General features: G+C 62.8%; 49 protein-coding genes and 1 pseudogene. 31 read left to right on the forward strand and 19 right to left on the reverse strand.

Features of this window, described 5'->3' with window-relative positions:
- The 3 genes and pseudogenes from BLO97_RS31795 to BLO97_RS28080 all read left to right on the forward strand — a co-directional run.
- Nucleotides 1–322, forward strand: a pseudogene (locus BLO97_RS31795) (IS110 family transposase); the annotation flags it as partial.
- A 262-nt stretch (nt 323–584) separates the two neighbouring features.
- Complete coding sequence (locus tag BLO97_RS28075) at nt 585–1,469, forward strand: sugar nucleotide-binding protein (RefSeq protein ID WP_053188636.1); 885 nt, start codon at nt 585–587, stop codon at nt 1,467–1,469.
- Nucleotides 1,462–2,391 (forward strand): NAD-dependent epimerase/dehydratase family protein, encoded by a 930-nt coding sequence (locus tag BLO97_RS28080; RefSeq protein ID WP_063324158.1) that lies wholly within the window; start codon nt 1,462–1,464, stop codon nt 2,389–2,391. The genes BLO97_RS28075 and BLO97_RS28080 overlap by 8 nt, the downstream gene beginning before the upstream one ends.
- Nucleotides 2,392–2,573: 182 nt before the next feature.
- On the opposite strand, the gene BLO97_RS28085 is transcribed toward BLO97_RS28080, so the two are convergent.
- From BLO97_RS28085 to BLO97_RS28110, 5 genes are all read right to left on the reverse strand, one after another.
- Entirely contained in the window at nt 2,574–3,272 is a 699-nt protein-coding gene (locus tag BLO97_RS28085; RefSeq protein ID WP_063324159.1) for an OmpW/AlkL family protein, read from the reverse strand.
- A 260-nt stretch (nt 3,273–3,532) separates the two neighbouring features.
- Entirely contained in the window at nt 3,533–4,051 is a 519-nt protein-coding gene (locus BLO97_RS28090; RefSeq protein WP_013694320.1) for a DUF3299 domain-containing protein, read from the reverse strand.
- An 11-nt stretch (nt 4,052–4,062) separates the two neighbouring features.
- On the reverse strand, nt 4,063–5,328 hold the full coding sequence (locus BLO97_RS28095) for an ABC transporter permease (protein ID WP_092225539.1): 1,266 nt from the start codon (nt 5,326–5,328) through the stop codon (nt 4,063–4,065).
- A 1-nt stretch (nt 5,329) separates the two neighbouring features.
- A complete protein-coding gene (locus BLO97_RS28100; protein WP_063324161.1) occupies nt 5,330–6,040 on the reverse strand; it encodes an ABC transporter ATP-binding protein in 711 nt (236 codons plus the stop codon).
- A 136-nt stretch (nt 6,041–6,176) separates the two neighbouring features.
- Nucleotides 6,177–6,755, reverse strand: coding sequence for a DUF2796 domain-containing protein (locus tag BLO97_RS28110; protein WP_092225537.1), 579 nt, complete (start codon nt 6,753–6,755; stop codon nt 6,177–6,179).
- Nucleotides 6,756–6,875: 120 nt separating this feature from the next.
- On the opposite strand from BLO97_RS28110, the gene BLO97_RS28115 reads away from it, so the two are divergent.
- Complete coding sequence (locus tag BLO97_RS28115) at nt 6,876–7,268, forward strand: hypothetical protein (protein ID WP_092225535.1); 393 nt, start codon at nt 6,876–6,878, stop codon at nt 7,266–7,268.
- A gap of 35 nt (nt 7,269–7,303) precedes the next feature.
- Here the strand turns inward: BLO97_RS28115 and trxA are convergent, their stop codons facing one another.
- From trxA to BLO97_RS28130, 3 genes are all read right to left on the reverse strand, one after another.
- Entirely contained in the window at nt 7,304–8,176 is an 873-nt protein-coding gene (trxA, locus tag BLO97_RS28120) for a thioredoxin (protein WP_072346362.1), read from the reverse strand.
- 199 nt (nt 8,177–8,375) lie between these two features.
- The gene (locus tag BLO97_RS28125; RefSeq protein ID WP_092349298.1) at nt 8,376–9,032 is read right to left on the reverse strand and encodes a class I SAM-dependent methyltransferase; all 657 of its coding nucleotides are present in this window, start codon (nt 9,030–9,032) and stop codon (nt 8,376–8,378) included.
- Nucleotides 9,029–9,493 (reverse strand): YbaY family lipoprotein, encoded by a 465-nt coding sequence (locus tag BLO97_RS28130; protein WP_092225533.1) that lies wholly within the window; start codon nt 9,491–9,493, stop codon nt 9,029–9,031. Before BLO97_RS28130 ends, BLO97_RS28125 begins: the two co-directional genes overlap by 4 nt.
- A 127-nt stretch (nt 9,494–9,620) precedes the next feature.
- Between BLO97_RS28130 and nrdR the strand changes: the two genes are divergently transcribed.
- From nrdR to BLO97_RS28190, 12 genes are all read left to right on the forward strand, one after another.
- Complete coding sequence (nrdR, locus tag BLO97_RS28135) at nt 9,621–10,085, forward strand: transcriptional regulator NrdR (protein ID WP_013694316.1); 465 nt, start codon at nt 9,621–9,623, stop codon at nt 10,083–10,085.
- A complete protein-coding gene (gene ribD, locus BLO97_RS28140; RefSeq protein ID WP_092225531.1) occupies nt 10,082–11,215 on the forward strand; it encodes a bifunctional diaminohydroxyphosphoribosylaminopyrimidine deaminase/5-amino-6-(5-phosphoribosylamino)uracil reductase RibD in 1,134 nt (377 codons plus the stop codon). Before nrdR ends, ribD begins: the two co-directional genes overlap by 4 nt.
- A 46-nt stretch (nt 11,216–11,261) precedes the next feature.
- Nucleotides 11,262–11,927 (forward strand): riboflavin synthase, encoded by a 666-nt coding sequence (locus BLO97_RS28145; protein ID WP_041022468.1) that lies wholly within the window; start codon nt 11,262–11,264, stop codon nt 11,925–11,927.
- Between the two features lie 16 nt (nt 11,928–11,943).
- Nucleotides 11,944–13,035 (forward strand): bifunctional 3,4-dihydroxy-2-butanone-4-phosphate synthase/GTP cyclohydrolase II, encoded by a 1,092-nt coding sequence (ribBA, locus tag BLO97_RS28150; protein ID WP_063324168.1) that lies wholly within the window; start codon nt 11,944–11,946, stop codon nt 13,033–13,035.
- Nucleotides 13,036–13,334: 299 nt separating this feature from the next.
- Complete coding sequence (gene ribE, locus BLO97_RS28155) at nt 13,335–13,811, forward strand: 6,7-dimethyl-8-ribityllumazine synthase (RefSeq protein WP_003206025.1); 477 nt, start codon at nt 13,335–13,337, stop codon at nt 13,809–13,811.
- Nucleotides 13,808–14,308, forward strand: coding sequence for a transcription antitermination factor NusB (gene nusB, locus BLO97_RS28160; RefSeq protein ID WP_057713127.1), 501 nt, complete (start codon nt 13,808–13,810; stop codon nt 14,306–14,308). Before ribE ends, nusB begins: the two co-directional genes overlap by 4 nt.
- 18 nt (nt 14,309–14,326) lie before the next feature.
- Nucleotides 14,327–15,292 carry a thiamine-phosphate kinase gene (gene thiL / locus BLO97_RS28165; RefSeq protein WP_092149736.1) on the forward strand — a complete coding sequence of 322 codons (966 nt, stop codon included), beginning with the start codon at nt 14,327–14,329 and terminating at the stop codon, nt 15,290–15,292.
- Nucleotides 15,289–15,792 (forward strand): phosphatidylglycerophosphatase A family protein, encoded by a 504-nt coding sequence (locus BLO97_RS28170; RefSeq protein ID WP_003206020.1) that lies wholly within the window; start codon nt 15,289–15,291, stop codon nt 15,790–15,792. The genes thiL and BLO97_RS28170 overlap by 4 nt, the downstream gene beginning before the upstream one ends.
- A gap of 11 nt (nt 15,793–15,803) precedes the next feature.
- On the forward strand, nt 15,804–16,562 hold the full coding sequence (locus tag BLO97_RS28175) for a substrate-binding periplasmic protein (RefSeq protein WP_092225527.1): 759 nt from the start codon (nt 15,804–15,806) through the stop codon (nt 16,560–16,562).
- A gap of 110 nt (nt 16,563–16,672) precedes the next feature.
- Nucleotides 16,673–17,290, forward strand: coding sequence for a GTP cyclohydrolase II (gene ribA / locus BLO97_RS28180; RefSeq protein ID WP_030140454.1), 618 nt, complete (start codon nt 16,673–16,675; stop codon nt 17,288–17,290).
- Complete coding sequence (locus BLO97_RS28185) at nt 17,287–17,706, forward strand: hypothetical protein (protein WP_063324171.1); 420 nt, start codon at nt 17,287–17,289, stop codon at nt 17,704–17,706. The genes ribA and BLO97_RS28185 overlap by 4 nt, the downstream gene beginning before the upstream one ends.
- Entirely contained in the window at nt 17,706–18,491 is a 786-nt protein-coding gene (locus BLO97_RS28190; RefSeq protein ID WP_092349301.1) for a cobalamin-binding protein, read from the forward strand. The genes BLO97_RS28185 and BLO97_RS28190 overlap by 1 nt, the downstream gene beginning before the upstream one ends.
- A gap of 65 nt (nt 18,492–18,556) precedes the next feature.
- On the opposite strand, the gene BLO97_RS28195 is transcribed toward BLO97_RS28190, so the two are convergent.
- The 5 genes from BLO97_RS28195 to BLO97_RS28220 form a co-directional block, all read right to left on the reverse strand.
- Complete coding sequence (locus BLO97_RS28195; protein ID WP_092349304.1) at nt 18,557–20,437, reverse strand: TonB-dependent receptor domain-containing protein; 1,881 nt, start codon at nt 20,435–20,437, stop codon at nt 18,557–18,559.
- Nucleotides 20,438–20,583: 146 nt separating this feature from the next.
- Nucleotides 20,584–22,482, reverse strand: a complete 1,899-nt coding sequence (gene dxs / locus BLO97_RS28200; RefSeq protein WP_092349307.1) for a 1-deoxy-D-xylulose-5-phosphate synthase — start codon at nt 22,480–22,482, stop codon at nt 20,584–20,586.
- Between the two features lie 115 nt (nt 22,483–22,597).
- The gene (gene ispA / locus BLO97_RS28205; RefSeq protein ID WP_092225521.1) at nt 22,598–23,485 is read right to left on the reverse strand and encodes a (2E,6E)-farnesyl diphosphate synthase; all 888 of its coding nucleotides are present in this window, start codon (nt 23,483–23,485) and stop codon (nt 22,598–22,600) included.
- Nucleotides 23,482–23,724, reverse strand: coding sequence for an exodeoxyribonuclease VII small subunit (locus BLO97_RS28210; protein ID WP_003185917.1), 243 nt, complete (start codon nt 23,722–23,724; stop codon nt 23,482–23,484). The genes ispA and BLO97_RS28210 overlap by 4 nt, the downstream gene beginning before the upstream one ends.
- 229 nt (nt 23,725–23,953) lie before the next feature.
- A complete protein-coding gene (locus BLO97_RS28220; RefSeq protein WP_092349310.1) occupies nt 23,954–25,090 on the reverse strand; it encodes a Fic family protein in 1,137 nt (378 codons plus the stop codon).
- 269 nt (nt 25,091–25,359) lie between these two features.
- On the opposite strand from BLO97_RS28220, the gene BLO97_RS28225 reads away from it, so the two are divergent.
- The 13 genes from BLO97_RS28225 (at nt 25,360) to BLO97_RS28285 (ending at nt 41,548) form a co-directional block, all read left to right on the forward strand.
- Nucleotides 25,360–26,148: a YfaP family protein gene (locus tag BLO97_RS28225; protein WP_063324177.1), complete on the forward strand. Its 789-nt coding sequence runs from the start codon at nt 25,360–25,362 to the stop codon at nt 26,146–26,148.
- A 30-nt stretch (nt 26,149–26,178) separates the two neighbouring features.
- Nucleotides 26,179–27,888, forward strand: coding sequence for a DUF2138 domain-containing protein (locus BLO97_RS28230; RefSeq protein ID WP_063324178.1), 1,710 nt, complete (start codon nt 26,179–26,181; stop codon nt 27,886–27,888).
- Nucleotides 27,885–28,568, forward strand: coding sequence for a DUF1175 domain-containing protein (locus BLO97_RS28235; protein WP_170862089.1), 684 nt, complete (start codon nt 27,885–27,887; stop codon nt 28,566–28,568). Before BLO97_RS28230 ends, BLO97_RS28235 begins: the two co-directional genes overlap by 4 nt.
- A complete protein-coding gene (locus BLO97_RS28240) occupies nt 28,565–33,133 on the forward strand; it encodes an alpha-2-macroglobulin family protein (protein WP_092349317.1) in 4,569 nt (1,522 codons plus the stop codon). The genes BLO97_RS28235 and BLO97_RS28240 overlap by 4 nt, the downstream gene beginning before the upstream one ends.
- A gap of 1 nt (nt 33,134) precedes the next feature.
- Nucleotides 33,135–34,754, forward strand: a complete 1,620-nt coding sequence (locus BLO97_RS28245) for a DUF2300 domain-containing protein (RefSeq protein WP_092349320.1) — start codon at nt 33,135–33,137, stop codon at nt 34,752–34,754.
- 3 nt (nt 34,755–34,757) lie between these two features.
- Nucleotides 34,758–35,588 carry a YfaP family protein gene (locus BLO97_RS28250; RefSeq protein WP_063324182.1) on the forward strand — a complete coding sequence of 277 codons (831 nt, stop codon included), beginning with the start codon at nt 34,758–34,760 and terminating at the stop codon, nt 35,586–35,588.
- A 370-nt stretch (nt 35,589–35,958) separates the two neighbouring features.
- Nucleotides 35,959–36,540, forward strand: a complete 582-nt coding sequence (locus tag BLO97_RS28255; RefSeq protein ID WP_092349323.1) for a YjfI family protein — start codon at nt 35,959–35,961, stop codon at nt 36,538–36,540.
- Nucleotides 36,541–36,562: 22 nt separating this feature from the next.
- Nucleotides 36,563–37,261: a PspA/IM30 family protein gene (locus BLO97_RS28260; protein ID WP_003205987.1), complete on the forward strand. Its 699-nt coding sequence runs from the start codon at nt 36,563–36,565 to the stop codon at nt 37,259–37,261.
- 265 nt (nt 37,262–37,526) lie between these two features.
- Nucleotides 37,527–38,561 (forward strand): ion channel, encoded by a 1,035-nt coding sequence (locus BLO97_RS28265; protein WP_092349326.1) that lies wholly within the window; start codon nt 37,527–37,529, stop codon nt 38,559–38,561.
- Entirely contained in the window at nt 38,548–39,210 is a 663-nt protein-coding gene (locus BLO97_RS28270) for a DUF2491 family protein (protein WP_092349329.1), read from the forward strand. The genes BLO97_RS28265 and BLO97_RS28270 overlap by 14 nt, the downstream gene beginning before the upstream one ends.
- A 15-nt stretch (nt 39,211–39,225) precedes the next feature.
- Nucleotides 39,226–39,654, forward strand: coding sequence for a DUF350 domain-containing protein (locus BLO97_RS28275; protein WP_063324186.1), 429 nt, complete (start codon nt 39,226–39,228; stop codon nt 39,652–39,654).
- Between the two features lie 19 nt (nt 39,655–39,673).
- Nucleotides 39,674–40,378, forward strand: a complete 705-nt coding sequence (locus BLO97_RS28280) for a DUF1190 domain-containing protein (RefSeq protein ID WP_092225509.1) — start codon at nt 39,674–39,676, stop codon at nt 40,376–40,378.
- Between the two features lie 12 nt (nt 40,379–40,390).
- Nucleotides 40,391–41,548 carry a glutathionylspermidine synthase family protein gene (locus BLO97_RS28285; RefSeq protein ID WP_092149777.1) on the forward strand — a complete coding sequence of 386 codons (1,158 nt, stop codon included), beginning with the start codon at nt 40,391–40,393 and terminating at the stop codon, nt 41,546–41,548.
- A 242-nt stretch (nt 41,549–41,790) separates the two neighbouring features.
- Here BLO97_RS28285 and BLO97_RS28290 read toward each other — a convergent pair whose 3' ends face one another.
- The 6 genes from BLO97_RS28290 to BLO97_RS28315 form a co-directional block, all read right to left on the reverse strand.
- On the reverse strand, nt 41,791–42,723 hold the full coding sequence (locus BLO97_RS28290) for a phosphatidate cytidylyltransferase (protein WP_063324189.1): 933 nt from the start codon (nt 42,721–42,723) through the stop codon (nt 41,791–41,793).
- Between the two features lies 1 nt (nt 42,724).
- On the reverse strand, nt 42,725–43,345 hold the full coding sequence (locus BLO97_RS28295) for a lysophospholipid acyltransferase family protein (protein WP_063324190.1): 621 nt from the start codon (nt 43,343–43,345) through the stop codon (nt 42,725–42,727).
- A gap of 202 nt (nt 43,346–43,547) precedes the next feature.
- Complete coding sequence (locus tag BLO97_RS28300) at nt 43,548–44,003, reverse strand: hypothetical protein (protein ID WP_092349332.1); 456 nt, start codon at nt 44,001–44,003, stop codon at nt 43,548–43,550.
- Nucleotides 43,993–45,336, reverse strand: coding sequence for a phosphatase PAP2/dual specificity phosphatase family protein (locus BLO97_RS28305; protein WP_092349335.1), 1,344 nt, complete (start codon nt 45,334–45,336; stop codon nt 43,993–43,995). Before BLO97_RS28305 ends, BLO97_RS28300 begins: the two co-directional genes overlap by 11 nt.
- A complete protein-coding gene (locus BLO97_RS28310; RefSeq protein ID WP_092349338.1) occupies nt 45,336–47,093 on the reverse strand; it encodes a bifunctional alpha/beta hydrolase/class I SAM-dependent methyltransferase in 1,758 nt (585 codons plus the stop codon). Before BLO97_RS28310 ends, BLO97_RS28305 begins: the two co-directional genes overlap by 1 nt.
- An 11-nt stretch (nt 47,094–47,104) precedes the next feature.
- Nucleotides 47,105–47,728: a CDP-alcohol phosphatidyltransferase family protein gene (locus BLO97_RS28315; protein WP_079302758.1), complete on the reverse strand. Its 624-nt coding sequence runs from the start codon at nt 47,726–47,728 to the stop codon at nt 47,105–47,107.
- A 455-nt stretch (nt 47,729–48,183) separates the two neighbouring features.
- Between BLO97_RS28315 and BLO97_RS28320 the strand changes: the two genes are divergently transcribed.
- Nucleotides 48,184–48,642, forward strand: a complete 459-nt coding sequence (locus tag BLO97_RS28320) for a GNAT family N-acetyltransferase (protein ID WP_092349341.1) — start codon at nt 48,184–48,186, stop codon at nt 48,640–48,642.
- Nucleotides 48,643–48,776: 134 nt separating this feature from the next.
- Nucleotides 48,777–50,674, forward strand: a 1,898-nt coding sequence (locus BLO97_RS28325; protein WP_256572434.1) for a DUF6531 domain-containing protein, incomplete at its 3' end; no start/stop codon positions are given.

Consider the following 50,674-nt stretch of genomic DNA (forward strand, 5'->3'; position numbering starts at 1 on the left):
CGCTCCGGTTACCGAGCGCAGTGGCAAGAAGAAAATCGTTCGCTGGCGCTATCAATGTTCAACCTTTTTGCGCCAGACATTTGTCGAGTGGGCTGCCCACAGCATCAATCAATCGGTATGGGCAGGGGCGTACTATCGCCAGCAGAAGGCCAAAGGCTGCTCTCATCAAGCAGCCCTGAGGGCACTGGCTTTTAAATGGATCAGGATCGTTTATCGGTGCTGGAATGCTGGATCCCAGTATGACGAGAGCGTCTATTTACAAGCCTTGGCCCGCCACGACTCGCCTTTGATAAGAGCACCGGAGGCAACGAAAGCATGTTGACGGAAGAGCTCAGAGCGTGAAGCAGCCCCAAACAAGCAAATGGGATAGATCTGACCCACCCAGGTGGCAATTAAAGGGGCTGCTGCGCAGCCCAGCGGGGATGAATCCCCTCGCCACAAGTCAGCTACCAGCCTTGTAAGATGCGATCCACACTTTACGGATGACGGTTGCGCACTAAACCCGCAAAATGCAACGATTCCGACAACGCCTGCGGGCGTGGTCGACCAAATTCTTGTGCCAATAGACTGGGCCTGCTGACTTTATGCGAATGCGCCTTATGTTACTGGGCGGCGGAAATGCCCTTGGGCAGGCGCTGATTCGCCTCGGTGCAGAAGAAGACATCGGTTTTCTTGCCCCCCGCCCGCCCGAAGACGGTTGGGATGCCGCGAGCCTGACGCAACTGCTCGACGACACCCGTCCGGACGCCTTGATCAACCTGGCGTACTACTTCGACTGGTTCCAGGCCGAGGCTGTCAGCGAGCAGCGCCTGGCCAGCCAGGAGCGCGCTGTCGAGCGCCTGGCCGAGCTGTGCCAGCATCACAACATCGTCTTGCTGCAACCGTCGAGCTATCGCGTGTTCGATGGCTCCCGCGCCACGGCCTACAGCGAGAAAGACGAGCCCGTGCCCCTGGGCGTGCGCGGCCAGGCGCTGTGGCGGATCGAGCAAAGCGTGCGCGCCACTTGCCCGCAACACGTGCTGCTGCGGTTCGGCTGGCTGCTGGACGACAGTGCCGATGGCATCCTCGGACGTTTCCTGGCCCGGGCCGAACAGCCCGAGGAGTTGCTGCTGGCCGACGACCGCCGCGGTAATCCGACGCCGGTGGACGATGCGGCACGGGTGATCATCTCGGTGCTCAAGCAACTCGATTGCGCGGCGCCGCTGTGGGGCACTTATCATTACGCCGGGCACGAGGCGACTACACCGCTGGCGCTGGGCCAGGCGATCCTCACCGAAGCCCGTGCCCTGCATCCGCTGGCCATCGAGTCGCCCACCCCCCAGGCCCACGCCGCACGGCCGGACGCCGCGGAAGAACCGCAGCACGCGGTGCTGGCCTGCAAGAAAATTCTGCACACTTTCGGGATCAAGCCCCGCGCCTGGCGCGCGGCACTCCCGGGCTTACTGGATAGGTTTTATCGCCATGGCTGAAGGCCCTGTTTTAATCACCGGCGGCGCGGGTTTCATTGGCTCGCACCTGACCGACGCCTTGCTTGCCAAGGGACATTCGGTACGCATCCTCGATGATCTGTCCACTGGCAAGCGCAGCAACCTGCCGCTGGACAACCCCGCTGTCGAACTGATCGAAGGCGACGTCGCCGATGCCGCGCTGGTGGCGCGGGTCATGGCCGGTTGCAGCGCCGTCGCGCACCTGGCGGCGGTGGCTTCGGTGCAAGCTTCGGTGGACGATCCGGTGCGCACGCACCAGAGCAACTTCATCGGCACCCTGAATGTCTGCGAGGCCATGCGTCAGTCCGGTGTGAAGCGAGTGCTGTTCGCCTCCAGCGCAGCGGTCTACGGCAACAACGGCGAAGGCGAGTCCATCGACGAAGAGACCCCCAAGGCGCCGCTCACGCCGTATGCCTCGGACAAACTGGCCAGCGAGTTCTACTTCGACTTCTATCGCCGCCAGCATGATCTGGAGCCGGTGGTGTTCCGCTTCTTCAACATCTACGGCCCGCGCCAGGATCCGTCCTCGCCGTATTCCGGGGTCATCAGCATCTTCAGCGAACGGGCACAGAAAGGCCTGCCGATCACCGTGTTCGGTGATGGCGAGCAGACCCGGGATTTTGTCTACGTCGAAGACTTGGTGGACTTGCTGGTGCAGGCCATCGAGAAGCCAGAAGTGGAAGTGGGGGCAGTGAACGTCGGCTGGAACCAGGCCACGACCCTCAAGCAGATGCTCCAGGCCCTGGCCGCCGTGGTGGGTGATCTGCCGCCGATCAGCTACGGCCCGGCGCGCTCCGGCGACATCCGCCATTCCCGGGCCGACAATCGCCGGCTGGGGCAGCGCTTCAGCTTTCCCCAGCAAACTCCGCTGAGTGTGGGGCTGGCGCGGCTGTTGGGCCGCTGAACGAAAAAGGCGCCTTTCGAGGCGCCTTTTTCATGAACTTGCTGGAGTGAACACTGTGGCGAGGGAGCTTGCTCCCGCTGGGCTGCGAAGCAGACCCAAAGTATTTGCGACCGCTTCGCGCTCGAGCGGGAGCAAGCTCCCTCGCCACAGGATGTGTTGTCAGCTGTTCATTGCGTTGCCATTTAGAACTTGTAACCCAACCCCACCATGTAGATCCATGGGTCCACGTCGACATTCACCTTGGCCCGGGTACCGCCGGCCACGGCGTTGTTGTCCACATAGGCGGTGGTGTCGATGTCGATGTAGCGAATCTGGCCGTTGATCATGACGTTGTCGGTCAACATGTAGTCAGCGCCCACTTGCCACGCCATGCCCCAACTGTTGCTCGCGCGGAAATTGCTGAAGCCGTTGGCACTGGCTTCGCTGCCGACGTGTTCGTCGTAGATCCAGGTGTAGTTGATACCGGCGCCGACATAAGGCTGGAACGTCGACTTGGCGTCGAGTGGGTAGTAGACCAGGCTCAGGGTTGGCGGCAGGTGCTTGAGGGTGCCGAGCTTGTTGTTGGCCGCGCCCAGGGCGGTGCCTTTGATTTTCACGTCGTGCTCGAACGGCGAGGCCGCCAGCAGTTCGATCCCCAGGTTGTTGGTGATCATGTAGGCGAAGTTCAAGCCCAACTGCGTGTCGCTGCTCATGGTCGCCTTGCCGCCCAGGTCGGCGCCGGCCAGCGGGCCACGGTCGACCTTGACGCTGGAGCTGTCGGCTTCCGGATTGACGGTGATGGCACCGGCGCGAACGATAATATCGCCGGCTGTGTGGGCCTGGGCGAGTGGGGCGGCGAGCGCGAGGGCGGCGAGGGAAGCGCAGAGCAAGGACTTGTTCATGAGGGCTCCAGAGGGCATCGAAATTTGATGTCTCATGGTACGAAGCCGTCTGGTCCGGTCTTTTGACCCAGCTCAATGAGTCAGGGGGTGTTTAATTGACTCAGCTCAATAAAAGCGCTGATGAGAAAATTCGAGGGAACCATCGCGAGCAAGCTCGCTCCCACATCATTCGACCGCATGCTTTCTGAAGAAACACGATCAACTGTGGGAGCAAGCTTGCTCGCGATAGCTATCTGACTGACCGCACATCACGACCGGATTCACTCCGGCAGCTCATATACATAAATTTTCTCGGCCTCCATCTGATACCCGGCATCGGCCAGTTCACTGGTGGACGGCTTGACCTGCATCGGCCCTTCGACCCAGTACGGTTGATACAACTCGTCGAGCTTGACCCCGACTTCACTTTTCACATGCACGATCTGGTTGGACGGCGGTGGTGGTACGTGGATACAGGCGCCGAAATACGGCACCAGCAAAAAGTCGGTGGTGCGACCTTCCTCGCTGACTTCCAGCGGCACGATATAGCCCGGCAAACGAATCTGCTGGCCATCGAGGGCCTTGACCACCGGGGCGTTGGGCAAGTCCTGCTTGGCCGCAGGGGCGGACTCGGCGGCCAGGGCGTCGCTCATCTTCGACAAGTCGTGCAGCGGGGTCATGTTCGGCACTTCTGGCGGGGCGTCCGGCGGGATCATTTCCGACCAGGCCAGGTCCCTCGGCTCGGCCGCCCACAGCGGCAGGGCGACCATCATCAACAGCGCAAGCAGGGCGCGGGGCATTTTCAAGGTCCTCATAGACGGATCGACAGGCCGTCGGCCAACGATTGGCGATAGGCGCGCCAGGCCGGCACGCTGCCCATCAGCAGGGCGGCGACCAGGATGCCAGCCAGCAGCGTCCATTCATATTCGCTCGGCCAGCCCAGCGGCAAGTACAAGCCGTAGGCCGATTGCACGTAACCCTGGGCGGCGGCGATGCCGATGTACAGCAAGGCCAGCCCGGCGATGACCCCGGCCAACGCCAGGGCGAAGGCTTCGAGCACCAGCAGCGTTGCGATGTGCCACGGCCGCGCACCCACCGAGCGCAGGATCGCCATTTCCCGGCGGCGCTCGTTGAGGCTGGTGAGGATCGCCGTAAGCATGCCGATCAACCCGGTCAGGACCACGAACAACGAAATCACGAACAAGGCTTTTTCCGCCGTGCCCATCAAGCTCCACAACTCCTGCAGCGCCACGCCGGGCAGGATCGCCAGCAAGGGTTCGCCGCGGAACTCGTTGATCTCGCGCTGCAAGGCAAAGGTGGAAATCTTGCTGTTGAGGCCGAGCATGAACGCGGTGATCGCTTGGGGCGTGAGGTCCATGTTGCGGGCCTGGTCGGCGCTGATGCGGCCATTGCCCTGGGCCGGCACGCCGTTCTTCCAGTCGATGTGGATCGCCTCCATGCCACCGAGGCTGATGTGCAGCGTGCGGTCCACCGGGGTGCCGGTGCGCTTGAGAATCCCGACCACGGTGAAGGGCTTGTCGTCGTGCTTGACCAGGCTGATCGCCGCCACGCCGTGGGCCAACACCAGTTTGTCGCCGAGCTTGTAGTGCAGCGCCTCGGCCACTTCGGCACCGAGCACCACTTCGAACGGATCGGTTGCGAAAGCCCGGCCGTCGGCCAGTTCCAAGTGCTGCTGGCGGCCGTACTGGTAATGCTCGAAGTAGGCCTCGGTGGTGCCCATCACCCGATAACCACGGTGGGAATCGCCCAGGGACATGGGGATCGCCCACTTCACTTTCGGGTTACTGGCGAAGTGTTCAAAGCTGTCCCAGCGGATGTTGTTGGTGGCGTTGCCGATGCGAAACACCGAATACAGCAGCAGGTTCACGGAGCCGGAGCGGGCGCCGACGATCAGGTCGGTGCCACTGATGGTGCTGGCGAAACTGGCTCGTGCTTCGGTGCGCACTCGCTCCACCGCCAGTAACAGACAGACCGAGAGGGCGATGGCAAACGCGGTGAGGATCGCGGTGAAGCGGCGGTTCGCCAGGCTGGCCATGGCTAGACGGAACAAATACATCTCAAACCTCGAGTGGCGTGGCGGCGCGATTGAGATCGGCCAGCGACAGGTTGCGGTCGAACAGCGGCGCCAGGCTCTGGTCGTGGCTGACGAACAACAGGCTCGAGCCGGCCTCGCGGCATTCGGCGAACAGCAGTCGCAGGAAGTTTTCCCGGGCGTCGTAGTCCAGGGCCGAAGTCGGCTCGTCGGCGATCACCAGCTCCGGCTGGCCGATCAGGGCCCGGGCGGCGGCGACCCGTTGCTGTTGGCCGATGGACAGCGAGTCGGCGCGCCGCCCCAACAGGTTCGGATCGGTCAAGCCCAGGTGGGCCAGCAGCGTGGCGGCGGCTTGATCGACGCTGCCGTGGCGCTGGATCGCCCGTTGCGCACGCAGCTTGGAAAAGTGACAGGGCAGCTCGACGTTTTCGCGCACCGAGAGAAACGGCAGCAGGTTGAACTGCTGGAAGATATAGCCGGTGTGGTCGACGCGAAAGCGGTCGCGACGGCCGGCGCCCAGTTCGCTGAGTTCCTGGCCAAGCAGGCGGATGCTGCCGCGGTCCGGTGTCTGCACCCCGCCCAGCAGCCCCAGCAAGGTGGTCTTGCCGCTGCCGCTCGGGCCCTTGAGAAACAGCGTCTCACCAGCCTCCAGGCGGAACGCCGGGATATCCAGCAACGGCGGATGCCCGGGCCAACTGAAGCCCAGGTCGGAGAGTTCGATGAGTGCTTGGGTCATATGAAACCGGTCAAATTAAAGATCAACTCCTGTGGGAGCGAGCTTGCTCGCGATAGCGGTTTGTCAGGCAGCATCTGTGTTGGATGTGCCGGCCTCATCGCGAGCAAGCTCGCTCCCACATGGGCTTTCGGTGTACTTAGAATTTCAGGCTGGCCGCCTTGGCCGTCACTTCCACGCCTTGCTGGCCGCTCGGGCTGATCAGTTGTACCTGAATTTTCTGGGTGGCCGGGAAGGTTTTGAACAGGGTCGCCAGGTCCAGGTTCTTCAGTGCACCCGGGGCGGCGCAGGTGAATTGGTAGTGGGCATGAATCTCACTGTGCTCGCCGTGGTGCTCGTCGCCGCCTTCATCATGGTCTTCGTGGTCCGGTTCATCGCCGAACAATGGGCTTTCCAGTTCCTGTTGGGCCACGGTGCATTTGGCGGCGGCCGGCAAGTTGAACAACGCCAATGGCTTGTCCAACTGCGCGCGTACGGCGGCGACCTTGGCCTTGTCGGCATCGCTGGTGGCGGCATGTTCGAAGCCCACCAGGTTCATCGCCGGGCTTTCCAGTTCCAGCTCCAGGGTCTGGCCGTCCAGGGCGGCGTTCAACCGGCCCACACCATGTTCATGGGCACCCAGGCTGCCGTGCTCGTGGTCATGATCATGCTCGACCGCCCCATGAGCGACGGCCAATGGCAGCAGGGCGAACGGCAAAGCGAGAAACAGACGACGCATGACGAGTCTCCGAAAAGGTTATGTAATCTTATAACGAAAGTGCGGAGAGTTTGACCGTCTGCTTGGCGTCGCGCAAGGGCCATGGGAGCATGCGAACATGAAATATTCAGGAGCACGGTGATGTTGCGGATACGCGGAACCGTCGGCGATTGGCCGGTGGACTTGTCGATCGAAATGGATGAGAGCGACTGGGCGCAGCTCGGCGCGCAATTGCAAGTGGCCAAGTGCGAGGGTGTCGCGGCCCCGGCGACCAAACCGGTGGCCAATCCGGTGAGTCAGGACGATGCCCAGTGGCAGATCGCCAAGGAACTGCTGCGCAAGGCCGGGCAATTGAGCGGCCCGGACCTGCTGGAGCAACTCGAAGGCCTGACCGGCAGCGCCTCGGCGGGCAAGCGCCTGTTGGTGCGCTTGCGCCACTGTGCCGAGGTCAAGGTACTGAGCGGCGCCGATACGCCGCTCTACAGTTGGGTGGGAGAAGAAGCGGCAAGCTACAAGCCGCAAGCTTCAAGCTGAAGCAATCTTGCAGCTTGCAGCTTGCCGCTGCCCCCCTAATACAACGCCGCGAACAGCTTGCGACGATAGCTCGTCACCAGCGGATGATCGTTGCCCAGCAGTTCGAACACTTGCAGCAAGGTCTTGTGGGGCAAGCCTTCGCTGTAGCTGCGGTTACGCATGAACAGCTTGAGCAGTGCATCGAGGGCCGCTTCGTACTGCTGGCGCGCCAGTTGCTGGATCGCCAGTTGGTACACCGCTTCATCGTCCTGCGGGTCTTTTGCCAGTCGGGCCTTGAGGTCGGCGGCGTCCGGCAGGTGCTTGGCCAGGCCGAGGAACTGGATTTGCGCCTTGGCGCCGGCGAGCGCGGCTTTGTGCTCGTCGCTTTTTACCGCATCGAGCACGGTCTGCGCTTCGTCCAGCTCGCCGCGTTCAGTCAGGCAACGGGCGTACAGGATCAGCGCCTTGGCGTTGGTGTTGTCTTCACCCAGCAACACCGTGAGCAGGGCTTCAGCGTCGGCGAAACGACCGTCGTCGAACAGCGCCTGGGCTTGTTCGAACGGGTCGGCGGCGGCTGGCGGTGGCATCTGCACGTGGGGTTCGAGCATCGCCCGCACCGCCGATTCCGGCTGGGCCCCGGCAAAGCCATCGACCGGCTGACCGTCCTTGAACAGCACCACGGTGGGCAGGCTGCGGATGCCGAAGCGGGCGACGATATCCTGCTCGATGTCGCAGTTGACCTTGGCCAGCAGCAGTTCGCCCTGATAGCTCTCGGCAATGGTTTGCAGCATCGGCATCAGGGCCTTGCACGGCGCACACCACTCGGCCCAGAAATCCACCAGCACCGGTTTGTGGAAAGAGTTCGCGATCACCGACTGGTCGAAATCGGCGGTGGTGGCGTCGAAGATGTAGGGCGTTTCCTGAGTCATGGGCAATCTCGTAGAGCGCTTGAATGGGGCAACTATACGGCTTGGTGGGGGGTGGCTGAAAGCGGGGTGGTCTTTCGTCCCGTGGTGTCTGACAGGACGCCATCGCGGGCAAGCCCGCTCCCACAGTTGATCTTCAGTGGGTACAACATTCGCGTTCACTCTAGATCCCGTGTGGGAGCGGGCTTGCTCGCGAAGCTTTTCAGGCGCGCCGCGCGTGATACAGGCTCACATGCCGAAACTCTTCAGGCTCGGCCAGGTCCGGCAAGGTCATGGCCTGGAGCATGTCGATGCGTCGGTACAGCGGATGCTGGAAGTCCCGCACCCGGGAATCGGCCACCAACGCCTCGCGACCACGGCTGAGGAACTGGTCGAGCAGCGGCAGGTTGGCCCGGTCGTAGAGCACGTCGGCAACCAGGATCAGGTCGAAGCGATCGGCCTCGGCGAAGAAATCCGTTGAATACCCCAGCTTCACGTCATTGAGCGCGGCATTGGCCCGGCACGCGGCAATCGCCAGAGGGTCCAGGTCGCAGGCCACCACCTCCAGCGCTCCAGCCTTGACCGCCGCGATGCCCGCCACGCCAGAACCGGCGCCAAAATCCAATATGCGCTTGCCCTTGACCCACTGCGGCTGTTCGGCCAGGTAGCGCGCCATCGCCAGGCCGCTGGCCCAGCAGAAACTCCAATAGGGCGGCTCGTGGAGAATGCGGCGGGTTTCTTCCGGGCTGAAGGCACGGTCCATGTTGTCGCCGTCGATCAGCCACAACTTCAAGTCGGCGCCGGGTAGCGGGCAGGCCACCAGGCGCGCGTCACCCAGCAATTCACTCAACGCCCGTTGCAGGTCCTGCGGTGCACTCATGGCGCCTTGACGAATTGCAGGGCGCCCAGGGCCTGGGTGGTTGGTTGGCTGATGCGTTGCTCCGGCAGGTGCAGGATCAACTGGCCCGACTGGCTGGCGCGGCCACGCAGTTCCACCCGGGCGCCGACCGGGAAGGCGTCGGGGTTGAAGCGCAGGCGGAAGGGCAGGGCCTGGTTGGTACCGATCAGGCTGGAACTGGCGAGCAATTGCTGCGGACGGTCCTTGTCATCGATCACCAGCAGCGCCAGTTCAACCTCGGCCCCGGCCGGTACGCCTTGCAAGGTGCCGCTCAATTCGCGCTGATACGCCGGCAGTGGCCCCAGTTCGGCGGCCTGGCGGGCTTTTTCCTGGGCCTGTTTCGGCGCCGGGGCCGGGGCGGGGGCCGCGGGCTTGGGGGCGTCGCTGCTGCACGCCATCAGCAGGCTGAAAAGACTGAGCAAAACGAGCGATCGTAGCGGCATGTGTGGCTCCAGCAAGGTGAATTCCATGGATCTGACGGTAAGCCCGTCTGTATACCGTAAACCCTATGGCTTGTCTTGCCAGTGGGATGCGCTACCATGGCCCTCCCTTTTTTTGTTGCCTGCCACCATGCACTGTCCCTTCTGCGGTGCCAACGACACCAAGGTCATCGACTCGCGACTGGTCGCCGAGGGCGAACAAGTCCGCCGCCGCCGCGAATGCCTGGCTTGCGGCGAACGTTTCACGACGTTCGAGACCGCTGAACTGGTGTTGCCGCGCCTGATCAAAACCGACGGCAGCCGCCAGCCGTTCGATGAAGAAAAACTGCGCGCCGGCATGCAGCGCGCCCTGGAAAAACGCCCGGTGAGCGTCGAGCGCCTGGAAGCGGCGCTGGTGCACATCAAGCACAAGCTGCGGGCGACCGGCGAGCGCGAGGTCAAATCCCTGGTAGTCGGTGAGTTGGTGATGGCCGAGTTGCAGAAGCTCGATGAAGTCGCCTACATCCGTTTCGCCTCGGTGTACCGGCGCTTCCAGGACCTGAACGAGTTCCGCGAAGAAATCGACCGCCTGGCTCGCGAACCGGTGAAAGAATGACCGTCTCGGCGCAGCAGGCCGTCCTCGACGCCCACTACATGGCCCGTGCCCTGGAGTTGGCGCGACGCGGTCACTACACCACCCATCCCAATCCCCGGGTCGGTTGCGTGATCGTGCGTGACGGGCAGATTGTCGGCGAAGGCTGGCATATCCGTGCCGGCGAGCCCCATGCCGAAGTCCATGCCCTGCGCGCCGCTGGCGAACAGGCCCGCGGCGCCACGGCTTACGTGACCCTTGAGCCGTGCAGCCATCACGGGCGTACGCCGCCGTGTGCCGATGCGCTGGTCAACGCCGGCGTGGCGCGGGTGGTGGCGGCGATGCAGGACCCCAACCCGGAAGTCGCCGGGCGTGGCCTGCAAAGGCTGGCCCAGGCCGGCATCGCCACCGAAAGCGGCGTGCTGGAGGGTGAAGCACGCAAGCTCAATGAGGGTTTTCTCAAACGCATGGAGCAGGGGCTGCCGTTCGTGCGGGTCAAGCTCGCCATGAGCCTCGATGGCCGCACCGCCATGGAAAGCGGCGAAAGCCAGTGGATCACCGGCCCGGCCGCACGTTCGGCGGTGCAACGCCTGCGCGCCCAGGCCAGTGTGGTGCTGACCGGCGCCGATACGGTGCTGGCGGACAACGCCCGGCTGACCGTGCGCGCCGATGAACTCGGGCTCGATGCGGAGCAGACGGCGTTGGTCATGAGCCGCCCGCCGCTGCGGGTGTTGGTGGACGGTCGTCTGCGGGTGCCGCTGGATGCCGCGTTTTTCAAGGCCGGTCCGGCGCTGGTCGCTACCTGCATGGCGGTGGAAGAACAATACGCCAACGGTCCCGAATGCATGATCGTGGCAGGCGATGACGGCCAGGTCGATCTGCGTCGGCTGCTGGTGGCGCTGGCTGCCCGGGATGTCAATGAAGTGCTGGTGGAGGCTGGTCCGCGCCTGGCGGGCGCTTTTGCCCGGCAAGGGCTGGTGGACGAGTTCCAGATTTTCATCGCCGGCAAGTTCCTCGGTTCTTCGGCGCGGCCGCTGTTGGACTGGCCGCTGGCGCAGATGAAAGATGCCCCGCAGCTGAAAATCACCGAAATCCGCGCCGTGGGCGATGACTGGCGAGTCATCGCCGTTCCCGTTCCACCGGCCAGCGTATAATTCCCGGCTTTCGCGCAAGCGGCGGCCTGTTCTCGAGGAGGACTCCATGTTTACCGGCATCATCGAATCCATCGGCAGCATCCGTGCACTCACCCCCAAGGGCGGCGATGTGCGGGTCTACGTCGAAACCGGCAAGCTCGACCTGAGCGACGTCAAGCTGGGCGACAGCATCGCGGTGAACGGCGTGTGCCTGACCGCCGTTGAACTGCCAGGCAACGGCTTCCTGGCGGACGTGAGCCGTGAAACCCTCGACTGCACGGCCATGAACGACCTCAAGAGCGGCAGCCCGGTCAACCTGGAAAAAGCCCTGACCCCCACCACTCGCTTGGGCGGGCACCTGGTCAGCGGCCATGTGGACGGCGTCGGCGAAGTGGTCTCGCGCACGGATAACGCCCGGGCCGTGGAGTTTCGCATCCGCGCGCCCAAGGAATTGGCCAAGTACATTGCCCACAAAGGCTCGATCACCGTCGACGGCACCAGCCTGACGGTCAACGCGGTGGATGGTGCCGAATTCCTGCTGACGATCATTCCCCACACCCTGAGCGAAACCATCATGGCCTCGTACCGGCCAGGTCGCCGGGTCAACCTGGAAGTCGACTTGCTGGCCCGTTACCTGGAGCGCCTGCTGCTCGGTGACAAGGCCGCGGAGCCTGCATCCGGCAGCAACATCACCGAAAGCTTCCTGGCCGCCAACGGCTACCTCAAATCCTGACCCAAGGGGGTGCCGCGTGGCGCTCAATAGCATCGAAGAACTGGTTGAAGACATCCGCCAAGGCAAGATGGTCATCCTCATGGATGACGAAGACCGCGAGAACGAAGGCGACCTGATCATGGCCGCCGAATGCTGCAAGGCCGAGCACATCAACTTCATGGCCAAGCATGCTCGTGGGCTGATCTGCATGCCGATGACCCGCGAGCGCTGCGAGCTGCTGAAGCTGCCGCTGATGGCACCGCGCAACGGCTCGGGCTTCGGCACCAAGTTCACCGTGTCCATCGAGGCTGCCGAGGGCGTGACCACCGGTATTTCCGCGGCTGACCGCGCGCGCACCGTCCAGGCGGCTGCCGCGAAAGACGCCAAGGCCGAAGACATCGTCAGCCCCGGCCACATCTTCCCGCTGATGGCCCAGGCTGGCGGCACCCTGGCCCGCGCCGGCCACACCGAAGCGGCCTGCGACCTGGCGCGCATGGCCGGCTTCGAGCCCAGCGGCGTGATCTGCGAAGTGATGAACGACGACGGCACCATGTCCCGTCGTGCGGAGCTGGAAACCTTTGCCGCCGAACACAACATCAAGATCGGCACCATCGCCGACCTGATCCACTACCGGATGATCCACGAACGTACCGTTCAGCGGATTGCCGAGCAGCCGCTGGACAGCGAACTGGGCCAGTTCAACCTGGTGACCTACCGCGACTCGGTGGAAGGCGACGTGCACATGGCGCTGACCCTGGGCACCGTGTGCGCCGAAGAGCCGACCCTGGTGCGGGTGCACAACATGGACCCATTGCGCGACCTGTTGATGGTCAAGCAACCCGGCCGCTGGAGCCTGCGGGCCGCCATGGCCGCGGTGGCCGAGGCCGGTAGCGGCGTGGTGCTGCTGCTCGGTCACCCGCTCGATGGCGACGTGCTGCTGGCGCACATCCGCGAAACCGCGGATCAAGCCGCCGTGAAAAAACCGACCACCTACAGCATCGTCGGTGCCGGTTCGCAGATCCTTCGGGACCTGGGCGTGCGTAAAATGCGCCTGATGAGCGCACCGATGAAATTTAATGCGATATCCGGTTTCGATCTGGAAGTTGTAGAATACGTGCCCTCCGAATAATGGCCTGCGGATTCCGGCATTATTGTTCACTTAAGGCTTGTTAGATTCATTGTGGCGAGGGAGCTTGCTCCCGCTTGGGTGCGCAGCACCCACAATAGGGCCGCTGCGCAGCACCCACAATAGGGCCGCTTCGCAGCACCCACAATAGGGCCGCTTCGCAGCCCAGCGGGAGCAAGCTCCCTCGCCACAAAAGCTTGAAATGGACAGCGTGACGGGATCTGCGGGTGCTGTAGATTCGAGACTAATATCACTGAGGAGCGCGTATAGAACGCGCTCCGGCTCTTTAAGAGATCTGACGAATGACCCTGAAGACCATCGAAGGTACCTTCATCGCCCCCAAAGGCCGCTACGCTCTGGTAGTGGGCCGTTTCAACAGTTTCGTGGTCGAGAGCCTGGTTGGCGGTGCGGTCGATGCCCTGGTTCGCCATGGCGTGAGCGAAAGCGACATCACCATCATCCGTGCCCCTGGCGCCTTCGAAATTCCGCTGGTTGCGCAGAAAGTCGCTCAAAAGGGCGAATATGCGGCGATCATCGCCTTGGGCGCGGTCATTCGTGGCGGTACTCCGCACTTCGAATACGTGGCCGGCGAATGCACCAAGGGCTTGGCCCAGGTCTCCATGGAATTCGGCGTGCCAGTCGCTTTCGGCGTACTGACCGTTGACTCCATCGAGCAAGCCATCGAGCGTTCCGGCACCAAGGCCGGTAACAAAGGTGCCGAAGCGGCCCTGTCCGCCCTGGAAATGGTCAGCCTGCTGGCGCAGTTGGAGGCCAAGTGATTAGCGACGAAAGCGATCGTTTCAACCCGCGCGATCCAAAGCCTGCGGATGCCGGCAAGCCGTCGAAAAGTGCCAAGCGCCGCGAAGCCCGTCAGCTCGCGACCCAGGCGCTGTATCAATGGCACATGGCCAAGCAATCGCTGAACGAGATCGAAGCGCAGTTTCGGGTCGACAACGATTTCAGTGATGTTGATGGCGCTTACTTCCGCGAGATCCTGCACGGGGTCCCGCAGTTCAAGACTGAAATCGACACCGCGCTCACGCCTTGCCTGGACCTGACCATTGAAGAGCTGGATCCGGTTGAACTGGCGGTGCTGCGCCTGTCCACCTGGGAGCTGCTCAAGCGCGTCGACGTACCGTACCGCGTGGTGATCAACGAAGGGATCGAGCTGGCGAAAGTCTTCGGCTCCACCGATGGCCACAAGTTCGTCAACGGTGTGCTCGACAAACTTGCCCCGCGCTTGCGTGAAGCCGAAGTGAAGGCGTTCAAGCGCTGATTGGCGTTTGCAGCGGCTATGGGCGAATTTGAGCTGATCCGTCACTACTTCGCCGCCGCGCCTTGTGCGCAGGGCGGCGAGGGCGTTGCGCTGGGGATCGGCGACGACTGCGCCCTGCTGGCCGTTCCTTCCGGGGAACAGCTGGCGGTGTCCACCGACACGCTCGTGGCCGGTGTGCATTTTCCAGACCCTTGCGAGCCGTTCCTGCTCGGCCAGCGCTCGCTGGCCGTGGCGGTCAGTGACCTGGCCGCCATGGGCGCCAACCCTTTCGCCTTTACCCTTGCCCTGACCTTGCCGACGGTGACCGCCGATTGGCTGCAAGCCTATGCCCGCGGTTTGAACCACATGGCCCAGGCCTGTGGCGTGGCGCTGGTGGGGGGGGACACCACACGTGGGCCCCTGAGCCTGACCATGACGGTGTTTGGCCACGTGCCGTCCGGCCAGGCCCTGACCCGTAGCGGCGCGCGGCCCGGCGACCTGCTGTGTGTGGGCGGCGAATTGGGCAATGCCGCCGGCGCATTGCCGCTGGTGCTCGGCCAGCGCAGCGCCGAACCTGCGATTGCCGAGCCGTTGCTGGCCCATTACTGGTCGCCACGTCCGCAGATCGACCTGGGCCTGGCGTTGCGGGGCAAGGCCAGCGCGGCGATGGATATTTCCGATGGCCTGCTGGCCGATTGCGGGCATATCGCCCAAGCGTGCGGGGTGGCCTTGCAGGTTGAACGGGATCGACTGCCGCTGTCCAACGCTCTGGTAGCGTTTCTTGGCCGGGCGGATGCCGAGCAGGTCGCCCTGAGCGGCGGTGACGATTACGTGCTGTTGTTCGCCGTGCCACCAAGCCGATTGTCGGCGTTGCAGGCCGCCGGCTGGCCGATCCACGTGATCGGCCGTGTACTGGCCGGGCAAGGCGTCACGCTGGTCGACAGCCTCGGGCACGACATCACCCCGCCAGTGCGGGGCTATCAACATTTTCGGGAGACACCGTGACAGATCACCCCAACCAGGTCCCGGCAGAGTTCGTTCCGCCTTCGGTCTGGCGCAATCCCTGGCATTTCCTGGCATTTGGCTTCGGTTCGGGTACTTTGCCCAAAGCCCCGGGCACCTGGGGCTCGCTGGTTGCGCTACCCTTCATACCGTTGTGGCAGATGTTGCCGGACTGGGGCTACTGGTTGATGCTGGGCATCACCATGCTGTTTGGCTTCTGGCTGTGTGGCAAAGTGGCGGATGACCTTCGGGTGCACGATCATGAAGGCATCGTCTGGGACGAAATGGTCGGCATGTGGATCACCTTGTGGCTGGTACCGGAAGGCTGGTATTGGTTGCTGGCGGGTTTCCTGGTGTTCCGTTTCTTCGATATCCTCAAGCCGTGGCCGATCCGCTGGATCGACAGGCATGTACACGGCGGTGTCGGTATCATGCTCGATGATGTGTTGGCCGGGGTTTTCGCCTGGCTGGCAATGCAGGGATTGGTGTGGTGTTTCACCTGAGGGAGTCAGGCATGGGCGTAAGCCGCGCACTACTGCTGTTGCTGTGTTTAGGAGCCTGTTTGGGTGCAAGGGCGGTCGAGTCGACGCCGCTGCCTGACAAGATCCGTGCGGCCAGCGAAGAGTGGGCCGATTACACCCAGGCCGATGGCCAGGGCATGGGCTGGGATATCTTGCGCGCGGTCTTCGAGCCTGAAGGCGTCAAGCTGGAGATCCGCAGCGTGCCCTACACCCGCTCGATCGGGTTGGTGCAGCGCGGCGAGGTCGACGTGCAGGTTGGCGCCTATCGGGATGAATCCGAAGGCGTGCTCTACCCGCATTGGCACTACGACGTCGATCATATCTATGCCTTGGGGCTGGCCTCCAAGCCTTCACCGACGCTGGCGACGATTGGCAACTATCGACTGGTGTGGATGCGCGGGTACGAATACAACAACTACCTGCCCAACATCCGGCGTTTCAATGAGATTCACCGCGCCGTAGGTATCTTGCCGATGCTGGCCCATGATCGTGCCGATTTTTATATCGATGCGTTGATGGAAATCCAGGATGTGCTTGCCAAGGCCGACGATCCTAAGCAATTCAAGCTTTCGCCCCTGATCAATTTGCCGCTGTACCTGGGTTTCGCCAACAACGAAAACGGCCGTACGTTGCGGGCGCTGTTCGACCGACGCATGGAAGTGCTGGTGAAGAGCGGCGAGTTGAAACCGATTTTCGAACGCTGGAAGCAACCCTATCCTTTCGACGAGAAAGGCAAGCCGCCGAAGCCATGATCAATCTTATCGATGTTCATTAGCGATAATTCAGCCTAAGCGTCTGTCGGATCGTGCTGTTACAATGCCCGCCTCTGCGAATCTCCAGTACTAGAATCAGGAGCACACCGGTGCCTGTCGTTTTTGTTGCCGCTTCCAAGCTGCCAACGCCCTTTGCGCAATTCACCATGCATGGTTTTCTCGATGAAGCCACCGGCCGCGAGCACGTTGTGCTGAGCCTGGGTGACTTCGCCGACGGTGCACCGGTGCTGGGCCGCCTGCATTCCGAATGCCTGACCGGCGACGCCCTGTTCAGCCAGCGCTGCGATTGCGGTTCGCAACTCGAGGCCGCGCTGCAAGCCATTGCCCGTGAAGGCCGTGGTGTGTTGTTGTACCTGCGCCAGGAAGGGCGTGGTATCGGCTTGTTGAACAAGATCCGCGCCTATGAACTGCAAGATGGCGGCGCCGATACCGTGGAAGCCAACGAACGCCTGGGCTTTGCCGCCGACCTGCGTGACTACAGCATTTGCTTGCCGATGCTCGAACACCTGGGTATCAAGTCCCTGCGGCTGATGACCAACAACCCACGCAAGGTCAAGGCCTTGACCGACATGGGCATCGTGGTGGCCGAGCGTGTACCGCTGCACACCGGTCACAACCCCCACAACAAACTCTACCTGGCAACCAAGGCCAGCAAGCTCGACCACATGATGGGTAACGAGCACCAAGGCGAGGTTGACCGGGCGTGACGCGCGGTCAGGTTCGGCGGCGGCTATCGGTCAGTTGGTGGAAATACCTGGCCCTGGCCTTGCTGCCGCTGTTCGTGATCAACGCGGTGTTCGGCCAGGGCGAAGCGATTCTGCCGGTGCTGGCGATGCCGCTGTTCATTGCCGGCGTGGCGTCGATGTTTGTCAGCCTGCGATTCTTCGGGCCGTACAAGCAAGCCCTGATCGCCACCCAGAAAGCGCTCGACACGCCCGAAGAACCCCAGGCCTGGATTGACCTGGCGGCCCGTCGCCGCTCAGCCTTCCTGGTGGCCGGGCTACCGGCCTGGGTCGGTGCCCTTGCGGTGTTCGTGGGCCTGGAAGCGGTGCCGTTGATGCTGCTGGCGTTGTCGACCGCCGTGTTGTTCTACCTGTACCGCATCCCGCGCCAACTCGGCTGATGAACCGCTGGCTGGCGGTCTTGCTGCTGGCCGCCAGCGCCTCGACGATGGCGGCTTCGCGGGTCGTCAGCCTCGCGCCGTCGTTGTCGGAAATCGTCGTTGAACTGGGCTCCGCCGACCTCTTGGTGGGCGTGCTGGATGGCGGTGACCGTCCGCCAATCCTTAAGGACCTGCCTTCCGTAGGGCGTTACGGCCAATTGGACATGGAACGCTTGCTCAGCCTCCAGCCCGACCTGCTCCTGCTCTGGCCCGGCAGTGTCGGCCCGGCGCAGCGCGAGCAACTCCAGGGCTTGGGTATTCCCGTTTATGTCGCCGAGTCCCGCAGCCTCGACCAACTCATCGCGCAAATTGAAGACATTGCCATGCAGCTCGGCCGCCCGGAGCGGGGCGCGCCGCGGGCGGCGCAGTTGCGTGTGCGTCTGGAAGCGTTACGCCATCGCTATCGACGGGACCCGCCGTTGCCGGTGTTCTACCAAGTCTGGGACCGGCCGCTGTACACCGTCGGGGGCGGGCAGATCATCAGTGATGCGCTGGCGGTGTGCGGGGCTCGCAACGTCTTCGCTGACCTGAGCGTGCCGGCCCCGCAGGTGAGTGTGGAAGCGGTGCTGCAACGCAATCCGCAGGTCATCCTGGCCACGGAGCAGGCGCAGCTCGATGCCTGGAAAACCTGGCCGGTGGCGCAGGGGCGGTTGTTGCTGGTCAATGACAAGGGGCTGGAGCGGCCCAGTGGGCAGATGATCGAGGCGACGGCGCGGCTATGTGAGTTGATTGCGCCAGACAGATAGATTGCGGCGGGCCCAATCGCGAGCAAGCTCGCGATGAGGCCCGCCCAAACACCACAAATTCCAGATCAGAGGGCGGGGGTCCAAGTCACCCCAAGCAACCAGGTCCGACCTTCCTCCCGATACCCATACTGGGCTCCATCATGGCTATACAGCGCCCGGCTGTAACCCTTGTCCAGCAGGTTATCCACCTTCATCTCCAGCTTGACCTCCCGGGTCAACGCCCAACTGCCGCGCAGCCCGAGCAAGGCATAGCCACCCAGGGCATTGCGGTTGTTTTCATCGTCATAGCTGCCACTCACCGCTTGCCAGGTGGCGCCCAGGCCCAGACGGTCGAATTGCCGGTCCAGGTCCAGGCTCAAGGTCCGCCGGGCGCGGCGTGCCAGAGTGTGGCCGCTGTCGCGGTCACGTGGGTCGATGATGGCCAGGCCCAGGTTGCCCTGCCAGCCGAACACATCCTGCAGGTAGGCCATCTCAAAACCGTTGATCCGCGCCGAGGCAACGTTCTGTGGGCGTGAGTTACTGCCAAAGATGATCGCGTCTTCCAGGTCCGTGCGGTAAAGCGAGGTCTCCAGGCGGGCGCTGTCGCTCAGTTGGCTGCGCCATTGCAGTTCGTAGCTTTTCGCCGTCTCGGGTTTCAGGTCAGGATTGCTGAAGTCCGGGTAGTACAGGTCGTTGAAGGTCGGCGCGCGGAAGCTTTCGCTGTAGGTCAGCAACAGGTCGTTGTCCGGATTGACCGGCAGGGTGAGGGTGCCGCTCCAACTGTTCTGGCCGCCAAACTGTTGGTTCTGGTCGCGACGCAGGCCCAGTTCGGTGGAGAACGTTTCGGCCTGGAAGCGGTGCTGGATGAACGCGGCACGGTTCCAGCGGCTGTCTTCGTCGAACGGCGTGCTGCTGTTGACCCGGTCCTGATACCAGTCGCCGCCGACGATCAGGCTGTTGCGCTCGTTCAGCGTCACGTCGTTCTGCCAGGTCACGGAATCGCGGTAGGTGTTGAACACTTCGCGGACATCGCTGAGCTTGTCGAAGGTCTTTTCACGGTTCTCGCTGTGGCCCAGTTCCAGGCGTGACTTCCAGGCCTCGTTGATTCGCCCGTCCACATAGGTGCTGAAGCTGCTCACCGCGAACTCGCTGTAGGGTTGCTGGGGCAGGGACTCGAACGTGGCCGGATCGAAGCGGCCGAACGGGTTGTCGTATTCGCTTTTGCCGCGGTTATCCAGCAGGTTCAGGCCAACTTCCAGGTCATCGCTGGCCGCATGGCTCAGGCTCAGGCTGAAGGACTGGTTGCGATTGGCATCGTCGTCGCGATCGCTGGCGTAGGACTCGTGGGTCCGATTGCTTCCGGCGCTGTCGTCGAGGCTGGCGCCGAGGTTGAAACGGGTCTGCTCGTCGCCACCGGACAGGCCCAGGCTGCGCTCCCAGGTCTGATGGCTGCCGACACCCACATGCAGGCGCGGTTGCAGGCCTTGCTCGTTGCCGCGACGGGTGAAAATCTGAATGACACCGCCCACCGCATCGGCACCGTAGATCACCGAACGCGAACCGCGCAGCACTTCCACGCGCTCGATCTGGTTGATGTTCAGGCGTTGCAGGTTGCTGTCACCGGAGGTGGCGTTACCGATGCGCTGGCCGTCCACCAGCACCAGGCTCTGGGCCGATTTGGTCCCGCGAATGTAAATCCCCGGCAGGCTGCCGCGCCCACCCAGCGGAGCCACCTGCACGCCTGGCACACGGCTGAGCAAGTCCGTGACACTGGCCGGCTGCAAGCGCTCGATGTCGTCGCGGGTGAACACGGTATTGGCGGCGCTGCTGTCGTTGCGGGCCTCGACCTGGCGGTTGGCGCTGATCACGATGTCGGGCAGCTTCAGGGCCTGGTCGCGTTCGAAGGTGTCGGCCAGCAGGTCGGGGGTGGGTAGCAGAGAGAGGGTGAGGGCGAGGCGGAGTTTCATGGGGGTTCCGATCATGTGTGCTTCACACAAGCCAATGTGGGAGCGGGCTTGCTCGCGAAAGTGGTGTGTCAGTCGAATTCGATATTGACTGATACACCACTTTCGCGAGCAAGCCCGCTCCCACAGGATTTTGTATCGTTTGAACGTTACAGGCCCAACAACTGCAACCGCTGGCGCACCGCCGTTTCGATCCCCACCTCGTCCAATCCACATTCGGCCAGCATCTGCGCCGGCTTGGCGTGTTCGACATAGAGGTCCGGCAAGCCCAGGTGCAGCACCGACTTGAGGATGTTGTCCCGGGCCAGGAATTCGCTGACCGCCGCGCCGGCACCGCCCATGATGGCGTTTTCCTCGATGGTCACCAGCAGGTCATGGCTGCCGGCCATCTCGCGCACCAGGGCTTCGTCCAGGGGTTTGACGAAGCGCATGTCCACCACGGTAGCGTCCAAGGTGTCGGCGACTTTCAAGGCCTCGGCCAGTTGCACGCCGAATACCAGCAGGGCGGTTTGCTTGCCCTGGCGGCGAATCACGCCCTTGCCGATCTCGATTGGCTCAAGGTCGGGCGAGATCGTCGCGTTCGGGCCGGTGCCACGCGGGTAACGCACTGCCGCCGGGCCATTGAACAGGTGGCCGGTGGTGAGCATCTTGCGCAGCTCGTTTTCATCGCTCGGGGTCATCACCAGCATGCCGGGGATGCAGCGCAGGAACGACAGGTCGAAGCTGCCGGCGTGGGTCGGGCCGTCTTCGCCCACCAAACCGGCGCGGTCGATCGCGAACAGCACGTCGAGGTTCTGTACGGCGACGTCATGAATCAGTTGGTCGTAGGCCCGTTGCAGGAACGTCGAATAAATCGCCACCACCGGTTTGGCGCCCTCACAGGCCATGCCGGCGGCGAGGGTCACGGCGTGCTGCTCGGCAATCGCCACGTCGAAATAGCGTTGCGGGTAGCGTTCGCTGAAGGCCACCAGGTCCGAGCCTTCCTTCATCGCCGGGGTGATGCCCACCAGGCGCGGGTCGGCGGCGGCCATGTCGCACAGCCATTGGCCGAAGACACCGGAGTACTTTGGTCCGCCGGCCTTTTTCGGTGCGGCCGCCGGAGCGTCCAGGGGTTCGAGCTTGGTGATGGCGTGGTAGCCGATCGGGTCGACTTCCGCCGGGGCGAAGCCTTTGCCTTTCTTGGTGACCACGTGCAGGAACTGCGGGCCCTTGAGGTCGCGCATGTTGCGCAGGGTGGCGATCAGCGTGGGCAGGTCATGGCCGTCGATGGGGCCGATGTAGTTCCAGCCCAGTTCTTCGAACAGCGTGCCGGGGACCAGCATGCCCTTGGCGTATTCTTCGGTGCGGCGGGCGATTTCCCAGGCGCCGGGCAGGCGCGACAGCACTTTCTTGCTGCCTTCGCGCATGCTGGCGTAGGTGCGGCTGGAGAGGATCTTTGCCAGGTAGTTGGACAAACCGCCAACGTTGCGCGAGATCGACATGTCGTTGTCGTTGAGGATCACCAGCATGTTGGCGTCGACTTCCGGCGCGTGGTTCAGCGCCTCGAAGGCCATGCCCGCGGTCAGTGCGCCGTCGCCGATCACGGCAATGGCCTTGCGCTCGCTGTTTTGCAGGCGGGCGGCGATCGCCATGCCCAGGGCGGCGCTGATGGAGGTGCTGGAGTGACCGACGCCAAAGGTGTCGTATTCGCTCTCGGAGCGACGCGGGAAGGCGGCGATACCGTCCTTCTGACGCAGCGTGCCCATGCGCTCGCGACGACCGGTGAGGATCTTGTGCGGGTAGGCCTGGTGCCCGACGTCCCACACCAGCCGGTCGTCCGGGGTGTCGAACACGTAATGCAGCGCGATCGTCAGCTCGATGACGCCCAGGCCCGCGCCGAAGTGCCCACCGGTCTGGCCGACCGTGTAGAGCAGTTCCAGGCGCAACTCATCGGCCAGGGTTTCCAGCTCGGCTTCACCCAGGCGACGCAGGCCGTCCGGCGTGTTGGCGCGGTCCAGCAGGGGCGTGGTCGGGCGCTTGCGGGGAATCTCTTGAAACGTCGTGGGCATCAGGCGAATCGTTATAGGTATAGAAAGAGGCGGCAGTTTACCTTATGGATCGCAAGCTGCCCACGCGTTGGCCGGAACTTGGCCGATACGCACTTATGAATGGGTTGACCCTGTATCAGCTGCGTCGTTCGACGATATAGCGCGCCAAGTCGCGCAACGGCTCGGCCGCCGCGTCAAAGGGTCGCAGCGCGGCCAGGGCTTGGTCGCGCAGCTCCAGGGCGTAGGCCTTGGCGGCGTCGAGGCCGAGCAGGGCCGGATAGGTCGGTTTATCGCGGGCGATGTCGGCACCCTGGCGCTTGCCCAGGGTCTGGGTATCGCTTTCGACGTCGAGGATGTCGTCCTGCACCTGGAACGCCAGGCCGATGGCTCGGGCGTAGGTCTGCAAGGCTTGCAACTGGGCGGGCGTGGCCCGGCCGCTGGCCAGGGCGCCGAGCCGGACGCTGGCCTCGATCAAGGCGCCGGTCTTGTGCCGGTGCATGTATTCCAGGGCGCTCTGGTCCAGCTTCAGGCCCACCGAGCCCAAATCGATGGCTTGGCCGCCGACCATTCCCGCAGGGCCTGCCGCCAGCGCCAGGGCACTGACCATGTCCAGGCGAACCGGCGCCGGGCAATCGCTCAGGGCCGGGTCCAGCAGGGCGCTGAACGCCAGGCTCTGCAAGCCGTCGCCGGCCAGGATCGCGCAGGCTTCGTCGAATTGCTTGTGGGTAGTGGGCTGGCCGCGACGCAGGTCGTCGTCGTCCATGGCCGGCAAATCGTCATGCACCAGCGAATACGCGTGGATCAACTCCACCGCACAGGCGGCGCCGTTGGCTTGCTCGGCCTGGCCGCCCAAGGCTTCGCACGCGGCGTAGGCCAACAGCGGCCGTACACGCTTGCCGCCGTTCATCACGCTGTAGCGCATGGCTTCGTACAGGCGCGCCAGCTCCGGGCTCGGGGCGCTGAACAAGCTATCCAATGCAGCATTGACCCGGGCCTGGCTGCTGGCCTGATAGGCGCCGATCATTCAGGCTGTTCCGCGTCGAAAGGCTCTTCGGTCAGCTCGCCGTCGCGCTCGAGCAGCAATTGCACCTTCTGCTCGGCCTGGGCCAGCGCCGCCTGGCAGTCGCGAGTCAAGCCGATACCCTGCTCGAAGGCGGTCAGCGAGTCTTCCAGCGACAATTCGCCGTTCTCCAGCCGTTCCACCAGCGTTTGCAGGTCGGCCAGAGATTGTTCGAAATCCAGTGCAGCTTTTTTGCGGGCCATGGCGGCTATTCCGGTTGACTGTTAAACCGGCGCGACACTAGCAGACATGGGGTTTTGGGGCAAATCAGGGCAGGGGGATCGAAGCGGGACAACGGGCTTGCACCGACCTGCTTTTGTGGCGAGGGAGCTTGCTCCCGCTCGGCTGCGCAGCAGTCGCAATCCGGTTCAGCCCCCGCAGGTTGGGGCCGCTTCGCAGCCCAGCGGGAGCAAGCTCCCTCGCCACGGAATTTCAGCGGGCCTGATAACTGACCCGATACCGGGTACTGCGCCCACCGCCGGGCATTCGCTCCAGGCAGCCTTTCTCCAGCAGTTCGGCGAGATGGCGGGTTGCCGTCGCCTTGGAAACCTTCGCCACTGCTTGGTATTGGGCTGCGCCGATTCCGCCCTCGAAGCCTTTTTCACCGCCATCGAGCATTCGGTTGAGTACCTTGATCTGCTCAGGCGTAAGCGCGCTGTTGCGATGAACTTGCCAGAATCTCGCTTTGCAAAACACGCTGTCGATCCGCTTCATCGCCTGCTGGAGGTTGCGCAACAACGTCTGCAGAAACCAGGTCAGCCAGGCGGTGATATCCAGTGTGGCCTTCTGGCTGTTCTCCAGAAGCCGGTAATAACCGGCGCGGTCGTCGAGGATGCTCACGGACATGGCGTAGAAACGGATTGCCTGCGCCTCGCCCTGGGCCAGTGCCAGGTCGGTCAGGGTGCGGGTCAGGCGGCCATTGCCATCGTCGAATGGATGCAGGGTGACGAACCAGAAATGAGCGATGCCAGCACGCAACAATGGATCGAGGTCGGCCTGATGACGACTGGTCTCGAACCAGTCGATGAACGTTTGCAATTGCTGTTCAAGACCCTGGCGGGGAGGAGCCTCGAAGTGAACGGTGGGGCGGTCCAACCTGCCAGGGACTACCTGCATCGGTTCGTCACCGCGCAGCGTGCCTACTCGGATCTGTCGGTGGGCAAAGTCGCTGGTTTGATCAGGAAACAACCACTCATGCCATTCCAGCAAGCGTTCGACAGTCAGGGGCTGGTTGAAATGCCGGGTAGCGTCCAGCAAGAGGTTCGCCAAGCCTTCGCTGCGTTGGCTGACCGGCGTGTCGTCGCCTTGTTCCAGGCCGAGGCGGCGGGCCAGGGACGAGCGCACCGAGCCGACATTCAGTTGCTCTCCTTCGATAGCCGAGGAGGTCACGATGTTTTGCAGCAAGGTATCCAGTTCGCTCTGGGCACTGAGCGAAGCCGTGACCGCGCCCGTCATGCCGAGCAACTGGCCTTGGGTCTGCACGCATTCGCGAAGCAGCGGTGCCAATGCTTCAGCTTGCCAGCGGAAGCCGGGCCAGTCGGGCTGTTGCCAGATCCAATGGGGTGCCATGCGCCTGTCCAAAGATGAGTGAGCCGAATAATAGCGCTATTCGGCTCATTTCGTGAGCCGAATACGCCTGCTATTCGGCTCACGCACCTCTCAGTACGTGATTTCCCACACAGAATCGCGCGTTCCCCGATTGTTAATAATTCGCCGAATCGCTAACCTTCGCGCCATCTACAGCCCCGTTGCGACGGGGCCTTCAGACGAAGCCCGAATAATGACAAGCAGCGCTGAGGATCAGCGCCGGGTTGCGTCGTGCATGGCAGGAGGCATACGTGCGTTTTCTTTCTTTATTGATCGTGTTGCTCGGCGCGCCGTTGGCGTGGGCGCAGCCTTCTGCCGAGATGTCGGAGCCGGTGGGCGGTTGGCGCTACAGCGGCTTGCTCGATCGCACTGAAAACCCGCAGGTCGCCTATCCCACGCCGCCCATCGACCGGGGCGTGCAGCGCAACCGCACGATGATCGAGGGCCGGCTCAAGGCCATGGGCACGGCTCGCCAGCCCCATAGCCTGGCGGTCAACGGCAATCCACTGAATCTCTACACCGACGACGAGGGGCGTTTCGCCCGGCCGTATGCGTTCGGCGCCGGCTCCAACAGCGTCGAGGTGCGCAGCTCCGAAGGCCAGTCCCTCAAGCGCGTGCAATTCTATGAAGCCAACAACCTGCGCACTCCCGCGCAGATCCGCGTGGTGCTGGGCTGGGACGACCCCAAGGCCGAACTCGATCTGCATATCGTCACACCCGACGGCCAGCATGCGTTCTTCGGCCGGCCGGCGCTGACCAATGGCGGCGGCCTCGACCCGGATGGCGTCGATGGCCCGGGCCCTGAAATGTTCACCATGACCGCGCCGATGCACGGCACCTACCTGGTCTACGTGAACTACTGGGGCAACTACGGCAGCGGTGGCTACAACTTTGACGAGACCAGCAACGACAACGAGGTGATCACCTCGCAGATCAACCTGGTGCTCAATGAAAACACCGTCGATGAAAAACGCGAGACCTTTGTCGTGCCCCTGCGTGCCATTGGCGATCTGCTGCTGGTCAAGACTTTCAACTACTAACGCTCCACGGATGAACAGGCCCTTGTGAATATGAGCGACAACACTGCTTCCCCGACCACGCCGACACCTGTCGCTAAACCTGTGCGCCGTTGGCCGGCGATACTGATCGGGCTGTGCCTGGTAGCAGGTGTGGCCGCCGGGTTGGGCTGGTTCATGACCAAGCCCAAGGCGCCGCCCATGGCGTTGGCGTTGGAAAAGCTCGGCCTGAGCCGCCCCGACGGCTTGCTCGAGGCGCATTCCCTGAGCCAGTTGCCCAAGGACCTGTTGGCTGTGCCGTTCCTCAAGGCCACGCTCACCGAAGACTTCGTCTTCTATTACGAGGCCCACGCCGACCGCCTCGGGCTGATGGGCAGCCTGCGCCGGATCATCTACGAGCATGACCTCAAGTTGCAGGACAGCCTGATCGAGGAGCTTTTCGACCAGCCAGCCGATGTGGCGCTGTGGCGCGGTGCCGACGGTCGCCTCAAGGATTTTCTGTTGGTAATGGATCGCGGCGGGTTGGCCAAGGTGCTGGAGCCATTGGCCAAGGTCGCCCTGGATGATACGCAACTGAGCAAGCTCAGCGACCTGAAAGTCGGCGGTGATGACGTCGCGCTGTACCAGCTCAGCTACAACGCCAGCAAATCCCTGCTCTTCGCTTCCCATGGCGACAAGCTGGTGGTGTTGTCCAACCCGGCGAAACTCTATGACCCGGCCAACGGCCCGTCGGATGAGCGCGGCAGCGTGTCGACGACCGCCCTGGCCGCCTTGCTCAATGGCGACAAACTGTTTCCCGAAGCCTTCGGCCTGCCGCCCAAGGCGCCGGAGGTCAAGCAACGTATTTCGGTCAATGCCAATGTGCTGGCCATGGGTTACCAGCGTTTCATCCCGAACTTCGCCGGGCTGCGCTTCGACATGGACGACAAGGGCTGGCACAGCTTCCTGGCCATGGACGAGCTGGAAAACCAACCGGACTTCGACTTCAAGCCGATCTGGCAAGCCATGCCCATGGGCGCCAGCGCCTGCGTTGCCTTGCCGTTGGCCGCAGAACCGCAGAAGCCGCTGTTGGTGAAACTTGGCGCCGACGAAAAAGCCGCCCAGGCCATGGTCGACCATGTGGCCGGCGCGGCAGGTCTGTGCTGGTACGCCGATTCGCGGTTGTATACACCGCTGCTGGTGGCGAGCCTGAACGAAGACGACGGCAAGCTCGACGCGGATTTGGGCAAACTGTTTGGCTCGATGGTGGGCGCCTATGAGAACAATGCCGCCGAGCACGTGTTCCCGGTCGTCGAGAAACAGGAAGGCGCTATGCACCAATGGCAGCGCCAGGTGAGCTCCAACTTCGGCCCTTACCTGGCCAAGGACTCGCTGCAACCGGACGCCATCACCGGCAAGGCATTCCTGCGCGTCAGCCTGGCGCGTCATGGTTCGACCCTGCTGTTCTCCCTCGACGACAAGCTGGTGGACAAGGCCCTCGGCACCCTCGACAAGCGCTTCCCACCCATGGCCGACGTGGTGCCCAAGGATGTGCTGATGCCGATTTATTTCGGCCCCGATGCCATGGCGCAACTGATGCAGCGTGAAACCCTCGACAGCTTGCCCCAGGACATGGAACCGGTGTTCTACAACGCCGCGCAAACCTACCTCATCCCGAAACTGCGCACCCTGGGCGGCTATGGCAAGTACGCCCTGACGTTGCCTGCCGGCAGCGAGCCTGACGGGCACTGGCAGTGGCTGCCACTGGAATGGAAAGCGCTGTGACAGGACTGATCCGCAACCCCGGATGGGCGCTGCTGCTGGCACTGCTGTGGGGTGGGCCGGCGCTGGCCGTCGAGACGCCGCTTTCCGTCGCGGCGCGGCCTTCCGTTGAGACGCCGCCGCTGGATGTGCGGCAATCCCAGGTGTTTCGTGCCTGGTTCGTGCGCATCGCCGAGGAGCAGTTGACCAAAGGCCCGAGCCCGCGCTGGTACCAGCAAGACTGCGCCGGCCTGGTGCGGTTCGCCGCCAACGAGGCGCTGAAGGTCCACAACGATAAGTGGCTGCGCAGCAATGGCCTGTCCAACCGCTACCTGCCGCCTGAGCTCGAACTCAGTGACGCCCAGCGGCGCCTGGCCCAGCAATGGCAGCAGGGCGGCGGCAAGGTCGGGCCCTACGTCAACGCCATCAAGCTGATCCAGTTCAACAGTCGCCTGGTGGGCCGCGATGTCACCCAGGCCCGTCCCGGCGACCTGATGTTCTTCGATCAGGGCGACGACCAGCACCTGATGATCTGGATGGGCCGCTACATCGCCTATCACACCGGCACCACAACCCCTACCGACAACGGCATGCGCTCCGCAAGCCTGCAACAACTCATGAACTGGAAGGACACCCGATGGATACCCGACGCAGCCAATCCCAACTTCATCGGCGTCTATCGACTCAACTTTCTCTCCCAATGACCGGTGCCCGCATGCTGCGCTTGTGTTCAAAATTGCCCCTGCTGTTCGCCCTGTTGCTGGCACCTGTCGTGAATGCCGAAGACACGGTGGAGCCCAGCGGCTACACGCCGGTAGCCGGTGAAAGCTTCTTCCTGCTGGCCGACAGCAGCTTTGCCAGCGACGAACAGGCCATGGTTCGCCTCGAAGCGCCGGGCCGCGACTACCGTCGGTTCCGCATGGAGCCCTACGGCGGCGCCGATATCCGCGTCTACCGCATCGACAAGCCGCTGGATTTCCTCAAGCGCCAGAAGAACCTGCACCGCGTGGTCAGCGACGGCCAGTTCAAGGGCGAAGGCCTGTCGAACACCCTCGCGTACCTGTGGGACAACTGGTACCGCAAGTCTCGTCGAGTGATGCAACGGGCGTTTTCCTACGAGTCCCGCCAGCAAGTCACCGAAGAAGTGCCGGAACTGAAGATCGGTGATGCCCTGGTTGCGCCGACACCGTATGAAGCACCGCCACAATTCGCCTTGATCCCGGGCTTGCCGGTGGTCAGCCAGTTCCGTTATCCGCTCTGGGAAGCCAAGCCGATCCAGCCGCCTGCGGGCGTCAACCTGGCCGGTTCGTCCAGTGAGTTCGTCAGCGTCGCGCCGGGCAACGTCTACGTGCCGCTGGGCCAGTTGAAGCCGGGTCTGTACCTGGTGGAAGCGCTGATCGGAAAATACCGCGCGACCACCATGGTCTTCGTCTCCAACACCGTGGCCGTGAGCAAGATTGCCGGCGATGAGTTGCTGGTCTGGGCCGCACGCAAGCATGAAGGGCGTTCGGTGCCCAAGGTCAATGTGCTGTGGACCGACGGCCTGGGCGTGATGAGCAGCGGTGCCACCGATGAAAACGGCTTGCTGCGCCTCAAGCACGTCAGCCCGGAGCGTTCGTTCGTCATCGGTGAAGACGAGGAGGGCGGGGTATTCGTCTCGGAAAACTTCTACTACGACAGCGAAATCTACGACACCAAGCTCTATGCCTTCACCGACCGGCCGCTGTACCGGCCAGGGGATTGGGTATCGCTGAAAATCGTTGGTCGTGAGTTCAAGAACGCCCGTGATTCGGTGCAACCGAGCGCCGCCGACGTCAATGTCAGCGTGCTGGACGCCACCGGCACCGAGCTGCAAACCCTGGCCCTGAAGCTCGATTCCAAGGCCGGCACCCAAGGCCGTTTCCAACTGCCGGAAAACGCTGTGGCCGGCGGCTATGAACTGCGCTTGCGCTACAAGGACCAGCTCTACAGCAGCGCCTTTCGTGTAGCCGAATACATCAAGCCGCACTTCGAGATCGCCCTGAACCTGGCCAAGCAGGACTATCGCACCGGCGAGCCGGTCAAGGGCAACCTCGTGCTGCTGTACCCGGACGGCAAACCTGTGGTGAATGCCACGGTGAGCCTGAGTCTGCGCGCCCAGCAACTGTCGATGGTCGATAACGAGCTGCAATACCTGGGGCAATTCCCGGTCGAGCTGACCAGCAGCGAAGTGACCACCGATGCCAAGGGCAACGCGACCCTCGACCTGCCGGCCGCCGACAAACCGAGCCGCTACACACTCACCGTGTTCGCCAGCGATGGCGCCGCGTATCGGGTCAAGACCACCAAGGAAATTCTCATTGACCGTGGCGCGGCGAATTTCCGCCTGAGTGCTCCCCAGCGGTTCAGCGCCGCCGGCCAGAAGGTGTCGTTCAGCTATGCCAACGAAGGCGGCAACGAACAAGCCAAAGCCGTGACACCCGGCAGCTACGCCTGGGTGCGCCTGGAAGACCAGAGCACTGGCGAAGGCAAGCTGGCGGCCAAGGACAAGGGCTTCAGCCTGACCTTCGACCGCCCTGGCACCTACAACCTGACGCTCAAGGACGACCATGGCCGGGTCATTGGCGCCGCCGCCCATGCAGTGACTGGTGAAGGCATCAAGGCCGTGCCGGGTACGGTCGAGATCGTCTTCGACAAGCCTGAATACAAGACCGGTGACGAAGCGCTGGCGCTGATTACCTTCCCGGAACCGATCAGCGATGCGCTGCTGTCGCTTGAGCGGGACAAAGTCGAGGCCACGGCGCTGCTGTCCAAGGGCGGCGATTGGCTGAAGATGGAAAAACTCAGCGACACCCAATACCGCGCGCGCATTGCCGTGAAGGATAACTTTGCGCCCAACCTGACCTTCTCGGTGCTGTACACCAAGGGCGGCCAGTACAGCTTCCAGAACGCCGGCATCAAGGTGATCACGCCGCAGATCGACGTTGCCGTCGTCACCGACAAAGCCACCTACCGCCCGGGTGACACGGTGACCGTGGACCTGAGTACCCAGTTCTCCGGCAAGGCGATCCCCGCGCACCTGACGGTCAGCGTGGTGGACGAAATGGTCTACGCCTTGCAACCGGAAGTGGCGCCGACCATCGATCAGTTCTTCTATCACCCGCGTCGCAACAACGTGCGCACCAGTGCCAGCCTGTCGTTCATCAGCTACGACGTCGCACTGCCAGGCAGTCCTGGCGCGCCGGGCAAGGCCAACCGCAGCGAACGCGGGGTCAAGGTGCTGGAGCGGCCGCGGCGTGAAGACGTCGACACCGCTGCATGGCAACCGGAACTGGTCACCGACGCCAACGGCAAGGCCCGCTTCACCTTCAAGATGCCGGACTCCCTGACCCGCTGGCGCATCACGGCCAAGGCAATTGCCGACGACGGCCAAGTGGGCCAGAAGAAGCAGTTCATCGCCTCGGAAAAACCGCTGTACCTGAAATGGAGCGGCCCGACCCGTTTCCGCACGGGCGATAAGCCACAACTGGGCCTGTTCGCGTTCAGCCAGTCTGAAAAACCACTGAAGGCCGAGCTGCTGATCCGCTACGCTGGCGCCGAACAGCGCATGGTGGTGGACCTGAAAAACGGCATCAACTACGTGGCGCTGCCGGCCCTGGAGCTGAGCAGTGGCGACTTGAACGTGCAGTTGCAATTGAACGGCGAAACCCAGGACGCCCTGGCCATGCGCTTGAACGCCAGCGGCAATGGCTGGCAAGTCACCCAGAGCCAGCGCCTCGATGTGGCGAGCGGCGACACCCCGCTGACCTTGCCGGCCGACGCCAACGATATTCGCCTGCGCCTGGATGACAGCCCGCAAGCATTGTTCCGTTCGGCCCTGGACGACCTGCTGAGCTACCCGTACGGAGGCGTCGAGCAGACCGCCAGCCGCCTGTTGCCGTTGAGCATCGCCTATCCGACCCTGGCGTCGAACCCGCAGATCCGCGACCGCTTGCGGTTGATCATGCAAAACAGCCGCTTGCGCCTGGTGCAGATGGCCGGCCCCTCGGCGAGCTTTACCTGGTGGGGCCAGGACGGTGAGCCGGATGCATTCCTCACCGCCTATGCCTATTACGCCGACTGGCACGCCAGCAAGGCCCTGGACCTGAGCCTGCCGCCGGAACACTGGCAACGGGTGCTGGAGGTCTACGCCAAGCAGGCCGGTGATACGCCGCTGCTGCAGCGTGCGCTGATCCTGTCGTTCGCCAAGCAGATGCAATTGCCGGTGAACACCTTGCTCAGCGGCCTGATGGACGACCTGGCCAAGGCCAGTGAAGACAGCAGCGAGAGCGTGCTGGACAGCGGTGAAGACAGCCTGGTCATGTACGCGCCGGATTCGGCCCTTGGCTTGGCCAGCGCCCGTGTCCTGACCGCGTCCCTGGCGAAACAGGCGAAGGTGCCGTTGCCGGCGGCCTTCAGCCGTCAAGCCGATGCGGCGCAACAGCAACTGGAGCTCAGTTCGCAGCCGTTCGTCGAGGCCCTGGTGTTGTCGTTGCAGGGCTTCGATCAGGCTCGCGCCACTGCATTGCTGGAGCGTGTGTTGCCGCAGCAGTCCACCTTGGAGCGGGCCCTGGCCTTGACCTGGTTGCAGCGCAGCATCGAACAGGCAGCGCCGGCCGTGGCCCTGGCACCGGGCGAAGGCTGGGCAGCCAAGCAGGGTGCGACCGGTGAAACCTACTGGCAGTGGCAGGGCGCGCAGCTTCCAACGATGCTGACCCTGACCGGCGCCCAGGAGCGTCCATTGCAAGCGGCACTGAGCTTCCAGAGCCAGCAACCGCCGGTAGCACCGATGGCCGTGTCCATCACCCGGCGCCTGTCGCGCCTGGTGCCGGGCGATGAGGCTTTCACCTTCAAGCTCGAAGCCGTGGGCAACAAACCGTTGTCCAGCGACAGCCTCTACCTGGATGAAGTGATCATCAACAGCAAGGCTCCGACGCCACTGCGCTACGGCATGCTCGAAGTGCCGCTGCCACCGGGCGCCGATGTGGAACGCACCACCTGGGGTATCCAGTTGATGGGCAAGGCTGACAGCGAACCGACGTCCCTGGAAAAAGCCCGCTTCGAGCCCGGCCAGATGGCGTATGCGGTGCCGGTGGATGCCCTCAGTGGCGAGCTGCGCCTGCGGCACTTGGTGCGCTTCTCCCAGAAGGGCCAGTTCACCTTGCCGCCGGTGCGCTTCACCCAGGTCTACGCGCCGCAACATCAGGCGCGGGAACAGAAACCGGCGCTCGGTCAGGTCACGGTCAACTGATATGCGTTGGCCGCTGGTTGGGTGGCTGATGTGCTTGATCCCTGCGCTGGTAACAGCGCAGGACGAGCCGTTGCGCCTGGCCTTCGACGGTCAATTGCTGCGCGTGAGCCAGACCCAGGTGCTGGATCGCCAGCCGCTGCCCGATACCTTGCAGGCGCCGCTGGGCAGTCTGTGGAAGATCTTTGTCTACGCCTGGCTGGTGGACACTGACGCCCGTGAACCGGTGTATGAATGCCGGGGGGAGTCGAAGGAAGAGGTCTATTGCTGCAGTGCCGGGCAGAGCATCGGTCGCGATCAAGCCTTGGTGAAATCTTGCGGCTTGTATTTCGAACCGCAGCGGCTCGGGCTTTCGGCCTCGGACTGGCGCGCCTATTGGCAGGCTCGTCAGGCACCGGCCTGGTTATTGGACCTGTCCATGTTGCAACCCCAGACTCAGGTGCCTGTCGCCGGACTGCTCAAGACCCTGGCCACGCTGCCGGCCCAGGATCAGGCGCGGCGGGTGCTGCTGGACGTGGTGCTCAACGCGGCGGACGGGCGACTGGTCGGTGAGTTGGGCAGCCGTCTGCGGGTCAAGACCTGGAGTTGGCTGGGTGATCAGGGGCCCTCGTCCCGTCAGGGCGGTTTCGCCGGTTGGCTGGCGGACGGCACTCCGGTGTGGGCCGGTGGTCGCGGCACCAGCCAGCAGGTCTTGAAGGTCTACGGCGAAGGCTTGGCGGCGGCGCTGCCATCGCGCTGGCCGGCGGAAACCGGGCGTTGCGTGGAAGTCGGCCTGTTTGCCCGTTATCCGTTGCAACGGGTAATGGCGGGCGACCGTCCTGCCTTGCCGGGCCAACTGCGCGGCGATTACCGCGTCGAATTCAGCAACGGCAATCAATTGGACATCCACAGCGATGGCGAGCTGTTCCTGATGCCCGGCAAGCTGGTCGCGCGTCTGGACCGGGAGGAATACGTCGCCCGGGTCTTGCAGCGCGAAGCCAAGGCCGAGCCTGCCGACGCCGCCAAGGCACTGGCGGTGGCGATACGCACCTATTTGCTGCAGAACGCCCAACGCAACGGTGATTGCCTGAGCATCGACGACAGCAGCCATCGCCAGCGTGTCGCGCCACGCCCGGCGGCGCCCGAAACCCGCGCCATTGCCGCCTGGACCAGCGACCTGGTCCTGGCCGGCACCGATGTCACCTACCACTCTGACCAGCCTGGCCCGGACAAACTGTCCTGGGCACAAGCGGTGGAGCAAGCCAACGCCGGCCAACGCTACGACGCCATCCTGCTGCACGCCTACCCGCGCGCCAGCCTCAGCCGCTGGGACAACCCGGTGGCATCCTGCGAAGCGCTGCCCGCCGCCCAGGACTGGCTGCTGAAGCAACGGCGGGGCTGGCGTGAGCGGCTGGAAAGTGAAGTGGGCTACAACGAGATCAGCGCTTTTTCCGTCTGCCGCGTCGCTTTCGGCCGGCCTTATGTCGACCGCGAGCGCCAGCGCATCTACGTGCGCGGCGTGCTGTCGCTGCAAGACCGCCTCGACCTGACCCATGAATATCTGCACCTGGCCTTTGAAGCTCATCCCAATGGCCAGGACGAAAACTATATCGAAGGGCTCGCCCGTCACCTCTTGCTGGAATAGACCATGACACTCCGTTATCCACAGGTCTTGTTGTTGCTTTGCGCCTTGACCGCGTTGCCTCCGGCCATCGGCGCCGAGAACATCAAGCTCGACACGCCGGTCGGGGGTTGGCGCAACGGTGCGCCGGGCGGCGAGGATGAAAACTTCAGCCAGACCGTCAACTACCCGGCCTCGTCGGTCAATACGCCCCAGGGCCAAGCCAATACCGCTCGCATCACTGGCCAGATCCAAGGCGCGCCCAAGGGCAATGCGCCGGGCCAACTCATCGTCAACGGCGTGAGCCTGCCGTTGAAGCTCGATGAGCAAGGCCGCTTCGACCGGCCATTTTCATTCCCCAACGGCAGCAACAGTGTGGAAGTACGCAGCCCCGACGGCCAACAGCGTCACCGCACGCAATTTCTCAACACCAGCGGCGGCGCCACGCCGGCCAAGCTGCGGGTGTTGCTGACCTGGGACAGTGACGGCACCGACCTGGACCTGCACCTGGTCACCCCCGATGGTGCGCACATCTGGTACGGCGACCGTGCCGTCGCCAACGGCGCCGCCCTCGACGTCGACGTCACCACCGGCTACGGCCCGGAAATCTTCGCCATGCCGGCGCCGATCAAAGGCCAGTACCTGGTGTATGTGAACTACTACGGCGGCGGTTATCGCTATCAGGACGACGGCGAGGAAGGTGAGGGCGGTGGAGAACAAGCGCAACAAGCCCTTACCACCGCACAAGTCACAGTGATCACCGAAGAAGGCACGCCGAACGAGAAGATGGAAACCTTCGTGGTGCCGATGCGGGCGGTGGGCGAGCTGACGTTGGTCAAGAGTTTCAGTTACCCATAAGGCCATCCCCGGTCCCCTGTGGCGAGGGAGCTTGCTCCCGCTGGGCTGCGCAGCAGCCCCATCTGAAGCTGACTGCACTTTTACCTGACATACCGCGGCGCCTGCTTGGGGGGGGCTTCGCGCCCCAGCGGGAGCAAGCTCCCTCGCCACAAGAGCGGTCGGTGCTTGTGATCAATAAAATCTCACGCGTGAGCTATTGTGGGCTTGCGAAAGTACCTGTAGTGTTTCTCACGCGTGAGTTTTTCACAGTGGGGTCAGTACCATGTCAACCAGCTCTCCATCGGATCCGCCAGACGGGTCTGTAACCGATTCAGCGAGCCGCACGGGAGAGCGCGCCAAACCCTCCGCGAAAAAGCCGTCGAGCTTCTACATGAAGCAGATGCGCGCGGGCCTGAGTGCCGCCGGGTATGTGAAACACGAGACTTGGGTGCTTCCTGAAAACCGAAGCCTGCTCAAGCAAATGGAGAAACAGCTACGCCAACCGATTCTGGCTGGCTCATTCATGTCGGAGAATTACATGAGCGCAGGTAATAACTGGAACATCGACCGCCTCTACAGCGCCCTTCAGGCCCTGGAAGAAGTGGTCGCGAACGACATCACTCTCTCCCTCGTCCAAGGCTCCGAGTCCAGCATCAAGCTGGAAATGAATGATTTTGGTGGCCTGCCGATCTACATCGCGGTGGTGGGTGACCAGATCATCGTCGATACCGTCCTGGTGGACGTCGAGTCGATCAACGATGTCGCGGCATTCAATGACGCCGTGCTGCGCAGCCGGGAAATGTTCCCGCTGTCGTCCATCGGCATCGAGACCATGCCCAACGGGCAAGTCGTCTACAACATCTTCGGTGCGTTGAGCGCCGACTCCAGCCTGACCAACGTCGTCACCGAGGTCAAAACCCTCGTCGACAACGTTCAGCGCGCCAGCGAAGCCTTCGAACGCTTCTTCATTTAATTCACCGAACAGGAACTATCCAATGACTCAGTCCATCTGGAGCAAATTGTTCACCGCACTGCGTGGCGGTGCCAGCGAAGTCGGTGAATCGATCGTCGACCAACAGGCCCTGCGCATCCTCGACCAGGAAATCCGCGATGCCGACAGCGCGCTGGCCAACGCCAAGCGTGAGCTGGTCACCATCATGGCCAAGCACAAGCTGGCGACTGATCGCGTCGGCGAATACAACGCCAAGATCAAGGACCTGGAAGCCAAGGCCCTGGCCGCGATCCAGGCCAACCGCGAAGACCTGGCGCTGGAAGTGGCCGAAGCCATTTCGACCCTGACCAACGAACTGGACGCCGAGCAGAAGCACGCGACCGAATTCGGTGGTTATGCGGACAACATGCGCAAGGACATCACCAAGGCCGAAAGCCGGATCAAGAGCCTGCGCCAGCAAGTGGACATGGCCAAGGCCCGCGAAAGCGTGCAGAAGGCCCAGGTCAGTGCTTCGATCGCCAGCGGCGGCGCCAATGGCAAGCTGGAAACTGCCGTCGGTACGCTCAACCGCTTGCAGGCCAAGCAACAGCAACGTGCCGCTGAGCTGCAAGCCCAGGACGAACTGGCCGAGGCTTCGACTGGCTCCGACCTGGAGCGCAAGCTGCGCGACGCCGGCATCACGCCGAACGAAGGCAGCGCCAATGCGATCCTGGAACGCCTGAAGAAAAAATCGGCTGAGTAATCGCTGAGCGCCCCGAACCCGTGGCGAGGGAGCTTGCTCCCGCTGAGGCGCGAAGCGGCTCCAAAAAAAGGGGCCTGCTGCGCAGTCCAGCGGGAGCAAGCTCCCTCGCCACAATAATGACCGGCGCTCCTGGATTTAATTGTGACGCAGGTACTTTTATCCAACCCCCGCAACAGGTTTAATGCTGTCCGGCCATTACGCTCGAGCCCTCAGACGCCAGAGCGATGATCCCGCCAGGAACGAAGCCCCACGGAGTCAGGGACGAATGTCGATTTTTCTTTTGTTGCGCACGTACGCGTCGTCCTTCTTCCATCGGTTCGGCTGGGCGGGCCTGGCCATTGCGTTGGGCGTGCACCTGTCCACGGCCTGGATCGGCCTGGTGCTGCTGGGCGAGCAACACCTCATCGCCGCCGCCACGTTTATCTACTTCTATCTCACCACCACGCTCACCGTCGGCTATGGCGATCTGTTGCCACAGACATCCGCCGGGCGAATTTTTGTGGCGACCTGGATCATGCTCGGGGGTATTGCCCTGTTGACGACGGTCATCGGCAAAACCACCAGCAGCGTCATTGATGTATGGAGAAAAGGCATGAAGGGCAAAGGCGATTTCACCGGCAAGGTCGGCCACACGGTTCTCATCGGTTGGGAGGGCGCCTCCAGTGAGCGGGTCATTGAATTGCTGCTGCAGGACGAAACCTCCAATGACAACCTGATCGTCATCTGCGATTGCGATCTCGAAGAAAACCCCATGCCCGGCAAGACATCGTTCATCAAAGGCGACAGCCTGTCCTCCGTCGCGCTGTTGCAGCGTGCCGGCGTGCCGGGTGCCGAACGCGTGCTGGTGCGCACCCACTCCGACGACTTGACCCTGGCCACCGTGCTGGCGGTCAATCAATTGAGCCCTGCCGGGCATGTGGTCGCGCACTTCAATGACAGCGAAATCGCCGCTCTTGCCAGCGCCTATGCGCCGAGCCTGGAATGCACCTCCAGCATGGCCATCGAAATGTTGGTGCGTGCCTCCCAGGACCCGGGCTCGTCCGTGGTCATCAATGAATTGCTCTGCGTCGGCCAAGGCGCCACTCAGTACCTGATGAAACTACCCGAGGCGTTTGAAGCGACGTTCGGCGAGCTTTATGCCCGATTGAAAGAGCAGCACAACGCTACGCTGATTGGTTACCGCGCCAAGGGCGCCCGACACCCATCGATCAACCCGCCCGGCGCCACCCGCGTCGTGGGCGGGGAACTCTTCTACATCGCCTCCACGCGTCTCAAGGAAATTTCCCATGGGGTGGTTTAAACAGTTGATGGGGCTTGAGGCCCCGAACGTGAACACGAAAGCCAGCAATAACTCGCCTGTCACCGGGCCGCTGGGCCTGGCCTCCGGCAAGCAGGTCATGTTCGACTCCACGCTCAAGTTGCTGCTCGACGGCAACAGCACGGTGGTCATTCCGAGCTCCCAACAGATCTGGAGCCTGGGCATCGTCGACCTCGGGCAGTCGAACTGGCTGTCGCGCTGCTACATGAACGACGAAGACTACTGGCTGCAAGTGCACACCAGTGGCGATATCGCCGGGCAGGTCGAGTCGGTGATCCTGTTCAACTACCTCAGCTACGTCACGATCAGCAGTGAAGCGGAGTTACGTCGCCTGGCCGGCCCTGAAAGCCTGATCGGCCTGCCGACCTACACCCATGACGGCGTCGAGTACACCCGCGAATGGGGCACCGAGGCTGGCCAGACAGAACTGGTGACGTTGAGCGAGCGCGTGAGCAATCCGGATGAGTCCTACAGCGTCGAACACCGTTCGATGCTGTACGCCCGCGACACCGGCCTGACGGATCGTCGCGAGTTCCTGCTGTTCTCCGTTGAAGAGGACGCCGAAGGCACCGTCAGCTTGAGCACTTCGCTGGGTATTTCGCTGTACACCACTGACCTGAACACTCTTTGAATAAGGAACAAGTCCATGCTTGAAGCGCTCTCCATTTCCCTGAACAAAGCCGCCGTGCTTGGCTTTGTCATGTACATCCTCGGCGCCGCCGTGCTGTTCGCGCTGTTCCAGTTCATCTACACCCGCGTCACGCCGCACAAAGAGTTCGAGCTGATCCGTTCGGGCAACGTGGCTGCGGCCATCGCCCTGGGCGGTGCTGTCATCGGTTTCGCGATTCCGGCCAGCAACGTGATTGCCTATTCGATCAGCATGCTGGATTTCGTTGTCTGGGCAGTGATCGCCGCTGTCGTCCAGTTGTTGGCGTTCCTGGTGACCAGCCTGGTGCTCAAGGGCGCTTCCGCGCGGATCAGGAACGGTGAGATTGCAGCGGGTATCTATATCGCTGCCGTGGCCATCAGCGTCGGCATGTTGAACGCCGCGTGCATGACGCCTTCCACAAACTGATTGCGCCACGGAGAACCCGATGAAACGAAGCAAGTACGTCCAGCTTTCGCTGGCCGCGTCGGTCGCCATGGCGATATCCGGCTGCGGGCCGACGGAAAAAACCTACGAGTTGAAAAAGAAGTACAACTTCCAGTCCGTGCAGCAATGTGTCGATGAAAAGCTGCCGGTAGACATTTGTGCTGACGCCTACATGACTGCCATGACGGAGCATCGCCGGATTGCGCCGGTGTACGACAACCAGGCCGATTGCGATGCCGACTTCGTTCCCGATTGGTGCCAGCAGGACTCCGCCGGCAAGTTCATCCCCAAGCTGGGTGGCTTCGAACTGAGTGCCGAGGGCGAGGTTACGCAATCGGAAGTGGACGCCGCCAAGGCCCAATTGCCGGCCTCGGAAGCGATGAATACCGGTGGAGGTTTCAGCAACCTGCTGACCGGGCTGCTGATCGGCAACATGCTGAGCAGCAACCGCAACAGCTACTTCTCCGAGCCGGTCTACCGCTACCGCGATGATCGTGGCAGCTTCGGCTCCTCCACGCTCAGCCAGCGGGTGTCGACAGGCTCGACATTCACCAAGTCCAACCAGGCGCGATACGGCAGCTACACCGACTCCATCAAGTCCACCAGCAAGCCGATGTCCGTTGCCTCATCCACCTCCCGTGGCGGCTTCGGCAGCAAGTCCAGTGCCCGCAGCGGTTGGGGCGGTTCGAGCAGCTCCGGCGGTTGAGGAACCAGCGCCATGAAGAAGATCCATTGCGCAGAACGTCATGACTGGAAACAGACCGCCGAGCAGCTCGGCTTTCTGTTCCACACCATCGACGACGAACCCTATTGGGACGAAAGCGCGTACTACCAGTTCACCCTCAAGCAGATCGAGGACGACCTGGAAGACCCGACCACCGAGATCCATGATATGTGCATGGACCTCGTGGCCCGCGTGGTCCAGAGCGAAGAATTGCTGGAACGCCTGAGCATTCCCGCGCCGTTCTTCGACCTGGTGCGCACTTCATGGCTCGAAGGCCACCCACACTTGTATGGGCGCATGGATTTCTCCTACAACGGCACCGGCCCCGCCAAGCTGTTGGAGCTCAACTACGACACGCCGACCAGCCTCTATGAGGCGGCGGCGTTTCAGTGGGGCTGGCTGGAGCAATGCATCGAGCGCGGCTTGCTGCCGGCCCATGCCGACCAGTTCAACAGCATCGACACCAAGCTGCACCAGGCTTTTGCCCAGTTGCAGATCAAAGAGCCGTTTTATTTCGCCTCGATGAAAGGCTCGGTGGAAGACAAGGGCACCACGGACTACTTGCGCCTGATCGCGGAAAAAGTCGGCATTGAATCGCGGCACATCGATATCGAAGACATCGGCCTCAACAGTGACGGGCGTTTCGTTGACCTGGAAGAGCGCTGGATTGCCCACCTGTTCAAGCTGCATGCCTGGGAGTTCATCTTCCACGAGCCGTTTGGTGAAGCGATCGCCCAGTGTGATACGCAGTTTTTCGAGCCGGCCTGGAAGTCGATCATCTCCAACAAAGGCATCCTGCCGCTGCTGTGGGAGTTCAACAAAGGCCACCCGAACCTGCTCGCGGCCCACCTGGATACCGACACGAGCAAAGCGGTGCCCAAGGGCTGGGTGCGCAAGCCGTTCTTTTCCCGGGAAGGCGCCAACATCGAGCTGCAAACCGCTGATGGCCTGATCGTAAAAGAAGACGGCCCCTACACGGACGCCCCGTTCATCCTCCAGGAGTTCGCGCCACTGCCACGCTTTGGCGACAGCTACACCCTGATCGGCTCCTGGGTCATCGGCGACCAGGCCGCCGGCATTGGCGTGCGGGAAGACAACAGCCTGATCACCAAGGATTCCAGCCGGTTCTTGCCGCACCTGATCCTTGACTGAGCGATGCCCCCGCTTTTGTGGCGAGGGGTCTATCTGTGGCGAGGGGATTTATCCCCGCTGGGCTGCGAAGCAGCCCCACGAGACCTCAACTCAATCTGTCTGCAATACCGAGGTATGGTTTTTTAGGGCTGCTTCGCAGCCCAGCGGGGATAAATCCCCTCGCCACAAGAGCGGTTGGCAGTGGGCCAGTGAAGAAGCAAGCGACGCCCCCCTCTGGGAGCGAGTGTTCGCCGCAGGCTTTTTCAGGTCCACCAGTACCGCACCAAATGAAAGAAGATCGGCGCGGCGAAGCACACCGAGTCCAACCGGTCGAGCATGCCGCCGTGGCCTTCGATCATGTGGCCCCAGTCCTTCACGCCGCGGTCGCGCTTGATCGCTGACATGACGATGCCGCCGGCAAAGCCCAACAGGTTGATCAGCAAGGCGATGAGGAACGACTGCCACGGATTGAACGGCGTGATCCACCACAGCGCGCCACCGATCAGCGAGGCTAGGAAAATGCCGCCGACAAACCCCTCCACGGTTTTCGAGGGCGACAGGTTCGGTGCGATCTTGTGTTTGCCGAACAGCTTGCCGCACACGTACTGCAACACGTCCGAGAGCTGCACCACGATCACCAGGTAGGCGATCAGCAACAGGTTGCGCCCTTCGAAACCGGCGATGTCCAGCGTCAGCAGGGCCGGGACGAAGGAGATGCAGAACACCGCGATCATCAAGCCCCACTGGACCTTGGAAGCGCGCTCCAAAAAGTGCGTGCTGTCGCCGCCCAGGGACGCCAGGATCGGCAGCAGCAGGAACACATACACCGGGATAAAGATCGAAAACAGCCCGTACCAGTCGTAGTAGATCAACAGGTACTGCAGCGGCAGCGCCAGGTAGAACGCGGCCACCAACGCTGGATAATCGCTGCGGCGGGTCGGTGTCAGGGTCAGGAATTCCCGCAGGGCGTAGAACGACACCGCGTAGAACAACAGGATCACTGCGGCGTTGCCGAGCCAGAACGCGATGCCGATCACCAGCACCATGATCCACCAGGCGTTGATCCGCGCGTTGAGGTTGTCGATGACGGAGTTCGGCGCGCCGCGGGTTTTCAGCTTGAGAATGAAACCGATCAACGAAGCCAGCACCAGAATGGCGCCGATCCCGCCAAACAACATCAGGGTATATCGATCCATGTCAGACGTGCTCCGGGGCCAGTGCCAGCAGCGCGGCGCGGCTGCGTTCAAGAAATTGCTCTTTGCTTTCATCTTCTTCGATGCACAGCGGCGCGCCGAAACTGGTGGTGCATAACAGCGGCAGCGGTAGTACCCGGCCCTTGGGCATGACGCGGTTGAGGTTGGCGATCCACACCGGGATCACCTCGACCTCGGGGTGTTTTTTCATCAAGTGATAGATCCCGCTCTTGAAGGGCAACAGGCCTTCCTCCGGATTGCGTGTGCCTTCCGGAAAGATGATCAGTGAGTCGCCGTTTTCCAGCGCATCAAGCATCGGCTGCAATGGGCTGTAGGAAGGATCCTTGCGTTCGCGGTCCACCAGCACACCGTTGAACACCCGGTTGATGATGTAGCGACGCACCGGGCTGGTTTGCCAATAATCGGCCCCCGCCACCGGGCGGGTGAGCTTGCGCAGCGCCGGCGGCAGCGAGGCCCAGAGCAACACGAAGTCACCGTGGCTGCTGTGGTTGGCGAAGTAGATCCGCTGCACCGGCGTCGGCGCGCAGCCGAGCCACAGGCTGCGAGCGCCCGTGACCATGCGGGCGGCGGAGGTGATGAGGTTGGCGACCACGGGTTCGAACATGAAGATTCCTTGTCCTGAGAAGCTCGGGTAGTGACGCAATCGTTAACAGCTGACCATTAACTGTGGCGAGGGAGCTTGCTCCCGCTGGGCTGCGCAGCAGCCCCCAAGAGGCTGAACACAATTCATCTGATACACCACAGTGCCTGGTTTTGGGGCTGCTTTGCAGCCCAGCGGGAGCAAGCTCCCTCGCCACCAAAACTATCTAGATACTTGAAGCTAACCAGGGGCTGGCCAGGATGAAGCCCAGCACCAGGACGACTTGTACGGCCAATAATCGTGACTGCCGACGCAGCAGCAACAACGCGCCGTGCCGGCGTTCAGTCCAGAGACGCCCTGCACGTGCGGCCGGTTGCAGGCCCAGGGAGGTGAGGGCTTGATCCAAGGTATAGGTGCGCTCGGCCAGGGACTGGGTGCTGTCAGCCATGCGCTGGAACAGATCGGCATCGAATGCCACGCGCAGCGCCCAGTATTTTTCCAGCATGCCGAGCACCAGTAGCGCCGCACTCAACAGCAGCAACCACGGATCGATGACGCCCACCAACCATTGCCCCAACCCCAGCAGCGCCCCAAGCAGCGTCAACCCGGTGGAAAACTGGTCCAGCGAATGCCCCCGGCGCAACAGGCTCGCCACGGTGTGGAGCTCCATATCAGTGATCATGGACATTCCCCTGTGCTGTGGATAACTGCTCCAGCGCGCGACGGTGTGCCGCGTGCAAGACGATACGCGGTCGAGCGCGCTGGATTTGCACGATCGCCGCATCAACGCTCGCTGCCCGCCCGCTGTGCAACAACCAGGCAACCACTGCCGTGGCGCTGCGCGAATAACCCAGGGCGCAGCAGACCAGCACCGGCCCGTGCTGGCGCAGGCTTTCGATGGCCTCTGCCGCTTTCAGGCATTGCTCGGCGGTCGGCGCTGTCAGGTCGAGCACTGGCAATGAGCGATAGGCGACGCCGCTGCTGTCCAAGGACAGTTCTGCGCAAAGGTCGAGCACCCCGCTAAACGCACTGTCTTTCAGCTCCATCGGCGTGGGGATTCGTCCCAGCCAGACGTTATCCGCTATCAGGTCCGGTTGCGGATGCTTGCGCGTCCAGCCGCGCGAATTGATCCACGCCGCCGCCAGGTAAGGCGCCAGCAACCAACGCGCTGCCGGGCTCAAACGACCATCGGCACGCTTCTGGAAACCGTCGGCACCGAACACCAGGTAATTCAGCGCTACGATGAGCACCGCGACCGCCGGCCAGATCAGCCAGAGCCACGCGCCGCCGAAGGCAAACGCCGGGATAAACAGCGCCGCCGCGCCCAGGCCATAACGCAAGGCCAAGCCTCGGCGGGCAGGATCCGTCGTCAGTCGCGCACTCAGCAGCGGACTCGGACGGTCCAGCGGCCACAGCCAGACACACAGCCAACCGGCCAACGCGCCCGTGGGCAGGTCAATGAAGTGATGTTGATAAGTGGTCAGCACCGACACGCCGATCAACGCGAACCAACCGTGCATCACCCAGCGCCAGAAGCCCTGCAGATGCCGCTGATAGCAGACCCACAGCACCACCAGCAACGCGATGTGCAGCGACGGCGCCTGATTGAACGGCTTGTCGAAACCCGCCAGCACTTCGAACAACCAACCAAACACCCCGTCCATTTCCGGGCGGGGGAAAGTGAAGCGCAACGGCCAGAGCAAAAAGCAACTGACCGCAATCACCTGCGCCGTCAGCAGGCGCAAGGCGTGGCGCTTGAGTTCTTCGCGGCTGGTGGGCAATAGCAAGGACAGGCCGTACAACAGATCGATCGACCAGTAAGGCACGATGGTCCAGGCCATGAACGGCATGTGGCTTTCCCAGGCGAACACCAACGTGCCGACATCGTCACGCTGGGAGGTGACCCAGGTGGCGAAGCCGTAAGTGGTGAAGAACAGCGGCGCCAACAACAGCAACCACAGCACTGCCGGTTTCAGCAGTGCGGGCTCGCGGGCCGGCGCGATGACGGCGCTCATTACTGCACTCGCTGGGCCAGCGAAACGCTGAAAATGCCCCATTCATCGACCCGCAGGGTGATCTTGCGAAAGCCCGCCGCCTCAACCAATTGATCCATTTCCGCCTGGGTACGTCGGCGCATCACCCAGGCTTGCCCGGCGCGGTGGCTGGTGAGGGCGCGGGCGATCAGTTCCAGTTGCGGGTGCCATGGCTGGCCGGTGTAGACCAGGAAACCGCCAGGCTCCACGGCTTCGGCCAGGCCCGCGAGGGAACCGCCGACCAGTTGGTTGTCGGCAAACAGCTCGTACAGGCCCGACACCACGGCGAGGGTTGGTTTCGGCTCCAGCGCCGCCAGATCCTGGCGGTCGAAGGCATCGCCCTTGACGAATCGGGCGATGTCACCCAAGCCTTTTTCCACGATCAGCGCGCTGCCGTCGCGCACGTTGATATCGCTGTAGTCGCGCAGCAGGATCGACTCGGGCAACGGGCTGACGCCTTGCAGCGCTTCGAGAATGTAACGGCCATGACCGGCGGCGATGTCGACGATGCGTACCTCGCGGTCTTGCGCACGTAACTCGCCCATCGCCAGGCGCAGCAGCTCCTCGACGTGCAGCTTGCGCTGGCGAATGCCGCGCCAGCCGATGGAGTTCAGGTAATTCTGGTCAATCATCTTGCCCAGCGCCGAGGTGCCGGTGGGGCGGTTGCGGTAGACGTAATCCAGAGTACTGCCAGAGTCGAACCCAGTGTCGAAACCCAGCTTCACCCCGGCGGACAACTTGCTGCCAAAGCGCATGCTGGCGCGGGTCATGCGCCAGTAGAGGTCGCGCAGCGAGTTGTGCGGCAGCGGTGTGGCCAGGGTTTCGGCTTCGGCGCAGGTCGCGCCCAGGCGATCGGCGTCGAGCAGGGAAGGGCGGTCCAGCGCTCGGGCAAAGTTTTGCAGGATGAAGCGGCGCGCACTGGCAATGGCCGGGGCACGGTTCTTCTCGCCGAGGGTGTCGTGGAAGAACCCCGGCAGGATGTGTTTCTCCTTGTGCAAACTGCCCAGGCGCTCGAAGAACTGCTCCTGGGGTTTGCGGTGTACCACGAAGTCCGAGCCGGAGATCAACAGCTGCGTCGGCACCTGGATCGCCTGGGCATCGGCGACCACGCGGTCGGCGGCTTCGTACAGGCCCAGCAGCACGTTCACCGAAATCGCCTTGGTGATCAATGGATCGCTGTCGTAGGACGCCACCCGCTCCGGGTCATGGCTGAGGAACTTCGCCTTGACGTAACTGTTGACGAAAAAGTTGCCGCGAAACTTGCGCATCAACGCCAGGCCCGGACGAGCGAAGGGCACGTAGAGCTTGACCTTGAATGCCGGCGAGGCCAGCACCAGCGAGCGAATGCGCGGCGCGTAGTCGTGGACCCAGGTGGACGCGATCACCGCGCCGACGCTTTGCGCCACTACCGCGATGTTCGCCTCGTCGATCTGGTGCGTGGCGCCGATGTGATCGCAGAAGGTCTGCACATCCCGCGCACTGGTGGCAAAACTCGGGCTGTCGCCCCGTTCGCCCGGCGACTGGCCATGGCCACGGGCGTCCCAGGCAAAGAAGTCGAACCTGGGCAGGTCCAGTTCATCCACCAGGTGCGCAATGCGCCCGGAGTGTTCATGACCACGATGAAACAACAACACAGCCTGGCGGGGTTCACCCGCCGCCGCGTCGACAGCCGGCCAGTGCCGGTAGAACAACTCCACGCCATCGTGGGTAGTGAACGTCAGTTCCTGGGCTTCGCGCATTGCAAGTTCCTTTATGCTGAGGGAGCGTTTTCCTTCACTTGGCCCAGGCCATGACGGACCCGGTTGACCAAGGTATACACCAGCAGGGCGGCAACCACCGCCATCACACCATCGACCCAGAGTGCCCCGAGCCAACCCAGGGCAATGCCGGTCGCCAACACGCCCAACACAAAGGCGCGATCACTCTTGCCCATCGGCCCGTCATATCGCCGCGAAGCTCCCACCATGGCCCCCAAGACGCCTGCGTATTCGCTGAACAACGCCAACAGCGTGACCAACAACACGAGCAACAGACTGGTATCGGCAAACAGGGCAAAAGGCAGGATCAGGGCAGCGTCGGCGATGATATCGCATAGCTCATTGAGGTAGGCGCCCAGATGCGATTGCTGGCCAAACTCCCGCGCCAACATGCCATCCACGGCATTCAACGCCATGCGCAGGAACATCCAGATCGGCACAAGCACGAAGATCCACGGATGGTTGGCAAACCAGGCGATGACCGCACCGACCAATACCGAAACGATGCCGGCGAGCACGGTGACCTGGTTGGCGGTGACACCGTTGTTGTAGAGACGTTGAACCATGGGGCGCAGCAGGTTTTGAAAGGCGGGCTTGAGTTGGTAGATGGAGGGCATCGGGGTGAGATCTCGGCCGGTTGCGGGGCTGGGCTTATACAGGTGCGAGATTACGATAGGTTGAGGGGTTGCTGGCGGGTATTTCTCGAGAATGCGCGCGGGTAGGCATCTAAAACGCAATTTACGGGTGCAAACCCCGGTGTGGGCGGGCTCAACCAATAAAGACCGGCCTACGCCAACCCCGTGGCGAGGGAGCTTGCTCCCACTGGGCTGCGCAGCAGCCCCCAAAGAAGACAACTCAATTTGCGTGGCTCACCGAGTCATGGGATCCAGGGCTGCTGCGCAGCCCAACGGGAGCAAGCTCCCTCGCCACAGGAGCGGTGGTGTGTCAGTTAAGGATCAAACGACGAAAATCCTGTGGGAGCTTGCTCGCGATAGCGGTGGGCCAGAACAGGTCAGCAGCCTGCTAGTCTCCTATCCTCCCTCCAGGACCGCATACATAAGGAGTGTTTCAAATGCCGCGAGTGGATTGGCTCGATAGCCACATGGGGAAATGCGACCAGATGGCCGAATGGCTTTATCGGGAATTCAATCATGAGTATGCCGAGCAATCCCTCGGCAGTTGGCAGCAGGAGTTCGCGGCGGGGCAGGGTGATGGGCGTTGGAAGTGCCTGGTCGCCATGGAACACGACCAGTTGCTCGGCGGCGCTTCACTGGCCAGCAACGACCTGCCTGACCGGCCAGAGTTGGGCCCGTGGCTGGCGTGTGTGTTCATCACCCCCGAGGCTCGACGCAGAGGGCTTGCAGCGCAGTTGATCGAAGGCATCTGCAGTCATGCGCGAGAGGCTGGAATCATCACCTTGTTCCTGCACACCCACAGCCAGCGTGATTACTACGCCAGGCTCGGCTGGGAGGTGTTGGAGCGTTTCGAGGCTTGGGGCAAAGAGCAATGGCTTATGTCACGACAGCTATAGCCGCCGCCGGGAGTTGCACGCCTAACGTTTAAATTTAGCGAATCGCCCTACGTCCACCGCTTCTTTCACTGACTTAATTCCTCAGCCATCGTCGGCAAAGTCTCGCGTTCGTCCCTGTCCCGCGAGACTCCCGCATGTTTGCCCCTGACAAACTCCTGGCTTTGAACAACACCATCGGCTCTTTGGTGGTGGCGGTCATGGACCCCGATCAGCCGGATGTCGAAGCGGTACTGGCGGACTTCCGAGCCTGCCTCAACGACTACGACGCCTGGGCTGAAAGCTTTTGGGCCGGCTGGGCGCTGGATCTTGAACAAGTGTTCAAGGTCGGCAACGAGGTGTCCCTGGCGGCGCCGAAGAATCTTGATCAACCCATCAGTGCCACGGTGGCCGCATGTCCGGCGAGTGGTCCGCTGACGTTGGTGCACATGTTCCAGGCGGCGCGCTTTGTGCCGATTGGCGACACCCCGGTGATGCTGGAACCCGTCACCGGAGGCGAGCCCGGGAAGGAAACGTTTGGCGAGCCGGTGCATCACGTCATCGGCCCCAGCGGCATCCTGGAAATCCCCGAGTGCTGGCGTGGCGGGCGTTACCGCATCACCTTTTTCCCCCACGTGATGGCCGATCACGTCAAGGCGCTGTATGCGTCCTATCAAGGGGTGATGGACGAACTTGAGGGGTGGCTGAAGGCCGAGTGGGACGAGTTTCAACCCCTGTGGGCGGCGTTTTCCGACGCCGGGTTTCGCGAACGTTATGACCTGGTGCAGCAGGCCGATTGGCGCGGTTTTGAAAACGCCCTGCACCAGCTATGGGACGATGTTAAACAGGTCTTCGAGCTGCTGGCCGATCTGCAAGCCAACAGCGAAAAACTTCTGGAGTACCTGACCCAGGTCGAGCTTGAACAGTTACTGAGCGTGTCTGCCGAGGCCATTGCCAAAGGGCTGATGGTGCTGAGCGACGAGCCGCTGCTCTTCGTCCACATGGCGGCGTTCGTCAGCTGGCTGCGGATGTTGCCGCCCCAATACATGGCTGAAGTCACGGGCGAGATGCGCGCCTCGGTGCTGATCAATTTCCTGTTGATACGGTTGACCGGCGCCCTGGGCATGGGCGTGCGGATGAGCGGCAAAGTGCTCCGTCAGCTCCGCTCGGAGCGGGCTCGCGAGTGGTTGAGCGCATCAGGGCTGAGGCTGGCCCAACGCCCTGCCGATCGGCTCAACCGGCATGCCGATGTGCTGAAACCGTTGGTGGTCAGCGCCCAGCGTGCGCCATTGAAGCCGACGCCTGTCGGACCTCTGCACATCACCCCCGAGCACTTCCCACCCTTGGCGGTCAGCAATCCGGCCGCTGTGGCGCGGGAAAAATCCCACGGTTCAACCCGGCTAAGCAAACACGAACCCCACGACGACGCCCCCGCCCAATCGAAAAACCCCAACGGCGACAGTGCCGATACCGCCGCCCAGACCCAGACCAGCGGCTGCCCGGTGTCGATGGTCACCGGCGAAGAACTGTTGACCCTCGACGATGGCACCCTCGATGGCCGCTTGCCGTTCGTCTTCACCCGTTTGTACCGCACCAGCGCCGCTGACCTGGACGTCGGCCTCGGGCGCGGTTGGAGCCATGCCCTGGCCCATCGCTTGGAGCTTGAGGGCGAGCAAGTCACCTGGGTCGACCAGGAAAACCGCCGCACGACGTTTCCCCTGCCCAACGCCCAGCGTCCGGCCATCCACAACAGCCTGGCCCGCGCGGCGATCTACCTGGGGGCCGAGCCGGACGAACTGATCGTCGCCCAGCCCGGGGAAAACGCCCCATTCCTGCACTTTCGCGACGGTCACCTGACCGCCCTCAGCGACCGCTACGACAACCGCCTGACGCTGCAGCGCAACATCCATGGCGACATCAGCCGCCTGGACAACGGCGCCGGGCGCGCCCTGCGCCTGCGTTACGAGCAGCGCCACCTGATCGCCGTCGACTACCAGAGCTTCCATCCCGCCATCACCCTCGACGAAGCCTGGCGGACCGAACAGACGCTGATGTC

The sequence above is a fragment of the Pseudomonas sp. NFACC05-1 genome (genome assembly GCF_900100135.1).
GTDB classification, from domain to species: domain Bacteria; phylum Pseudomonadota; class Gammaproteobacteria; order Pseudomonadales; family Pseudomonadaceae; genus Aquipseudomonas; species Aquipseudomonas fluorescens_Q.

Excerpts from the sequence above, each read along its gene's own strand:
- BLO97_RS28075 (WP_053188636.1), top strand. The coding sequence starts at position 585 with ATGCGAATGCGCCTTATGTTACTGGGCGGCGGAAATGCCCTTGGGCAG.
- BLO97_RS28080 (WP_063324158.1), top strand. The coding sequence starts at position 1,462 with ATGGCTGAAGGCCCTGTTTTAATCACCGGCGGCGCGGGTTTCATTGGC.
- BLO97_RS28085 (WP_063324159.1), bottom strand. The coding sequence starts at position 3,272 with ATGAACAAGTCCTTGCTCTGCGCTTCCCTCGCCGCCCTCGCGCTCGCC.
- BLO97_RS28090 (WP_013694320.1), bottom strand. The coding sequence starts at position 4,051 with ATGCCCCGCGCCCTGCTTGCGCTGTTGATGATGGTCGCCCTGCCGCTG.
- BLO97_RS28095 (WP_092225539.1), bottom strand. The coding sequence starts at position 5,328 with ATGTATTTGTTCCGTCTAGCCATGGCCAGCCTGGCGAACCGCCGCTTC.
- BLO97_RS28100 (WP_063324161.1), bottom strand. The coding sequence starts at position 6,040 with ATGACCCAAGCACTCATCGAACTCTCCGACCTGGGCTTCAGTTGGCCC.
- BLO97_RS28110 (WP_092225537.1), bottom strand. The coding sequence starts at position 6,755 with ATGCGTCGTCTGTTTCTCGCTTTGCCGTTCGCCCTGCTGCCATTGGCC.
- BLO97_RS28115 (WP_092225535.1), top strand. The coding sequence starts at position 6,876 with ATGTTGCGGATACGCGGAACCGTCGGCGATTGGCCGGTGGACTTGTCG.
- trxA (WP_072346362.1), bottom strand. The coding sequence starts at position 8,176 with ATGACTCAGGAAACGCCCTACATCTTCGACGCCACCACCGCCGATTTC.
- BLO97_RS28125 (WP_092349298.1), bottom strand. The coding sequence starts at position 9,032 with ATGAGTGCACCGCAGGACCTGCAACGGGCGTTGAGTGAATTGCTGGGT.
- BLO97_RS28130 (WP_092225533.1), bottom strand. The coding sequence starts at position 9,493 with ATGCCGCTACGATCGCTCGTTTTGCTCAGTCTTTTCAGCCTGCTGATG.
- nrdR (WP_013694316.1), top strand. The coding sequence starts at position 9,621 with ATGCACTGTCCCTTCTGCGGTGCCAACGACACCAAGGTCATCGACTCG.
- ribD (WP_092225531.1), top strand. The coding sequence starts at position 10,082 with ATGACCGTCTCGGCGCAGCAGGCCGTCCTCGACGCCCACTACATGGCC.
- BLO97_RS28145 (WP_041022468.1), top strand. The coding sequence starts at position 11,262 with ATGTTTACCGGCATCATCGAATCCATCGGCAGCATCCGTGCACTCACC.
- ribE (WP_003206025.1), top strand. The coding sequence starts at position 13,335 with ATGACCCTGAAGACCATCGAAGGTACCTTCATCGCCCCCAAAGGCCGC.
- thiL (WP_092149736.1), top strand. The coding sequence starts at position 14,327 with ATGGGCGAATTTGAGCTGATCCGTCACTACTTCGCCGCCGCGCCTTGT.
- BLO97_RS28175 (WP_092225527.1), top strand. The coding sequence starts at position 15,804 with ATGGGCGTAAGCCGCGCACTACTGCTGTTGCTGTGTTTAGGAGCCTGT.
- BLO97_RS28190 (WP_092349301.1), top strand. The coding sequence starts at position 17,706 with ATGAACCGCTGGCTGGCGGTCTTGCTGCTGGCCGCCAGCGCCTCGACG.
- BLO97_RS28195 (WP_092349304.1), bottom strand. The coding sequence starts at position 20,437 with ATGAAACTCCGCCTCGCCCTCACCCTCTCTCTGCTACCCACCCCCGAC.
- dxs (WP_092349307.1), bottom strand. The coding sequence starts at position 22,482 with ATGCCCACGACGTTTCAAGAGATTCCCCGCAAGCGCCCGACCACGCCC.
- ispA (WP_092225521.1), bottom strand. The coding sequence starts at position 23,485 with ATGATCGGCGCCTATCAGGCCAGCAGCCAGGCCCGGGTCAATGCTGCA.
- BLO97_RS28210 (WP_003185917.1), bottom strand. The coding sequence starts at position 23,724 with ATGGCCCGCAAAAAAGCTGCACTGGATTTCGAACAATCTCTGGCCGAC.
- BLO97_RS28220 (WP_092349310.1), bottom strand. The coding sequence starts at position 25,090 with ATGGCACCCCATTGGATCTGGCAACAGCCCGACTGGCCCGGCTTCCGC.
- BLO97_RS28230 (WP_063324178.1), top strand. The coding sequence starts at position 26,179 with ATGAGCGACAACACTGCTTCCCCGACCACGCCGACACCTGTCGCTAAA.
- BLO97_RS28240 (WP_092349317.1), top strand. The coding sequence starts at position 28,565 with ATGACCGGTGCCCGCATGCTGCGCTTGTGTTCAAAATTGCCCCTGCTG.
- BLO97_RS28245 (WP_092349320.1), top strand. The coding sequence starts at position 33,135 with ATGCGTTGGCCGCTGGTTGGGTGGCTGATGTGCTTGATCCCTGCGCTG.
- BLO97_RS28250 (WP_063324182.1), top strand. The coding sequence starts at position 34,758 with ATGACACTCCGTTATCCACAGGTCTTGTTGTTGCTTTGCGCCTTGACC.
- BLO97_RS28255 (WP_092349323.1), top strand. The coding sequence starts at position 35,959 with ATGAAGCAGATGCGCGCGGGCCTGAGTGCCGCCGGGTATGTGAAACAC.
- BLO97_RS28260 (WP_003205987.1), top strand. The coding sequence starts at position 36,563 with ATGACTCAGTCCATCTGGAGCAAATTGTTCACCGCACTGCGTGGCGGT.
- BLO97_RS28265 (WP_092349326.1), top strand. The coding sequence starts at position 37,527 with ATGTCGATTTTTCTTTTGTTGCGCACGTACGCGTCGTCCTTCTTCCAT.
- BLO97_RS28270 (WP_092349329.1), top strand. The coding sequence starts at position 38,548 with ATGGGGTGGTTTAAACAGTTGATGGGGCTTGAGGCCCCGAACGTGAAC.
- BLO97_RS28275 (WP_063324186.1), top strand. The coding sequence starts at position 39,226 with ATGCTTGAAGCGCTCTCCATTTCCCTGAACAAAGCCGCCGTGCTTGGC.
- BLO97_RS28280 (WP_092225509.1), top strand. The coding sequence starts at position 39,674 with ATGAAACGAAGCAAGTACGTCCAGCTTTCGCTGGCCGCGTCGGTCGCC.
- BLO97_RS28285 (WP_092149777.1), top strand. The coding sequence starts at position 40,391 with ATGAAGAAGATCCATTGCGCAGAACGTCATGACTGGAAACAGACCGCC.
- BLO97_RS28290 (WP_063324189.1), bottom strand. The coding sequence starts at position 42,723 with ATGGATCGATATACCCTGATGTTGTTTGGCGGGATCGGCGCCATTCTG.
- BLO97_RS28295 (WP_063324190.1), bottom strand. The coding sequence starts at position 43,345 with ATGTTCGAACCCGTGGTCGCCAACCTCATCACCTCCGCCGCCCGCATG.
- BLO97_RS28300 (WP_092349332.1), bottom strand. The coding sequence starts at position 44,003 with ATGATCACTGATATGGAGCTCCACACCGTGGCGAGCCTGTTGCGCCGG.
- BLO97_RS28305 (WP_092349335.1), bottom strand. The coding sequence starts at position 45,336 with ATGAGCGCCGTCATCGCGCCGGCCCGCGAGCCCGCACTGCTGAAACCG.
- BLO97_RS28310 (WP_092349338.1), bottom strand. The coding sequence starts at position 47,093 with ATGCGCGAAGCCCAGGAACTGACGTTCACTACCCACGATGGCGTGGAG.
- BLO97_RS28315 (WP_079302758.1), bottom strand. The coding sequence starts at position 47,728 with ATGCCCTCCATCTACCAACTCAAGCCCGCCTTTCAAAACCTGCTGCGC.
- BLO97_RS28320 (WP_092349341.1), top strand. The coding sequence starts at position 48,184 with ATGCCGCGAGTGGATTGGCTCGATAGCCACATGGGGAAATGCGACCAG.